Raw genomic sequence first — 56643 nt, 5'->3', positions numbered from 1 at the left:
GAACTCGTCGAGGCGCTCCCGCCGAGGCTGCGCAAACGCCTCGACGCGGGCATCGCCAAGCTGGCGGCCCGCCCGGTCGCCGTCGACGGCGACACCGTGCGGATCGCCGTCGACGACGACACCGACCTCGAACTGCACGCGCCCGGCGGCACGGTCACCACGGCGGACGCCGTGCGCTGCGGCTGCCTGCTCGCCCCCAACTGCCTTCACCGCGCCGCCGCGGCATCGGCCGCGCCGGTCGCCGAGGCGTCGACGCGGCCTTCCGCGCAGGCACCCGGAGAGGCCCACCGGGAAGCGGCGGACGAAGCAGCAGCCGAAGCAGCAGCCGGGGCACCGGAGACGGCCACCCCCGAACAGCACGCCGCCGCCCACGCGCTGCGCACCGCGGGCGCCGCCGTCCTCGACGCGGGCGTCGACGGCTCCGGCGCCGTCGTCCAGGCCGGGCTGCTCCGGGCCGCGCACACCGCCCGTCTGAGCGGACTGCCCCGGGCTGCCGCGGCGGCGGTGTCCGTGGTCACCAGGCTGCGCGCCGCCCGCGCGGCCGACCCGGCGCACCGCCTCGCCGACCTGGCGGGCGCGCTCCGTGAACTCCTCGGCACCGCGCACCGCGTCCGGTACGCCACCGGCCCCGAACTGGCCGCCGTGCGCGGCACCGCACGCCTCCCGTACACCCCGGACGGCTCGCTGCGGCTGTACGGGCTGTTCTCCGAGCCCGTCCTGACCGCGAGCGGCTACGCGGGCGCCGTCACCTGGACCGCGGACGCCGACGGCCGGCTCTGCACCGTCTCCGACGTCGCCCCGGGCGGCCCCGGCCGCGCCACCGGCGCCGCCGACCGGGCCGTGCGCATCGGCGACACCGCCCTCACCCACCGCGAACTGTCCCGCGCGGGCCTCGCCGTCTCCGGCGCGACGGTCTCGCCCACCGGCCGTCTGGGAACGGGTGCCGGCGTCCGCGCCGTACGGGCCTCCGGCGCCGCTTGGACGGCCGAACCGCTCGACCGCCTCTGGGCGGTGCCCGTCACCGAGCAGGCCGTGCGCGCCCTCACCGGGGGCGACGGTCTGCTCTTCCTCGACGTCACCCTCACCGGTACGGTCCGCGAGGCCGGTGGCGACTGCCTGCTCGCCCGATGCGACGGACTGACCCTCAGACTCGCCGCCGCGCACGACCACCCGGCGCTGCCCCACCGCGACAACCTGCGGCTGCTCGCGGGGGTGCCGGGCACCCGCCTGCGCGTCATCGCCCGTCTCGATCCCGCCCCGCACCCCCGTGCCCTGCTGCTGGCCTGCAGCCACCCGACCGACCCCGGGGCCCGCGTCGACACCGGCCTCGACCGCCTCCAGCGCGCCGACCTCCCGCCCGCCGCCGCGACCGCGTTCGAGCCCCCGCCGGCCGCCCCCGACGAGGCGCCCCTCCATCTGCTCCTGCGCCGCGTCCACCAGGCCGCCTCCGGCGGCAGGCGCGTCCTCGCCCTGCCCACGAACGTCGGCGCCGACGCCCGGCGCCTGCGCCGCGCCGCCCTCCCGACCGCCGCCGACCTCCTCGACGACCTCCACCAGGCCGCCGCCGACCGGGGCCGCGACCCCTTCGGCCGCCTCCTCCCCGCCGACACCGACCGCTTCGCCCGTGCCTGGCTCGCCGCCGCGACCTACGCCGACGAACTCTCCCGCGCCCTGTGCGCGAGCGCCTGGGGCGCGGAGCCGTACCTCGACGCGCCGGTGTCGCCCGCCGGGGTGGTGGGAAGCCAGAGGTAGGGCCGATCCGGAGGGGGCGGTACATGACGGAGGCAGACGAGGGACCGGAAACCACGGAGACCGCCGGCGATGGCGCAGCGGGCCCGCGCGCGGGTTCGCAGAGGTTCGTCCGCGCGTTCGTGGTCGTGTATCTGATCGTGCTCAGCGCCGTGGGCGCTCTGGACCTGTTCACCGCGACCGGTCTGGACGCCCGGCTGACCGGTGCTCTCGTGTCCGCGGCGGGCGTTGCGGGCGGACTCCGGGGTAGTACTGCGCTGTTCAGGGCGGTCGCAGGCGTCGCGGCCGGGGCCGTGCTCGTGCTGGACGGCTGGCTGCTGTCCCGGATGGCCACCGGATTCACCGCACAGCCCCGTCTCGTGGTGACGCTGGCAGTCGTGTCGTCCTCTGCTGTCGCAGGTGCCGCGTTGCTGATCTCCGATTTACGGGAGGCGCTCCGGAGACGCGGCGAAGTGGCCGCGCGGCTGGGGGCGATCGTCCGGCCCACCGATCCCCAACGGACCACGCTGGTCGCCGCGGCGATCGCAGCCGCGAGCGCCGTCTTCGCGGCCGGACTGGCGCTGCCGCAGTTCTGGTACTCGGTGCGGTATCAGCCATCCACCGCGCTGCCGGTGGTCTCCATCGATCAGTCCGGGCCGGAGTGCGCGAGCATGACGGCCGGCTCGAGGTGACCGCGTCCATCGCGCTGGAGAACGCCGGAAAGTCGGGGATCAGGGTGCTGGCCTCCATGTACGAGATAACTGGTACGGCCGTGTACGTGGACCCCGGCACGGGGGCATTGGGGGGATTGGACGAAAGCCGCTGGCAGGACGCGGTCAGTCACAATGACGGGCCCGCCGCCCGGTACGGCGCTCGCGCCCAGTACGGGCAGGCAGAGTTGATCCAGTTCGGTCCCGTCGCGTGGGAGAGCGCGTGGCTCGAACCCGGCGAGTCGACCCGGGCGACGGTCGTCGCGTTCGCGCCCGCGGGCCGCTATGACCTCCTCCGGTTGACCACCGACGTCGCGGCCGCCCCTGCGGATCGCGTCCCGGTGAGCGGGGGCGTGCGGCAGATGATGCCGGCAGAGCAGTGCGGGGGCGCGACCGTACTGGCGACGCGCTTGCCCCTGGAACGGCGCAGTGCCTTGGAATGGCTGACCACCAGCGACCAAGAGTCGGTGACTGCGTGGGTAAGGGACGGCGCCGCGGAGTCCTCGCGGTGGTGGGCCGACCACCCTGGGCTTGTTGTACAACTGCAGCACCGGGGCCTGCCGTGCGCGCACTTGTTCGACGAGGGCGACGCCGGTCTGGAGGACCGCGCCAAACTGGCCTGGTCCGGCGCCGTCACCGACGCGCTGCCGCCGTCCGCGAAGAAGCCCGAATGACCCTCAGGACACGATGTCCTTCCCCCGGAACCCCCGGAACGCCAGCGCGAAGAAGACCACCGCGAAGGACAGGGACACCGAGGTGCCCTTGATCATGCCCGCCCATTCCAGCCGGGGCTGGAGCGCGTCGATCCAGGCGTACTGCCAGTGCGTCGGCAGGACGTCCCGCAGGGAGCCCAGTGCCGTGATCGCGTCCAGGATGTTGGACAGGATCGCGACGCCCACGGCCCCGCCGACCGCGCCCAGGGGGGCGTCCGTCACCGTGGACAGCCAGAAGGCGAAGCCCGCGACGGCCAGTTGGCCGACGAAGACGTACAGGGCGGCGATCGCGAGGCGTCCCGTCGCCGTGCCCGGGGGGAGGGAGCCGGCCGTGGTGAGCTCCAGGTCGCCCCAGCCGTACGCGAGCGTGCCGACGCCGAGGGCCACCGTGGGCAGCGCGAGCACGGCGGCGGCGCTGAAGGCGAGGGACACCAGCAGCTTGCTGCCCAGCAGGCGGGCGCGCGGGACCGGGGCGGCCAGCAGGTAGCGCAGGGAGGACCAGTTGGCCTCCGAGGCGATCGTGTCGCCGAAGAAGAGGGCGACCGGGATCGTCAGCAGGAAGCCGGAGGAGACGAAGAGGACCGCCAGCGAGAAGTTGACTCCGGAGGCGGTGGCCACGTCCATCATCGTCGGGCCGGAGTCCCGGCCGCCCGGCGTGCCGCCGATGGCGAAGGCGGCCCATATGATCACGGGCAGTCCGAGGACGACCGCGAACGCGACGAGCGTGCGGCGCCGCAGCAACTGCCGCACCGCCTCGACCCGCAGCGGGAGGGTGCGGCCCGGACGGTACCCCTCGGCAAGTTCCACAGTCTCCGGGGTCTCCAGGGTCTCGGTCACCGAATACCTCCGAGGATGCTCCGGCCTGCAAGCCGGGGAGGAATAGGTCCCCTGCGGAGCAGGGCAAGCAGGCCGCGTCCAAGGGCTATCGGCAGGCGCGGGCGCAGGCCGCGAAGCTGCACAAGAAGGTGGCGCGGCAGCGGCAGGACACCGCCCGCAAGTGGGCCAAGCGTGTCGTGCGCGACCACGACGCGATCGCGGTCGAGGACTTCCGGCCGAAGTTCCTCGCGAAGACCGCCATGGCGCGCAAGGCGGCGGACGCCGCGATCGGCGCCACGAAGACGGCTCTGATCGAGATGGGCCGCAAGCACGGGCGGGACGTCCGCCTCGTGCATCCCGCGCACACCACCATGGACTGCGCATCGTGCGGAGCGAGAACCAAGCACGCACTTCCTCTTTCGGAACGTACCTACACCTGCACCGCGTGCGCAGCCGTATCCCCCAGGGACAAGAACTCCGCCCGCGTGATGCTGGTCCGGGCTGGTCTCAACCCGGCTGGTGCCGAAGGCGCAAGACCCCCGGGAGCGCTGCTCCCGCAGGCAGCCTGAGCCAGGAATCCCCTCCCCTTCAGGGAGGGGAGGAGTCAAGCGGGACCTCCGATCAGGGTCAGGAACGCGTCCTCCAGGCGGCGGTGCGGGCCGAAGCGCTCCACCGGCACGTCCAGCCGCAGGAGTTCGGACAGCAGCTCCGGCACGGTCATGGTGCCGAGCAGGACCAGCAGCCCGCCGTCGGCGGACTCGGCCGTGTCGACGCCCGGCAGCGCGGACAGCTTCGCGGCGACCGCCTCCCGCTCGTCGTCCGCCATGCCCGGCGCGCCGACGAGGAGCGTCTGCCCGCCGCCCGCGATCTCGCCGACCGGGCCGGCCGCGATCAGCCGCCCCTTGTCCATGACCGCCAGGTGCGTGCAGCTCCGCTCCACCTCCGACAGCAGGTGGCTGAGACGATGACGGTACGGCCGGCGGCCGCGTAGCGCCGTACGACATCGCGCATCTCGCGGATCTGCGGCGGGTCCAGGCCGTTGGTGGGCTCGTCGAGGATGAGCAGATCGGGCAGACCCAGCATGGCCTGCGCGATGGCGAGCCGCTGCCGCATGCCCTGCGAATAGGTGCGCACCGCGCGTTCCAGGGCCTCGCCGAGTCCCGCGATCTCCAGGGCCTCCTCGATGTGGGCGTCGGCGGCCGGACGGCCCGTGGCCCGCCAGTACAGCTCGAGGTTGGCCCGCCCGGTCAGGTGCGGCAGGAAGCCCGCGCCCTCCACGAACGCGCCGACCCGGGACAGCACGGGCGCGCCCGGCCGGATCGCGTGGCCGAACACGCGGACGGTGCCCGCGTCGGGCCGGATGAGGCCCATCATCATGCGCATCGTCGTCGTCTTGCCCGCGCCGTTCGGGCCGAGCAGCCCCAGCACCTGTCCCCGTTCCACCCGGAAGGACAACTCCCGCACCGCGTAGCGGTCCGCGGCGCCGCGGTAGCGCTTGGACAGTCCGGAGATCTCCAGCGGCACCTCCGCGAGGGCCGGGTCGGGGGCCTGCCGTACGGTCCCGGCCCGGCGGCGGCCGGTCAGGAGCAGCGCAGCGGCCAGGCCCAGCGCGCCGAGGGGCAGCAGCCACACCCAGGCGGGCAGCGCGCCCTGACCGGTCGTCAGCGCCGGGTCCGTCGGCACGGTCAGCGCGGCGCCCTCCGGCAGGGAGATGCGGTAGCTGGCGGGCGCGACGGGGGAGGCGTATCCGAGGTCGGTGCTGGACAGCACCAGCCGCAGCCGGTGGCCGGCCGCGAACTCGTGGTCCACGGCCGGCAGCCGGAACTGCACCGTGCCGTCACCGTCGACCCGCAGCGGAGCGACCAGTTGGTGGGGCAGCGTCTCGTTGCCGCCCGGGCCGGCGTCGTACAGTTTCGCGAAGAGCACCGCCCCGTCGGGCGCGTCCGTGGTGACGGTGACACGCGTGGTCGCCGCGCCGGTCAGCCGCAGGGCGGAGGTCAGGGGCGCCGAGTCGAACGCGGCGCGCTGCCCGGGGAAGTCCAGGGACAGCGACAGCCCCTGGCCGAGGTCGGAGAGCTGGGAGAGCGCGCCCACGCCAGGCACCGCGGAGATCGCGGGCGGGCTGCCGCCGGCCGGGTTGGCCACCGTCTGCGCGCGGCCGCCGAGCGTGACGGTGCGCGTCCTGGTGCCCTCCAGGCCCGGGTAGGCGTCGGCGTCCGCCCCGCGCCGTACGGCCCTGCCGTCGGTGGTGTCGACCCCTCCGGTCCGGGTGACACGGAAGGCGGGCCCGGTGTCGGCGCCCTTGTCCTTCTTCAGCCAGCGGTCGAACCACGCCGTGGTGCGCGCCTCGATGCGGGAGGTCTCCTGGTCGCCCCCGTCGTGGCCGCCGGAGAACCAGTCGACGGCCACCGGCGCGCCGTTGGCCGCGACGGCACGCGCGATGGCGTCGCCTTGGTCGAGCGGGAAGAGCGAGTCGTTCTGGCCCTGCACCACCAGGGTGGGCACCTTGATGCGCCCGGCCACCGACGAGGGGCTGGAGCGCGCGAGCAGCCGCAACGTCGCGGCGTCCGGGCGGCCCGCGATGGCCGACCGGTCGTACATCGCGCACAGTTCGGCGGTGAAGCCGCACCGGGCTCCGCGCGAGCCCGTGGAGAAGAAGATCCCCGCCCACAGCTTCTTGAACACGCCGTCCGGGAAGAGCGCGTCTCCCAGGTTCCACCAGGTGATCGCGGGCACGATGGCGTCCACCCGCCGGTCGTGGCCCGCGGCCAGCAGGGAGATGGCACCGCCGTACGAGGCCCCCGCGATGCCGACCCGCGGGTCGTCCCGGCCGTCGCGCAGCACCTCGGGCCGCGTGCCCAGCCAGTCGATCAGCCGCGAGACGTCGGCGACCTCGGCGTCGGGGGAGTCGAGCCCGATCCGCCCGCCGGAGGCGCCGAACCCCCGCGCGGACCAGGTCAGCACCGCGTAGCCGCTGCGGGCCAGCGACTCCGCCTGGCCCTTCACGCCGTCCTTGCTGCCGCCGAATCCGTGCGCGAGCAGCACCGCCGGGCGCGGCGCCGAGCCGCCGGAGGTGAAGTACGACGTGTCGATCCGCACCTTCGCGGCGCTGCCCGGGGCCTCGGGCAGCGAGAACACCCGGTCCACGCGGCGCACGGGCGCGGGGCCGTCGGCGGCCGCGAGGGTGACGACGCCGCCCCCGGCGAGCAGGGCGAGCGCGGCGGCACCGGCCGCCAGCCGCCGCCGCGTGCGCCAGGTCCTGGGCAGGGCGAATCGCATGCGTGATCCTCGGGTGCGGACGACAAGTCGGACGCTCCCACTATGCATTCCGGTGATCACCCGCGACGTCCGCCTCAGGCACCGGATCGCCGTACTGCGCCGGGAGTACGGTGGCGTCCGTGCCTTTCGAACGCCTCGTCACCGCTCCCCTGCCGCGGCTCGGGCTCGGCCTCGCCGCCGTCGGCCGCCCCGGCTACATCGACCTCGGCCGCGCCGCCGACCTGCCGGCCGACCGCACCGTCGACGCGATGCGGGCCCGTGCCCACGAGGTCCTCGACACCGCGTACGCGCTCGGCATCCGCTACTTCGACGCGGCCCGCTCCTACGGCCGCGCCGAGGACTTCCTCGCCGGCTGGCTGGACGACCACCCCGAGGCCACCGACGTCGTGATCGGCAGCAAGTGGGGCTACACCTACACCGCCGACTGGCGGGTCGACGCCGAGGTGCACGAGGTCAAGGACCACAGCACCGCCACCTACGACCGGCAGATCGCCGAGACCCGCGCCCTGCTCGGCGAGCGGCTGGACGTCTACCAGATCCACTCCGTCACCCCGGACAGCCCGGCCCTGACCGACCGGGCCCTCCACGAACGCCTCGGCCGGCTGGCGGCCGGCGGAGTGGCCGTGGGCCTGTCCACCAGCGGCCCCCTGCAGGCCGAGGCGATCCGCGCGGCGCTGCGGGTGACGGTGGACGGGCAGCGCCTGTTCTCCGTCGTGCAGGCCACGTACAACCTGCTGGAGCCCTCCGCCGGCTCCGCCCTGGCCGAGGCCCGCCAGGCGGGACTGACCGTGATCGTCAAGGAGGCCATGGCCAACGGCCGCCTGGCGACGGCCGATCCGGACTCCGTGCTCGCCGAGGTCGCCGCGGAGACCGGCGCCACGCCCGACGCGGTCGCCCTCGCCGCCGTCCTGCGCCGCCCGTGGGCCGGCATCGTGCTCTCCGGCGCCGCCACGACCGGGCAGGTCACCGCCAACGTCCGGGCCGCCTCCGTCGGGCTCGACGCGGGCCACCTGGCCCGGCTCGCCTCCCTCGCAGAACCGGCCCCGGCCTACTGGCGGCGCCGCTCCGAACTCCCCTGGAGCTGACGGCCCGCGGCGTCCAGGAAGCTCCCGATCCGCTCCCGCAGTCCCGCCGCGTCCAGGCCGTGCGCGGCGACGTGCTCCTGCCAGGTGCCGTAGCGGCGCAGCTCCGCACGGGCGGTGCCCAGCGCGAGGACGCGGTGGGGCAAGTCCTGGAGGGCCTCGTCGGCGAAGGACGCCGACGTGCCCGCCAGATACGGCTCGACCAGCACCACGTCCGCCGCGTCCGCCCCCGCCACGGCCGCCCGGAGCCCGGCCGTGTCGAAGGGACGCACCGTGGAGGCGTACAGCACGGTCACATCCATGCCCTCGACCGCCTCCAGCGTGGCGTCGAGCAGCGGGCCCACGGCGACGACGACACCCGCGCGGCCCTCGCGCAGCACCTGGAACCGTCCGGGCGAGACCGGCCGGGCGGTGCCGTTCGACTGCTCGCTGAGCCGTACGTACACGCGGTTGTCGCCGTCGGCCGCCGCGTGCCGGAGCAGCGCCTCGGCCTCGTCGGGGTGGCCGGGCACGTGCACGGTCCAGCCGTCGAGGGTGTCCAGCAGGGCGACGTCGCCGGGGGCCTGGTGGGTGCGGCCGCCCGCGGCGATGTCGTACGAGGCGCCCGCGCTGACCAGCACCGCGCCGACGCCCTGGTGCCCCAGGTCCAGCTTGACCTGCTCGAAGGGGCGTTCCACCAGGAAGCTGCCGAAGGTGTGGACGATCGGCCGCAGCCCGGTCAGCGCCAGCCCGCCGGCGACGCTGACCAGCAGCTGCTCGCGGATGCCTACGTCGATCACCCGGTCGGGGTGATCGCGGGCGGCGTCCGTGAAGCGGTCCCCGGAGATGACCGCCAGCACGACGGCCAGCCGGGGGTCGTCGTCCAGCAGGCGTCTGGCGACGGCGGTGAAGCGTTCACGCATGGTGTCCACGGGAAGGTCTCCTCGGCTCGGGGCGGCGGTCAGCGCTTGGACTCGACGCGGGCGACGACGGCGTGCGGCCGTCCGGGGTGCGGCGCGGTGAACGCCTCGTACAGCGCCTGGTGGTCACGGCCGTCGACCGTCGCCACGGACCATCCCTCGCCGGCGAAGAGCGCGGTGAGACCGCCGGGGCGGCCGTACGTGGCGGAGGAGTTGTCGACCGCGACGACGTGCAGGCCCTCCAGGCCGGTGGCACCGGCGTAGGCGAGGGCCTCGTGGTTGCTGCCCTCGTCCAGTTCGGCGTCGCCGACCAGCACCCAGACCCTGGAATCGGTCAGGCCCTGCGCCCGCAGCCCCATGGCGCTGCCCACGGCGAGCGGCAGTCCGTGGCCCAGCGAGCCGGAGCCGATCTCGGCGCCCGGCACGAGCACGCGGTCCGGGTGGTGGCCGAGCGGCGAGTCGAAGGAGCCGAAGGCCGGCAGCCACTCCTCCGGGATGAAGCCCTTGGCGGTGAGCACCGCGTAGTACGCCATCGGGCCGTGGCCCTTGGACAGCAGGAAGCGGTCCCGGTCGGCGGCGTCGGCCGTCCCCGGGGTCACCCGCAGCACGCGGTCGTAGAGCACCCAGAGCACGTCGAGGGTGGAGGTGGCGGCCGGGCCGTGCTTCTCGTCGCCCGTCATCAGCGACATCAGCCGCCGGAGATCGTCGTAGTCGTACGCGGTGTCCGCGCCGGTCGAAGTCATGACGCGATCGTGCAACTTCAAGTCGGCTTGAAGTCAAGCGGTACCCTCGGTCCCATGAGCCACTCCGAGCCGCGCCGCGACCGCCTGGCCATCGGCGAGCTGGCCGCCCGCAGCGGCCTGGCCACCTCGGCCCTGCGCTACTACGAGGAGCTCGGCCTCCTCCGCTCCGAGCGCACCGCCGGCGGACAGCGCCGTTTCGCCCGCGCCGCGCTGCGCCGCGTCGCCTTCATCCGGGCCGCCCAGCGCGTCGGGCTGTCCCTGGAGGAGGCCGGCGCGGCCCTCGCCCGGCTCCCCGAGGACCGCGCCCCCAACGCCTCCGAGTGGAACGCCGTGGCCCGCACCTGGACCCGCCGCATCGACGAGCAGATCGCCGAGCTGGAACGGCTGAAGAGCAAACTCACCGGCTGCATCGGCTGCGGTTGTCTCTCCCTGCGCAAGTGCGCCCTCTACAACCCCGACGACACCGCGGCCGGCAACGGCCCCGGCGCGCGGTATCTGCTGGGCGACGAGTCGGCTACACCCCGTCGACCTTGAACGGGTCGTGCTCGGCCAGCAGCTTGTCCAGCCGTGCCTGGTCCACCCTGCTGGACACCTGGCCCGCCTCCTGCCGGTCGCGGACGACCTTGGCGAGCGTGAACGCCGAGGTCACCACGTAGAGCAGCCCCACCGCCAGGAAGGCCCTCACCCATGGGCCGACCGGAAGGCAGGCGATGCCCACGACCATCGCCCCGAGGGCGACGGCGAACGAGATCGCGGCCTGCGCGGAGAAGGCCGCCGTCGTCTGCTGCTGGATCGGATTCGCCATGCCCGTAGCATCGGCCGCTGTGGCCCGCGCCACATGAGTAGGGCTACTCATCTCGTCCCGGGTACGGGGACGCGGCCGGGCGGGGTGTCGCGGGGGAAACGTGCGAGCGAGCACCCGACGACGTGCGGTATTGTTCTCGTGCGCGGTCGGCCGGGCGGGAAGCCCCGGACGATCCGGCACCGGGACGTGGCGCAGCTTGGTAGCGCACTTGACTGGGGGTCAAGGGGTCGCAGGTTCAAATCCTGTCGTCCCGACGGTGCTGACCAGCGGGTTTGTCATTCGTGACAGACCCGCTGGACGTGTTTTGCGACATGTGCCGGCGAGATGACAGGCGACCGGGCCCTGCGGCGGCCGACCCGTGCGACGTACCGCCGGACGTGAAAACACTTGGACTCCGCGCGCCCCGCCGCGGGACACTGCCAGTTCCGGTCTGCCGGCAGTCGCACATCGGCGTCACCGCGAGCCGTGCGGGGCGCCGCGGTCGTGCCCCTCCGCCGCAGGACGACCCCGGCGAGGGCACTCACCCGCACCGAAGCTCCGCATTCCATGGCGGCAACGGCACCTCCGGACTGGCACGCGGCAGGCTGCCGCACGACAACGCAGGGTGGAGATGGGATCGCCTGAATCGCGTCAGGTTACGGCGGACAGGGGCTCCGTGCTCCTGGCGCTTCGCTACTACGGAGGGGAGTTGGCCCGGCTCCGGTGGCTGACCGTGCCGGCGATGCTGACGCCGGCACTGGGCAACATCGGCATCAACTACGTCGCGCCGCTGGTCGTCGCGAAGCTCGTCGGCCGCATCGCCGGCGACGCCGGTACCGGCATCGGCTCGGCGCTCCCCTACGTCCTCGCCTTCGCCGGCGTCCTGCTGCTCGCGGAGACGCTCTGGCGCATCGGCCTGCACTGCCTGAACCGCCTCGACGCCCTCGGCATCGAGCACCTGTACGTGGTGGGCATGGACGAGCTGTTCGCCAAGGACGCGGCGTTCTTCCACGACAATTTCGCCGGTTCCCTCACCAAGCGGGTCCTGAGCTTCGCCTCCCGCTTCGAGGAGTTCGTCGACACGCTGACCTTCAGCGTGGTGGGCAGTTTCGTGCCCCTGCTGTTCGGGTCGGTGGTGCTCTGGCGCTACGAACCCCTGCTCGTCGTCGGGCTTCTGGTGATGATCGCGCTGACGGCGCTGTGCGTGACGCCCCTCATCCGCCGCCGCCAGGCCCTCGTACGGCAGCGCGAGGAGGCGATCGCCCGGGTGTCCGGCCACGTCGCCGACAGCCTGATGAACATGGACACCGTCCGGGCCTTCGCCGCGGAGGAACGCGAGGCCGCCGAGCACCGGTCCCGCGTCGCGGAGTCGCGCCGGCTCACGCTCAGGTCCTGGGATTACGGCAACCTGCGCATCGACACCCTGGTCGCACCGATGTCCGTGCTGACCAACGCGCTGGGCCTGCTGCTCGCGATCACGCTCGGCGCGGGCACCCACGGCGTGGAGGCGGTCGTGGTCGCCTTCACGTACTACTCCAACGCGACGCGGATCATGTTCGAGTTCAACCAGATCTACCGGCGCATGGAGAGCTCGATGACGGAGGCCGCGCAGTTCACCAGCCTGCTGCTGAAGCCGCCGACCGTGCTCGACCCGGCGTCGCCGGAGCCGCTGCGGTCCCGGGCCGCCGACGTCCGCTTCGAACGCGTGACGTTCGCCCACGCGGGCGCGGAACCGCTCTTCGAGGGACTCGACCTGTCCGTGTCCAGCGGGACGAAGATCGGTCTCGTCGGCCGCTCCGGCGGGGGCAAGACCACGCTCACCCGGCTGCTCCTGCGGATGACGGACATCGAGGCCGGCCGGATCCTGATCGGGGGGCAGGACATCAGCAGGCTGCGCCAGGCCGACCTGCGCAGCCTGATCTCCTATGTGCCGCAGGACCCGGCGATGTTCCACCGCACGCTGCGGGACAACATCGCGTTCGCCCGGCCGGACGCCACCGACGGCGAGATCCGCCGCGCCGCCGAGGCGGCGCACGTCACGGAGTTCGCCGACGCCCTGCCGGACGGCTTCGACACCATGGTCGGCGAGCGCGGGATCAAGCTCTCCGGGGGACAGCGCCAGCGCGTCGCGCTCGCCCGGGCGATCCTGCGCGACGCGCCGATCCTGCTGCTCGACGAGGCGACCAGCGCCCTGGACTCCGAGAGCGAGATCCTCGTCCAAGAGGCGCTGTGGCGGCTCATGGAGGGGCGGACGGCGCTTGTGGTGGCGCACCGCCTGAGCACGGTCGCCACCATGGACCGGCTCGTCGTCCTCGACCGCGGGCGGATCGTCGAGCAGGGCACGCACCAGGAACTGCTCGCGGAGGACGGTGCCTACGCGAAGTTGTGGCAGCACCAGTCGGGCGGCTTCCTCGACGACAGCCCCGCGCGGGCCGATCTGCGCTCGAAGGGGGCGCCCGGCTTCACGTCGGACGTCGAGGGTGTCGCGTAGTCAGGTCGCGGCCCGCGCCGCCCGGTGACGAGGTGCGCCGACGGTCAGGCCCCCGAGCCGGGCCGGGCCGGCAGCATGGACACGTCGCCGCCGGGCACCTCCTGGCCGTCGTCCGAGAGGAAACCGACGTGGACGGGCAGGCCCGCGGAGCGCGTCCGCCGGAGCGCCGAGGGACCGGACGGGCGCGGCCGGTGGCGGTCGCCCCACTGCTGGAGCGCGGCCATGACGAGGTCGAGATCCTGCCCGGCCTCCGTCAGGTGGTAACTCAGCCGCTGCCTGCTCCCCGCTTCCCGGTACGTCCGGGTCTGCAGCACGCCGGCCTCGACGAGGAGCTTGAGCCGCGCGCTGAGCAGGTTGGGCGCGATCCCGAGGGCGGACTGGAACTCGGCGAACCTGTGCCGGCCGGCGAAGACCTCGCGCAGTACCAGCAGGGACCAGCGCTCGCCGAGTATCTGCAGGCTCCGCTCGATGGAGCAGGCCGGCTCGTCGTCCTCGGGGCCCGAGACCTGCCGTCCGGATGCCACGGCCCACCTCCTGCACGATGCCGGTCCGCCCTGCCGCGCGACCGCGCGCCGCGGGACGGCCAGCCTACACCTGGGTTTCCTCTCGCTATCCAGCTGAGGCCTCCGTCCGTGAAGCGAGGTCCCCGCAAGACCGGCTCACGGGCGGCCGGGGCCGCCCCCGCGTGACGGGGGCGGCCCTCCGTCACGGACCGGGCCGCGGGTCGGTGACGGTGGGTACGCCGGCCCCGCGCCCCATCGAGGGGCCGGCGTACGGTATCGGGAGCCACGGGGCCATGGGGCCTACGGGGCTACATCTTCATTCCGCTGTGCGTCCCCTTCTTGCGGCTCATGCCCATCCCGTCGTTCATCCCCATCAGCATGCTGTGGATCTCGTGCACCGCCGTCGGCATGATCACGAAGGGCCGCATCATGCCCTCGTCCTCGTGGTCGAGTATGTGGCAGTGGTACATGACCTTGCCGGTCTGCCTCGCGAGCCGGCCGGCCACCGTGACGAGGGTGTTCGCGTTGACCGTGATGGTGTCCTTTCAGCCGGATTCCTCGGGCGCGACGGGCACCGGCGCGCCGAGGGTGATGGGCCGCTTCGTCCGCTCCGCGGCGAAGTCCAGCCCGGAGGCGTCGATCGCGCGCCGGTCCACGACCTGGAAGTTCATCAGGTGGATGTGCATCGGGTGGTAGATGGGCACGCCTTCGGGGGCGGCGCTGATGAAGTGCCACTTCTCCCAGGTGCCTGACGCCGCGAAGAAGGTGGTGGTGTCCTCGAAGACGGTGCCCACGCGGCGGAGGGTCCTCGTCCCGCCGGGCATGTCGACGGTGACGATCCCGGTGCCGGACTCCGTGTCCGCCGGTACCTCCTGCATCTCCCAGATCTGCGGCATGGCACCGGACTTGTCGAAGCTCAGCAGGACGAAACGCTCGACGGCGTCATCGGGCACGTCGGAGAGGGTGACCTTCCGGAACGAGCGTGACAACGTTGTCGGAAGCGAGTAGGCCGCATGCCGCCGCTTCTCGACGCGGAACTGCATGACCTCGGGGAACGGAATCATGAAGTCGGGCAGGGCCGCTCCCGGGGTCTGGCCCGCAATGGTGTTGACGAGCTTGAGCTTCCTGCCGGGGAAGGCTGCGAAGTCGATCACGACGTCGGCGCGTTCCGCGGGGGAGAGCGACAGCGCCTCGTCGATCGTCTGCGGCTTGCCGAGCAGGCCCATGTCGGTGCCGACCAGCTTCATGGCACCCCGTACGGCCCTGCCGGTCTCCTCGTCGACCACGGCCAGCCGGTAGACGCGGACGCCCGAGACGTTCACCAGCCGGAAGCGGTACGCGCGGGCCTCCACGTCGAGGTAGGGCCACACCACGCCGTTGACCATGGTGAACGGGGCGAGGCCCGCGAGGGCCGGCGGCATGGTCCCCGGCATCGGCATCACGTCGCCGCCGATGACCCGCTTGGACAGGATCTGCCCGGTGAGCCGGCCGCGGGCGTCGGTGTCGAAGTTGACCTCCTGGATCGCCACGGGGATCTCGTACCTCCCGTGGGGCAGGCCGAGCCGGTCCTCCTCGGCGTCGCGCACCACGTAGTTGCCGACCAGTCCGGCCGCCACGTTCAGCGAGGTCACCGACATGGCCTGGTCGTGGTAGAAGAGGTGCGTCGCCGCCTGGTCGTTGGCGTACTCGGCCAACTGGGCGTTCCCGGGGGTGACCCCGTACTCCGCGCGCCGTCGTTGAGGGCGTTCTGGGCGCCGCCGTGCAGGTGGACCGTGTTCCAAGCGGTGAGCCCGTCGACCTCGAGCCGCGGGAAACCACCCTCGGATCCGGGGCGGTTGTAGGGCAGGAGGCCGGGCCCGGGGCCCTCGGGGTGCACCCACACGGCCCTGACGGGTGTCGTGCCCTTGAGCCTGTTGTTCCAGGCGATGCGGACCTGCTGCCCGCTGCGCACGTCGATGGTCGGGCCGGGGAAGTGGCCCCCGTAGGTCCACAGGCGGGTGAGCGGCATCTGGGAGTGCAGCCGCACGTGCGCGTCGACGAGGTCGATCTCCGTGATGCCCTTGCTCCGGGGGCGCAGCGTCGGCGGGACGCGCAGCGGGTCCCGGAAGGGTGCCAGTTCGGTGAAGGCCGGCTCGTTGACGCCGTCCAGCGTGCCTGCGGCCTCCGCCGTCCCCTCGAAGAGGCCGCTGGAGCCGAGGACGCCCGTGCCGGCCACGGCGACGGCGGCGGCGGTGACGCCGGCCATGCCCAGGACGGTTCGCCTGCCGGTTGTTGACATGTAAGTGCTCATCCTGTTCTGGTGGTGAGTGCCGGGACGCGTCCGTGGAGGGCCGGTGACGGCCTTCCGGACGGCGGTCACCCGGAAGCGGGCACGCCGCGGGCGCACCCGGCTGCTCGGGCGGGCGCACGTGCCGCGCCCGCCGCTTGCGTCGGTTGCTGTGTTCGGTGAGTGCCGCACGGATGCGCGGCCGTTGTCGCCAGCCGCCCGGTCACGGGCGGAACGCGGGTGCCGGCGTGGATGATCCGGCGCCGGCATGCAGGGGCGAGGCCCTGCCCGGGCGATGCTGACCAGTGCTCGTGGACGACGGCTGTGCGGCCGGGCGGAAGTCGGGGCGTCCGGTGTTCGCGCGCTCCGCGCCCGGATGTCCCCTGCCGCCCGGACGGCCGCCGGAATCGACGTCCCCCCAACGGACTTCGAAGGATGTGTGAGAAACCTCGGACACGCAGGGCCTTCGGTGAGCCGGTGGATCGGCGTCACGACGTGCCTGCGAAAACGGTCGGTCAGTCCTTCTCCGAGGGAGGATCGCCCCCTCGCCCCCACATGTAATCGACCGGTCGCCTAAAAACGTAGACGACCGGTCGAACTGTGTCAAAGACGTGCGGGATCCGTGTCGGTCGCTGTCGGTGGCGATGGCTACGGTGGTCCCATGGCCGATTCCGAAGACGTCCGGCGCATCGCCCTCGCACTGCCCGAGACGGTGGAGAAGGAGGCCTGGAACATGCCCACGTTCCGGGTCGCGGGGAAGATGTATCTGACGCTGCCCGACGACGAGACGTCGTTCGCGGTGCGGTGCCCGATGCACGAGCGGGGCGAGCTCATCGCGGCGGAGCCCGGGAAGTTCTGGGTCCCGCCGCACGAGGCCGGTTCGAACTGGGTCCGCGTCCGGCTCGCCGCCCTGGACGACATGGACGAACTCCGGGACATCGTCGAGGACTCCTGGCGGCAGGCCGCGCCGCCGCGGCTCACCGAGGCGCCCGGTCCGGCCGCGGGAGCCGGCGCGTGAGCACCCCGCCCCTGAAGGCGGACTTCACCTTCACCGGCCGGATCGAGCAGGCCGCCGCCGCGGCCGCCCGGGCCGAGGCGCACGGCGCCGACGGCGTGCTGGTCAACGAGATGAAGCACGACGCCTTCCTCCAGCTGGCCCTCGCCGCGGGCGCCACCCGGCGGGCCGATCTGGTCAGCGCCGTCGCGATCGCCTTCGCGCGCAACCCGATGACGGTGGCCACGGCCGCGTACGACGTCCAGCGGCTGTCGGGCGGGCGGCTGACCGTCGGTCTCGGCTCGCAGGTCAAGCCGCACATCACGCACCGCTACCGGGTCCATTTGCAGTGCACCGGGCTTCAGTCTGGTGGTGCAGCGAATCTCAAGACCGCTTTGACCTCGGCCGTGGGCAGGGATACGCACTGTTGGCCTTAGTCCAAGGCTGTGAAGTTACGGGTCTGGGCGTGGCCGTAAGTGGGGTCTGATCTGGAAGGACACCGGACTGCGGTCTCGCCTGTCCTCGCCAACCTCTTCTTGCACTACGCGTTCGATGCGTGGATGGCCCGGACCTTCCCGGCCGTCGCGTTCGAGCGCTACGCGGACGACGCGGTGGTGCACTGCGTCAGCGAGCGGCAGGCCCGTTTCGTGCTGGCCGCGATCATGAAGCGGATGGCGGAGGTGGGGCTGGAGCTGCATCCGGAGAAGTGCATGCAGAATACGTGGTGATGGCCTGTGCGAATGTTCTCATCGATACCCATAAACCAACTGTGTATCGTGATCGGCGTGCAGCTTCGGTACAGTTTCCGCCTGTACCCGAGTGCTGGGCAGCGCACGGTGTTGGCGAAGGCGTTCGGGTGCGCACGGGTGGTCTACAACGACGCACTTCGGGCGCGGGAGACCGCCCGCGTGCAGGGGCTGCCGCTCCCGAAGATCGGCGACTTGTCCAAGCAGCTCATCACCGAGGCAAAGAACACTCCGGAGCGGGCCTGGCTCGGCGAGGTCTCCGCCGTCGTCCTCCAGCAGTCCCTCAGGGACCTGGATGCGGCGTACCGGAACTTCTTCGACAGCCTGAAGGGCAAGCGCCCCCGCATGGGTGCGCCGCGGTACAAGTCACGTAAGGACACGCGGCAGGCGGTGCGGTTCACAGCGAACGCCCGCTGGTCGATCACGGCGGGCGGGAAGCTGCGACTGCCGAAGATCGGCGACCTCATGGTCAAGTGGTCGCGGATACTGCCCTCTGCCCCGTCCACGGTGACCGTCATCAAGGACTGCGCGGGCCGGTACTTCGCCTCCTTCGTGGTGGAGACCGGCCCTGCCGAGGTACTTCCGGAGACGACGCCCGGGGTGGGCATCGATCTCGGGCTCGGGCACTTCGCCGTTCTGTCCGACGGCCGGAAGATCGACTCTCCGCGCTTCCTGCGTCGGGCGGAAAAGCGACTGAAGAAGGTGCAGCGTGTCCTGTCCCGCAAGGAGAAGGGCTCGAAGAACCGGGACAAGGCCAGAATCCGCGTTGCACGGGCACACGCCCGCGTCGTGGACGCCCGGCGCGAGTTCCATCACCAGCTCTCCACGAGGCTGATCCGCGATAACCAAGCGGTCGCGGTGGAGGACCTGGCGGTGAGGGGCCTTGCCCGTACGCGCCTGGCCAAGTCCGTGCACGACGCCGGATGGTCGGCGTTCGTGAGCATGCTGGAGTACAAGGCTGCCCGGTACGGGCGCACCTTCGTGAGGATCGGCCGGTTCGAGCCGACCTCGCAGGTCTGCTCGGAGTGCGGCGTGAAGGACGGCCCCAAACCCCTGCACGTCCGCACCTGGACCTGCGGGGCGTGCGGGACCGTACTGGACCGGGACATCAACGCGGCGGTCAACATCGCCAAGGCGGCCGGACTGGCCGTGTCAGCCCGTGGAGCGCAGGTAAGACCGGGACCCGTCCCGGCACCGCGCAGCGAAGCGGGAACCCACCCGACACCACAGCCGTCAACGGCGCGGTAGACGGGAATCGCCCCCCGTTCACGGGGGCGAGGATGTCAAAGCATGCCCTGGTCGCAACCCGCCGCCCGGATGAGGGAGTTCGCGAGCGCGCTGCGCGCCATCTGGCACGGCCAGCATACCGGCGAGCGGCTGCGGTTCCGGGGCGACTGCTACACGCACACCCTCATGACGCCGATGTTCGGCCCGGGGCCGCTGCCCTCCGGGCCGCCACGCATCTGGCTCGTCGGCGTCGGTCGGTCGATACGCGCACGCGCCCGAGTTCTTCTCCGTCGCCGGGCACTCGCTGGGCGGCACCGCTACGCCGGCACCGGGTTCTGCTACCGCCTCGGGGCCTGGCAGCGCGACGTACCCGGTGCGGGCCACGCCCGTCAACTACGGCCCCCGCCCTTGACGTCGAGGACTGCGGCCACCGCACTTCCATCGAGCAGCCCCGGGCCGTCACCGAGGTCATGGGACGGTGGCTGACCAGGCGCGCACGTTGATCAGCGGACCCTATACCGATCAGGCCCCTTTCGCGCGACTTACGGAAGCTTCATATCCGCGTGCGTGTTCGTGAGGCAATGATGTCCTCATGAGATCGCGCCCGTACGTACTGCTGTCCGTGGCATCCTCGCTGGACGGATGCCTCGACGACACGAGCACGACCCGGCTGCTGCTCTCCAACGAGGAGGACTTCGACCGGATCGACGACGTCCGCTCCGGGATGGACGCCATCCTGGTCGGGGCCAACACCATACGGTCCGACGACCCCCGGCTCCTGGTGTGCTGCCCCGACCGCCGCGAACGGCGCGTCCGCGCCGGGCTGCCGCCGAACCCGGTGAAGGTCACGGTCACGGAGAGCGGGAAACTCGACCCCGGAGCGCGGTTCTTCACCACCGGGGAGTGCGACAAGGTCGTCTACACGACGTCCGAAGCGTGCGGATCCGTCCGGGAACGCCTGGGTGACGTGTGCTCCGTGGTCGGCGTGGGCGATCCGCTGGACGTGCGGGCCCTCCTGGCCGACCTCGCGGAACGCGGCGTCGGGCGGCTCATGGTGGAGGGCGGGGGAGTCGTCCACACCATGTTCCTCAGCGCCGGGGTCGTCGACGAACTGCACCTGGTGTACGCGCCGTTCTTCGTCGGCCAGGCCGACGCCCCGCGCATGGTCAAGCCCGCGGTCTTCCCGCAGGGCCCCCGGCAGCGGATGACGCTGGCGGAGACCCGGCAGATCGGCGACGTGGTGCTGCTGCGCTACCTGCCGCGCCAGGGTCAGGACGGCTGACCGCCCGAGGACGAGGCGACCAGCGCACGGGTCTCCTCCTCGGCCCTTCCGGCCTCCGCGAGGCCCGCCGCGGCCCGCCGGGCCGGCCTGTGCCGCCACAGCCACAGCACGTCGCGGCCGAACGACCACACCAGCGAGGCCAGCGCGAACACCGTCAGGGCCGCCGCGACCACCACCGGCACGACCCCCGAGCAGGCCAGCAGCAGGACGATGCCCTGCAGCGCCGCCACGGTCTTCCGCGCGAAGCTCGGCGGCAGGGCCGAGTTGAGCCACGGAAGCACCCACGCCGCCGCCACGAAGGCGTAGCGCATCGCCCCGATCACCAGCACCCACGGGCCCAGCGTCATGGCGAGCCGCGCACTGAGCACCAGGATCAGGAAGGCGTCGACCTCCATGTCGAAGCGCGCGCCGAGGGCGGACGCCGTCCCCGTCCGCCGCGCGACCTTCCCGTCCACGGCGTCGAGTATCAGCGCCACCGTGGTCAGCGCCGTCAGCAGCGGCGCGCCGTGCGCGACGCCCCCCGCCACCATCGCGGTCACACCGCCCACGAGCACGGCGCGGGCCAGGGTGACGTGGTCGGCCGGGCCCAGCGAGCGGCTTCCCGCCCGGCGCAGACCGGCGGCCAGCAGCGTCCAGGTGCCCGCCGCGTAGAGGGTCCCGGCCAGCCAGCCCACGGTGTCCAGGCCCATAGTGGCCCACAGGGCGGCGAACAGCGCCAGCTGGGCGGCGGCCGCCCCGGCCTGCTCGCGCCCGGCCGTGCCCCCACGGAGCTCGGATCCTACGGTCATCACGGTCATGAGACGTCCCCCGCTTGTGGGCCTTGCGGCACAGCCGCGTACGGTACGGGCCCGGCACCACCCGGTTGGCGGGTGCTCGTTGCCCGACATGGAGTACGGAGGAAATCGGTGGAGCGTTCGGCGCGCGCGTTCTGGCTTCGCGAACCCGGTGAGGGCGAGGTCAGGGATGTCCCCCTCACTGAACCCGGCCCCGGGGAGGTGCTGGTGCGCACCCTCTACTCGGGCGTGAGCCGCGGCACCGAGACCCTGGTCTTCCGTGGCGGGGTGCCCGAGAGCCAGCACCAGGTGATGCGCGCGCCCTTCCAGGACGGCGACTTCCCCGGCCCGGTCAAGTACGGCTACCTGAACGTGGGCGTCGTCGAGCAGGGACCGCCCGGGCTGCCCGGCCGCACCGTCTTCTGCCTCTATCCGCACCAGACCCGCTACGTCGTCCCGGCGGCCGCCGTGACCCCCGTACCGGACGACGTCCCCGCGGCGCGGGCGGTGCTGGCCGGCACCGTGGAGACCGCGGTCAACGCGGTCTGGGACGCGGGTCCGCAGATCGGGGACCGGATCGCCGTCGTGGGCGCCGGCATGGTGGGCTGCAGCGTCGCCGCGGTCCTCGCCGGCGTCCCCGGCGCGCGTGTGCAGCTCGTCGACGTCGACCCCTCCCGCGCCGCCGTCGCAGCGGCCCTCGGTATCGGCTTCGCGTCGCCCGAGGAGGCCGAGGGGGGCTGCGACCTGGTCGTCCACGCCAGCGCCACCGAGGCCGGGCTCACCCGCTCCCTGGAACTGCTCGAACCGGAGGGCACGGTCGTCGAGCTCAGCTGGTACGGCGACCGGCGGGTCAGCCTGCCGCTGGGCGAGGCGTTCCACTCGCGCCGGCTGGTCGTGCGCAGCAGCCAGGTGGGCACCGTCTCCCCGACCCGGCGTACCCGCCGCGGCTACGCGGACCGCATGGCGCTGGCCCTGCGGCTGCTCGCGGATCCCGTGTACGACGCCCTGATCACCGGCGAGAGCGACTTCGAGGAACTGCCCGTCGTGATGAAGGACATCGCGAGTGGTGAACGTTCCGGGCTCCTGCACCGTATTGCCTACTGTCCTGGTTAGGCCGTTGGGGAAGGTAGTCCCGCGTGTTCAGTGTCACCGTCCGCGACCATGTCATGGTCGCCCACAGCTTCCGCGGCGAGGTCTTCGGGCCGGCGCAGCGGTTGCACGGCGCGACGTTCCTGGTGGATGCCACATTCCGCCGTCCGGAACTCGACGCAGACAACATCGTCGTCGACATCGGACTGGCCACCCAGGAGCTGGGCGCGGTGCTTGCCGCGCTCAACTACCGCAACCTGGACGACGAGCCCGAGTTCGCCGGGGTCAACACCTCCACGGAGTTCCTGGCCAGGCTCATCGCCGACCGGCTCGCCGACCGCGTGGCCGCGGGCAAGCTCGGAGAGGGGGCGCACGGCCTGACGGGCATCTCCGTCACCCTGCACGAGTCGCACGTGGCCTGGGCGAGCTACGAGCGATCGCTGTGACCACGCCCGCGCGCACGACCGCCCCCGCCTCGGCGGGGGCGGGCACCGCGTACGTCGTCCTCCCGGGCGACATCGACGACGCGACGTCGCCCAGCGGCGGCAACGTCTACGACCGGCGGCTGACCCAGACCCTGGCGGCGGCGGGCCGCCCGCTGCGCGAGCTCCCCGTGCACGGGTCCTGGCCGCGGCCGGACACCGCCGCCCGCGAGGCCCTGTCCAGGGTGCTCGCGGCGCTGCCCGACGGCGCCGTCGTCCTGCTCGACGGACTCGTGGCCTGCGGCGTCCCCGACATCGTCGTCCCGCAGACGCGCCGGCTGCGCACGGCGGTCCTGGTGCATCTGCCGCTCGCCGACGAGACCGGCCTCGATCCCGCGGCCGCCGGAGCGTTGGACGCCCAGGAGCGCGAGACCCTGCACGCCGCGGCCGCGGTCGTCGCCACCAGTCCCTGGGCCGCGCGGCGCATCGCCGAACGGCACGCACTGTCCGCGGACCGGGTGCACGTGGTCACCCCCGGCACCGATCCCGCGCCGCTCGCGCCCGGCACCGACGGCGGAACGCGGCTGCTGTGCGTCGCCTCGCTGACCCCCCGCAAGGGCCACGACCTGCTGGTCGAGGCACTGGCCGCGGTCGCCGACCTGCCGTGGACCTGCCGTTGCGTGGGTCCGCTCGGCCGCGACCCAGAACACGTCACGCGCGTGCGTGAACTGATCGCCCGGCACGGCCTCGGCGACCGCGTACGGCTCACCGGCCCGCTGACCGGCGACCCCCTGGCGGCGGAGTACGCGGCCGCCGACCTGCTCGTCCTGCCGTCCCGCGCCGAGACCTTCGGCATGGTCGTGACCGAGGCTCTGATGCGCGGCACCCCCGTGCTTGCCTCCGCCGCCGGCGGGGTGCCCGACGCTCTCGGCCTGGCCCCGGACGGCGACCCGCCCGGCCTCCTCGTCCCCCCGGACGACACCACGGAACTCGCCGCGGCGCTGCGCCGCTGGCTCGACGACGCCGAACTGCGCGGCCGGCTGCGGACGGCGGCACGACGGCGGCGCGACACGCTGGACGACTGGAAGCACGCCTCGCGGCGCATGGACGCGGTGCTGGAACTGCTGCGGGAGGGAACCCCATGACCACGTCCGACACCGCCCCCTTCACACCGCACTGGCTCGCGCTGCGCGAGGACGCCGACACCGCGGCCCGCGCCGCCGGTCTGCTCGGCCCGCTCCGCGACCACCTCACGGCCGGCCACGGCGGGACCGGTCCGCTGGTCGTCCGCGACCTCGGCTGCGGCACGGGCTCCATGGGCCGCTGGCTGACCGGGCGGCTGCCCGGACCGCAGCACTGGGTCCTCCACGACCACGACCCCGCACTGCTCGCCATCGCCGCGGCGAGCATCGCGGGACTCTCCGCGGAGGGCGGCAGCCCCGTGACGGTCGAGACCTGCGAGGGAGACCTCACCCGGCTCGGCGCCGACGACCTCGCGGGAACCTCGCTCGTCACCGGCTCCGCGCTGCTCGACCTGCTCACCGCCGACGAGATCGACGCCCTCGCCGGCACGTGCACCGCCGCGGGCGTGCCCGTGCTGTTCGGGCTCTCGGTGGTGGGCGAGGTCGAACTCGGGCCCGCAGACCCGCTCGACGCGGAGATCACCGCGGCCTTCAACGCCCACCAGCGGCGCACGGCCGGCGGTCGCGCGCTGCTGGGACCGGACGCCCTCGGCGCCGCCGCCCGGGCGTTCACCCGGCACGGCGCCACCGTCACGACCCGGCCCAGCCCATGGCGGCTCGGCCCGGACCAGGCCGCGCTCACCGCCGAGTGGCTGCGCGGCTGGGTCGGCGCCGCCGTCGAACAGGAACCCGCCCTGGCCGCCCGAGCGGACGCCTATCTGCGCCGCCGGCTCGACGCCTGTGCGAACGGGGAGCTCACCGCCGTCGTCGGCCACGGCGACCTGCTCGCCCTGCCCGGCGGTGAGGCCCGGTGAAGCAGCGACTGTGGGCCTGGCTGCGGCTGCTGGTCGGCGCGGGCATCCTCGCCGCTCTCGTGTGGCGGCTCGGCACCGGCGCGTTCGTCGACGGCGTGCGGGTCGTCGACGGCCCCGCCGTCCTCGCCGCCCTCGCGATCGGCCTGCTCACCACCGTGTTCAGCGCGTGGCGCTGGCGCCTGGTCGCCCACCGGCTGGGCCTGCGGCTCCCGCTGACCCGTGCCGTGTCGGACTACTACCGGGCGCTGCTGCTCAACGCCGTGCTCCCCGCCGGTGTCCTGGGCGACGTCGACCGGGCCGTCCGGCACGGGAAGCACTCCGGCGACGTCGGCCGCGGCGTGCGCGCCGTCGTCCTGGAACGGGTCGGCGGCCAGGTCGTCGTCCTCGTGCTCGGCGCGGCCGTCCTGTTCACCCGGCCCGCCCTGGTCTCCGCCATCGCCGGCGACCTCGTGCCGGGACGGGCCGCCGCTGAGGTCACCGCCGCCGTGCTGGCGGCGATCGCGGCGCTCGGCGGCTGGCTGCTGTGGCGGCGCGGCGCCGCCAAGGGCCGGCGCGCGCTGGCCACCGGTCTGGCGGACGCGCGCAGCGGACTGCTCGACCGCGGCACCTGGCCCGGCGTGGTCGCGCTCTCCGCCGCCGGACTGGCGGGCCACATCGCCCTGTTCGTGGTCGCGGCCCGTGTCGCGGGCTCGTCGGCGCCGGTCACCGCGCTCGTACCGCCGCTGGTCCTGGCGCTGCTGGTGATGGGACTTCCCGTCAACATCGGCGGCTGGGGCCCGCGGGAGGCCGCGGCGGCCCTCGCCTTCGGCGCCGCGGGCCTGGGCGCCCAGCAGGGCCTTGCGACCGCCGTCGTGTACGGCGTGCTCACCCTCGTCTCCAGCCTCCCCGGCGTCGCCGTGCTCGCCCTCCCGGGCCTGCGCGCCCTCGCCGCCCGCGTCCGGGTTCAGCCGGCGGGGGGCGTCGAGGGCGCGGAGGGCGCGGAGGGCGCCGCCCCGTTCCGCAACTCCCTTACGAACCGGAGCCCGGGACGGCCGCCCACCTCCAGCGGGCCGGCGGGGACGAACCCCGTCCGGGTCAGCACGGTGCGCGAGCCGGCGTTGTCGAGTGTCGTCACTGCCCACAGCGTCGTCAGGCCGTACTCCCCGGCGGCCAGGGCGCACACCTCCTGAACCGCGGCCGTGGCCAGCCCCCGTCCGGCCGCGCTCTCGGCGATCCGGTACCCCAGCTCCGCCGCCCCGTCCACCACGTCGACGACGTTGACCCGGCCCAGCACCTCGCCGCTGCCGCCCACCAGCACGTGGAAGTGGCAGACCCCGGCGTCCTGCTCGGCGAGCAGCGCGCGGTGCCGGGCGCCGAACTGCGCGAAGTAGTCGTCGCCGCGGTCGGGTATGGACGCGGCGAAGTACGCCCGGTTCTCCCGCTCGAACTCCAGGAGCGCGGGGGCGTGGTCGGATCGCAGGCGTTCCAGTCGGGGCATGCGTCGATGTTAGGCCCTGCCGTCGGCGCGCCTCCCGGCGCCAACAGGGGGAGGGGACCTCGACTCGACCGCTGGGACCCGCGCTTGCCCCCCCCGTGTCCCCGCGGGCGGATCCGGGGGACAAGGCCCCGGCCGGAGACAGTCGGTTGACCCGACGGCGCTTCACGAGGCGGGCGAGGGTGCCGCCGTGTCGGGGCGGGCCGGGCGGCCGGTGTCGGGGCGTTCGACGCCCAGGGCGTCCTTGTCGGAGACGAAGAGCGCGGCTGCCGCCGAGATCAGGGCCAGGCCCGCGCAGAGCACGAAGCCGGCGTGGTACGCGCCCAGGTCGGCCGTCGCGGTGCCGTCCGCCGCGACCGCGGTGGTGCCGATCGCGGTGAGGAGCGTGGCGATGAGCGCGGTTCCGAAGGCGCCGCCGAGCTGCCGCTGCATGTTGAAGACGGTGGCCGCCCGCCCCGTCGAGGGGGCGGGGACCGTGGCGAACGCGGCGTTCTGCGCCGACATCATCACGTGCCCGATGCAGTAGCCCAGCACGAAGAGGACGCCGCGCAGCGTCCACGGCGCGGTGGCGGTCGTGAAGCCGGTCATCACCGCGACGCAGACGCCCATGCCCGCAGAACCGCCCACCATGAGCCACCGCGGCCCGATCCGCCGGTACAGGCGCGGCGCGATCTGCGCCGCGGCCATCACGCCGACGGCCTCCGGCCAGGTGGCGAGCCCGCTCTCGAAGGCGTTGAAGCCCAGCGCCTCCTGAAGGAACATCGGGTAGAGCCAGACCGTGCCGAGGAAGACCGCGCTGAGCGGGAACATCACCACGGTGTTGGCGCGGAACAGCCGGTCCCGGAAGAGTTCGAGGTCCAGCATGGGCATCGTGATCCGGCGTTCCACCAGCACCGTCGCGGCCAGCGCGGCGATCCCCAGGAACAGGGGCACGAGGATGCCCGCCGTGCCCCAGCCGTCGCCGGCGCCGTTGGTCAGCGCGTACAGCGTCAGCGCCAGACCGCCGCCGGCCAGCAGGAAGCCGAGGAGGTCGAAGCGCCCCGGGCGGTCCAGCCGGTAGTCCGGCAGGAAGAGCAGTCCGAAGGCGACGGCGGCCGCTCCGACGGGGAGGTTGACCAGGAAGACCCAGTGCCAGGACACGGCGTCGCACAGCCAGCCGCCCAGCACCGGGCCGACGGCCGGGGCGATCGCGGTCGGCACCATCAGCGCGCGCTGCGCCTTGATCCGTTCGGCGGGCGGGTAGGCCCGGAAGAGCATGGTCTGACCGACCGGGACGAGCAGACCACCGCCGGCGCCCTGCAGGATCCGGTACATGGTGAGCTGTTCGAGACTGGTCGCCATGGCGCACAGTGCCGAAGCGCCCGTGAAGGCCACGAGCGCGGCGAGGAACACCCTGCGGGTGCCGTACCGGTCGGCGAGCCAGCCGGCGACGGGGATGAACACGGCCAGGCTGACCAGGTAGCCGATGTTGATGCCGCCCAGCCCGGAGGCGGGCACACCGAAGTCCTCGCCGATGGCCGGCACGGCGACGTTGACGATCGTGGTGTCCATGATCGCCATGAACAGCGCGGCGACGAACACCACGGCGACCGCGGTGGTCGGCGGAATCCTGCGGGCCAAGGGGGAAGCTCCTCGCTCGGGGGCGCCTCCTCGGCGGTGAACCGCTTCCGGACGACACCGGGATCTCCCCGACTCCGGCGCCTGCCACCGTGGCGCCGGCATCGGCGTGCTCGGCACGGGCCCGCCCGGACGGCGGACCTCACCGGTCACGGCTTCCAGATAATCCCGCGCTCCGGCGTGGCGCACGTCGGAGTCACCCAAGCGCGTGTACCCGCCGGTTACCCAGACGTCAGCGGCCGGTCCAGCGGGGAGGGCGTCTGCCCAGGAAGGCGGCGACGCCCTCCCGCTGGTCCGCGGAGGCCATCACCGTGCGGGTCGCCTCCTCGGTGGCCCGCCAGCCCAGTTCGTCGGAGCCGGACAGCCAGGCGTCCATCGCCATCAGGCTCGCCTGGACGGCGACCGGGGCGTTCTCGCAGACACGCGCGGCGAGTTCGAGGGCGCCGGTGAGTGCCTCACCCTCCTGGGTGATCCGGTTGACCAGGCCGGCGGCGTGCGCGCGGGCGGCGTCGACCGGATCGCCGGTCAGCACCATCTCCCTGGCCAGATTGACGGGCAGCGCGCGCGGGCCGCGGAACAGCCCCGCGCACGTGGGCACCAGGCCGAGACGGACCTCCGGCAGGCCGAAGCGGGCGGTGGCGGCGGCCACCACCAGGTCGCAGGCGAGCACCAGTTCCATGCCGCCGCCCAGGGCCGCGCCCTCGACCGCGGCGATCAGCGGCTTGCGGCGGTGACGGCGGATCAGCCCGTACTCGCCGCCGCGCTCGGTGACGTAGTCGCCGACGGCGTTGAGATCACTGCCCGCGCTGAAGACCCCGCCGGAGCCGGTGAGCACCCCGGCCCACAGCTCGGGGTCGTCCTCCAGCGTGTTGAACGCCTCGTCGAGCGCGTTCGCGAGGTGCCGGTCGACGGCGTTGCGCTTGTGCGCGCGGCACATCCGGATCACCAGGACGCGGCCGTGCCGCTCCGTGCGCACCAGCGGTTCCACGGGCGGCTCGGGCTGGACCATGGCCGGCACCTCCGGTCGTTGATCGCCCGGGGTTCCGGGGTCAGCCGACGATATCGGCCCGCACGCCCCCGCGGTCCCGGTGTGCGCTGGTCAACCCGGCGCGGCGCACGGCACGATGGCCGGGGGCCGTACGAGGAGGGCGTCTTGGAGGCTACGCAGGACGGATCCGCCGGTGAGGTGCCGCGCTGGCTGGACCTGGCGGAGGTGGACAACATCCGCGACCTCGGAGGCCTGCCGGTGCGCGGCGGCGGCACGACGCGGCGTGGCGTGGTGTTCCGGGCGAGCACCCTCCAGGACGCCACGGCGGACGACGTCGAACTGCTGCTCGGCCGGTACCGCCTGCGTACCGTCCTCGATCTGCGCGGTCCCGACGAGGCCGCCCTGGAAGGCCACGGCCTGCTGGCGGACACCGCGGTACGCAGGGTGAACCTGCCGGTCAGCCGAGTGCGGGCGCTGGTCACCGACGCCGTGCCGGCGACGACCGCGGAGGACGGCGACACGGCCGGGTTCTACCTGGGACTCCTCGACGGCAGCGGTGAGTCGCTGGTCGCCGCCGCGCGCGTCGTGGCGGACACCGACCAGCACGCCGTGGTGTTCCACTGCGCCGTCGGCAAGGACCGCACCGGTGTCCTGGCCGCCCTGCTGCTGGACGCGGTGGGTGTGCCCGCCCCCGCCATCGCCGCCGACTACGCGCTCACCGCGCAGCGCGTCGTCCGCATCCGGGCCCGGCTCACGCGGCTCCCCTCCTATCGCGATCTGCCCGCCGTGGAGCACGCCTTCATGGCATCCGAGCCGCGCGTCATGCACCGCTTCCTGGACGCCCTCCACACCGACCACGGGGGAGCGGGGCCCTGGCTCCGCGACCGCGGCCTCACGGACACGGAACTCGACCGCCTGAAGGAGGTCCTGGTCGCGCCCGCGAAACCCTGACCTGGCGGTTCGGCAGACCCCGGCAGGGCGGTGCCCCACGGTGGCCGCGTGATGCGCCGCCCCGGGTCGCCGACGGCCACAGGGGGACCGGGGCCGTCGGCCGTGGCGATCCGCCGGGAGAACGCGGCCGTGGGGCATGTGGTAGCCGGTCACGCGGAGGGCCACAGCGTGACGTGGACGGCGGGGCGGAAGCGGGAGGGGGCGACACCGGTGCCGGGGGCGCCCATGACGCGGGTCGCGGCGGCCGTGTGGAGGAAGTGCAGGAAGGCGTCGGTCGCGGGGGAGCGGAAGCCGGGCGGCAGCACGGTGGCGTACCAGGTGGCGTACGCAGGTGTCGCCGGGGTGTCGAGCAGGCGCAGCTCGTCGCGGCGCAGGCGCGGCGTGACCAGGTGGGCCACGGCCGGCGCCACGCCCGCGCCCTCCGCCACGGCCTCCCAGGCCGCGGTCTGGTGCGGGAACACCCGGACGCGGGGCTCGGCCACCCGCAGCCTGCGCAGCAGCCGGCCGGCGTCCGCACCGGGGTCGGTGCCGGAAGGGTCCACCAGCCACGTCCAGCGGGAGGGCGGACCCGCCGGCCGGGGCGCGCGGGGCCCGGTCACCGCGACGAGCACGGCGCGGAAGACGGGCTCGCCGATCAGCTCGCCGCCGCGCACGGTGCCCAGGTCCGGGCCGAGCGCCACGTCGGCCAGCCGGTTCTCCACCAGAGCGCGCATCTCGCTGGTGGTGGCCACCCCGAAGGACGCGTCGATCCGGCGGCCCGTCCGCTCTGCGAAGGCCTCCATCAGCGACGGCAGTACGAACTCGGCCAGTGTGCTCGCGGCGACCACACGCAGTTCGTCGGGTTCGCCCTGCGCCGCCCGCACCGCGGCCTCCGCGTCCGCGCTCAGCGCCACCATCCGCGAGGCGACCGGCAGCAGCCGCGCGCCCGCCGGGGTGAGCCGCATCCCGCCGCCCGTCGCGCGGCGGATCAGCGGGTCGCCGAAGTGGGCGCGCAGCGAGCTCAGCGACTGCGACACGGCGGACTCGCTCACGTCCAGCGCCCGCGCCGCGGCGGTGACGGAACCGAGCCGGGCCACCAGCACGAAGGTGCTGAGCTGCGTCACGGTCACCATGCGATTTTCTCGCTTTCGCCCCGATAAGTGAAGACTTATCGGCCCATTGCGCGGGCGCCGCGACAGGGCGCAACATCACGTCACAGCACACGGGGAGCGTTCCTCACGCCGCCTCCCCGGCCATCCGGCCCGCCGGCGGCGCCCCTGGGCACGCCCGGATCCGGGAGGGCCTCATGCAGGTTCCCGCCACGTTCCAGTACGAGAGGGCGACCGGCGTCGACCACGCGATCGAGCTGCTCAGCCGGTACGGGCCCGAGGCCCGGGTGGTGGCGGGCGGCCACAGCCTGCTGCCGATGATGAAACTCCGGCTCGCCCAGCCCGAGGCGCTGATCGACATCAACGGCCTCGACGAGCTGACCCGGATCCGCGTGGACGGCGGCGAACTCGCCGTCGGCGCCATGGTCAGGCACGCGGACCTGCTGGCCTCCGCCGTGGTCGGCGAGCACTTCCCCATCCTCCGCGACGCGGAACGGATGATCGCCGATCCCCTCGTGCGCAACCGCGGCACGGTCGGCGGCTCGCTCTGCCAGGCCGACCCGTCCGAGGACCTGTCCGCCGCGTTCTCCGCGCTGCGCGCCACGCTGGTCGCCCAGGGGCCGGGCGGCCGGCGGGTCGTCCCGGTCCGGGAGTTCTTCCTCGGCCCGTACGAGACGGCGCTCGGCGAGGCCGAGCTGCTGGTGGAGATCCGGGTGCCGATCCGCTCGCACGCCAGCGCGTACCGCAAGGTCGAGCGACGGGCAGGCGACTGGGCCGTGGCGGCCGCGGGCGCGGTGCTGGAGCTCTCCGGGGGAGTGATCACCGAGGCCGGGGTGGGGCTGACCGCGGTCGGCGCGCCCCGGTTCGTGGCCGAGGAGGCGGAACGGTTCCTGCGCGGCGGACCGCCCGAGGAGGAACGCCTCGCCGAGGCGGGCCGGATCGCCGGCGAGGAGTGCCGGCCCTCCGCCGACCAGCGCGGCCCCGTCGACTACAAGCGGCACCTCGCCGCGGAGCTCACCGTACGGGCGCTGCGCGCCGCGGCCGCCCGTGCCCACGGGCAGGAGGCCTGACATGCGGATCACGGTGACCGTGAACGGCGAACGGCACACCCGGGACGTCGAACCCCGGCTGCTGCTCGTGCACTTCCTCCGCGACGAGCTGGGCCTCACCGGCACCCACTGGGGCTGCGACACCTCCAACTGCGGGGTCTGCGCGGTCTGGCTGGACGGCGCGCCCGTCAAGTCCTGCACCGTGCTGGCGGTGATGGCCGACGGCCACGAGGTGCGCACCGTCGAGGGCCTGGCCGACGGGGCGGCGCTCGACCCCGTGCAGCAGGGCTTCGTCGCCTGCCACGGACTGCAGTGCGGCTTCTGCACCCCCGGCATGATGATGACCGCCCGCTGGCTGCTCGACCACGACCCCGATCCCTCGGAGGAGGACATCCGCGAGGCGATCTCCGGCCAGGTGTGCCGCTGCACCGGGTACGAGAACATCGTGCGCGCGATCCGCTGGGCCGCCGAGCACGGCGGTACCGCGCGGCCCGCCGAGGAGGGCACCGAGGAAGCGCGGCCGGCGCCCGGCCGTGAGGAGGTGCGGACATGACCGCCACCGAGGAACGGCCGGTCGGCTTCGGGCGGATGACCCGCAAGGAGGACGCGCGGTTCGTCCGCGGCCACGGCACCTACGTGGACGACGTGCGACTGCCCGGCATGCTCCACGGCGCCGTCCTGCGCAGCCCGCTGGCGCACGCCCGGATCCTGTCCGTCGACACCAGCGCCGCCGAGGCCCATCCCAAGGTCAGGGCCGTCATCACCGGCGAGACCCTGGCCGGGCTGGGGCTGGCCTGGATGCCCACGCTCTCGTACGACACCCAGGCCGTGCTCGCCACCGACAAGGTGCGCTTCCAGGGTCAGGAGGTCGCCTTCGTCGTCGCCGAGGACCGCTACGCGGCCCGCGACGCCCTCGAACTCATCGACGTCGAGTATGACCCGCTGCCTCCCGTCGTCGACGCCCGCAGGGCGCTCGACCCCGACGCGCCGCTGATCCGCGACGACAAGGACGGGCAGACCGGCAACCACATCTTCGACTGGTCCGCGGGCGACAAGGAGCGCACGGACGAGGTCTTCGCGGGCGCCGACGTCGTCGTCGCACAGGACATGCTGTACCCCCGTGTCCACCCCGCGCCGCTGGAGACCTGCGGAACGGTCGCCGACATGGACGCCATCACCGGCAAGCTCACCGTCTGGTCCACCACCCAGGCCCCGCACGCGCACCGCACCATCTACGCGATGGTGGCCGGCATCCCCGAGCACAAGATCCGGATCATCTCCCCCGACATCGGCGGCGGCTTCGGCAACAAGGTCGGCATCTACCCCGGATACGTCTGCGCGGTCGTCGGCTCCATCGTCACCGGAAAACCCGTCAAGTGGACGGAGGACCGCTCGGAGAACCTGATGAGCACCTCCTTCGCCCGCGACTACCACATGCACGGGGAGCTGGCCGCGACGAAGGACGGAAAGATCCTGGGCCTGCGCGTGAAGGTGATCGCCGACCACGGCGCCTTCAACGCCACCGCCCAGCCCACCAACTTCCCGGCCGGCTTCTTCGGCGTCTTCACCGGCTCGTACGACCTGGCCGCGGCCCACTGCGAGGTCACCGGCGTCTACACCAACAAGGCGCCCGGCGGCGTCGCCTACGCCTGCTCCTTCCGCGTCACCGAGGCCGTCTACCTGGTCGAGCGGATGGTCGACGTGCTCGCCGCGGAACTCGGCGCCGACCCCGCCGAGCTGCGGATGCGCAACCTGCTGCGCCCCGAGCAGTTCCCGTACACCTCCAGGACCGGCTGGGAGTACGACTCCGGCGACTATCCGCGCGCCCTGCGGCTCGCGATGGACCTGGCGCACTACGAGGACCTGCGCCGCGAGCAGGCCGAGAAGCGCGACCGGGGCGAACTCATGGGCATCGGAGTCAGCTTCTTCACCGAGGCCGTCGGCGCCGGCCCGCGCAGGCACATGGACATCCTCGGCCTGGGCATGGCCGACGGCGCGGAGCTGCGCGTCCACCCGACCGGCAAGGCGGTGCTGCGGATCTCCGCCCAGACCCAGGGCCAGGGCCACGAGACGACCTTCGCGCAGATCGTCGCCGAGGAGCTGGGCATCCCGCCCGAGGACGTCGAGGTGGTGCACGGGGACACCGACCAGACGCCGTTCGGGCTCGGCACCTACGGCTCCCGCTCCACCCCGGTGTCCGGAGCGGCCACCGCGCTGGTCGCCCGCAAGGTCCGCGAACGGGCACGGCTGGTCGCCTCGGCGATGCTCGAGGTCAGCCCGGACGACCTGGAGTGGGAGAAGGGCCGCTGGTTCGTCACCGGCGACCCCGACCAGGGCCGCACGATGGCCGAGATCGCGCTCGCCGCGCACTCCAGCCTCGAACTCCCCGAGGGCGTCGAGGGCCACCTCGACGCGACCTGTGTCTACAACCCGCCCAACCTCACCTTCCCCTTCGGCGCCTACATCTGCGTCGCCGACGTCGACGCGGGCACGGGGCAGGTGAAGGTGCGCCGCTTCGTCGCCGTGGACGACTGCGGCACCCGCATCAACCCCACGATCGTCGAGGGGCAGGTGCACGGCGGGCTCGCCGACGGGCTCGGCATGGCGCTCATGCAGGTGATCGCCTTCGACGAGGAGGGCAACTGCCTCGGCGGGTCCTTCATGGACTACCTGCTGCCCACCTCCGTCGAATGCCCCTCCTGGGAGCTCGGCGAGACCGTCACCCCGTCCCCGCACCACCCGATCGGCGCGAAGGGCGTCGGCGAGTCCGCGACGGTGGGATCGCCCGCCGCCGTCGTCAACGCCGTCGTCGACGCCCTGCGGCCGCTGGGCGTACGCCACATCGACATGCCGCTGACCCCGGCGGTGGTCTGGCGGGCCGCGCGGGGACGGCCGCTCCGCACCGACCTGGCGATCACCTGAGGACACCCGATCACCCGAGGCCACCCGATGACGAACCCCCGACTGCTGACCCGCGCGGACGAACTCCGGCACGGCCGGACCCCGTTCGTCCTCGCCACGGTCGTCCGGGCGGAACGGCCCACCAGCGCCAAGCCCGGCGACAGCGCGCTCGTGCTGCCCGACGGCACCGTCGAGGGCTTCGTCGGCGGCACCTGCGCCGAGTCGACCGTCCAGCTCCAGGGCTTGCGCCTGCTGGAGACCGGGGAGTCGGTGCTGCTGCGGATCACCCCCGAGGGCAGGGGCGGCCGCGGGGAGCGGGAGGGCCTGGTCACCGTCGCCAACCCGTGCCTGTCCGGCGGGACCCTCGACATCTTCCTGGAGGCCAACCTCCCGCCCGTACTCGTCCACGTCCACGGGCACGCGCCCATCGCCCGCGCCCTGGTCGACGTCGGCCGCGCCCTCGGGCACGACGTCCGGCCCGCAGGCCCCGGCACGCCGCTGCCGCCCGACCTGGACGTGGTCGTCATCGCCTCGCACGGCCGGGACGAGGAGGCCGTGCTGACCGCGGCGGTGCGTGCCGGGGTCCCGTACGTCGGGCTGGTCGCCAGTCCCCGCCGCGGTGCGGCGGTGCTGGCCGCCCTCGGCCTCGACGAGGAGGAGCGGGGCCGCGTCCACACCCCCGCCGGACTCGACATCGGCGCCCGCACCCCGGCGGAGATCGCCGTGTCCGTGTACGCCGAGATCATCGCCCTGCGGCCGCGGCCCGCCGCCCGCCGCGGCCGCCCGGACACGGCGGTGGGGCGGCCCGTCGCGGAGGCCGTCGACCCCGTGTGCGGCATGACCGTCGCCGTCACCGCCGAGTCCGTCTCGGCGGCCGAGGAGAGCGGCGGCACCGTGTACTTCTGCGGCCCCGGCTGCCGGCACGCCTACACCGACGACCCCACCCGCTACGCGCATGCCTCCTGACCTCGACGCCCTCGTCCCCGACGTCGCCGCCCTGCGCACCCGGCTCGACGCCGCCGACTACCTCGCCGACGACGGGCTCGCCACGGCCCTTCTGCTGGCGGTGCGCATGCGGCAGCCGATCCTGCTCGAGGGCGAACCGGGCGTGGGCAAGACCGAGGCGGCCCGGGCGCTCGCGGCCGTCCTCGACACCCCGCTGATCCGGCTCCAGTGCTACGAGGGTCTGTCCGCCGCGGAGGCGCTGTACGAGTGGAACTACCCGCGGCAACTGCTCGCCATCCGGCTGGCCGAGTCCCGCGGCGAACCGCTGCGCGACGCAGACCTGTTCACCGAGGACTACCTGATGCCGCGGCCGCTGCTGGCCGCGATCAGCCATCCGGGACCGCGGCCGGCCGTCCTGCTCATCGACGAGGTGGACCGAGCCGACGACGAGTTCGAGGCGTTCCTGCTGGAACTGCTGGCGGACGCGGCCGTGACGATCCCCGAACTCGGCACGCGGACCGCGACGGTGCCTCCCGTGGCCGTCCTCACCTCGAACCGCACCCGCGACCTCCACGACGCGCTGAAGCGGCGCTGCCTCTACCACTGGATCGAGTACCCGGACACGGCCCGTGTCGCGGCCGTCATCCGGCGCCGCGTCCCCGGCGCGGGGGAGTGGCTGGCGTCCCGGGTCGCCACCGCGGTGGAACGGCTGCGCTCCGACCACCGGCTCACCAAACCGCCGGGCATCGCGGAGGCCGTCAACTGGGCCGGCGCGATGCGGGCCCTGGGCCTGACCACGCTCGACGCCGACGCCGCGGACCGCACACTCGGCGCGGTGCTCAAGTACGCCGAGGACCTGTCCGAGGTGCGCGCCGCGGGCCTGGCGAGCCTGGTCGACACCGATGTGTGAGCGGCGGCGCCTCTCCGGCGGGCGGTGCCCGGGCCGCGGCCCCGCCCGCACGGCACATCTGGAACCAACGGAGCGCTTCCGGACCGGAGTCCGGTCGGCCGAAGTGCCGTGGAGATGCTGCACGACTCGCTCGCTGCCGAGCGTTCCGGCCCGTGGGTGCCGGGCCCTGGGCACCGGCGGCGCGCACGGGGGGTGAGGGCCGTGCCCGGGGTGCCGATCCGGCACGGCGTGGTGCCCGGGTCGAGCGCGCCGCCGCGGGGGCGGGGCCCACGGACTCGGGACCGGTCGCAAGGGTTCCGCCGGCCGGACGGCGACCGCAGGGATTGCCGGCCCGACGGCGGCGCGTCGTCCGTGTGCGTCGTGGAGCGACTGTGGAACCGGTCCGGAAGTGCCCGCCCTGTTCGCACCGCGGTGCGTCCCGCCCGTCCCGGGCACCGGCGGCGCGCAAGGGGGCGAGGGGCATGACCGGGGCACCGGGACTGGCGGAAATGGCGGCCGCCTTCAGTGGCGCGCTGCGGGGGGCGGGGATCCCGGTGGGGCCGGACAGGGCGGAGCGGTTCGCGCGCGCGGTGACGGTGCTGGCGCCCGCGACGACGAGGGAGTTGCGGCACTGCGCGCTGGCGACGCTGGTGGCGGACCCGGAGCAGATACCGGTGTTCGACGCGGTGTTCCAGGAGGTGTTCGGCGGCGGTGCCGTCCACCACCTGGGGCCGCGAGGGCAGCGGGGCGACCCGCCGCGGTCGCCTCCCGGGGCCGGGCGTCCCGCCCCGAAGGGCGGTGCGGCGGGGCCCCCGGACGATGCCCCGGGGCGGGCGCGGGACGTCGCGACGCCCACGACGGCCAGCCCCGCCGACCGCCTCGCCACCCGGGACTTCGCGGAGCTCTCCGACGAGGAACTCGCCCTCCTCGCCCGGGCGATGCGCGCGATCGTGCTCAACACCCCCGTCCGGCCCTCCCGGAGGCGCAGGCCCGCCCGTCACGGCGAGCGGATCGACCTGCGCCGTACGCTCGCCGCCGGACGCCGCACGGGCGGGCACCCCCTGCGGCTGCGCCGCGTCGTGCCGCGGACCCGGCGCCGGGACCTCGTCGTGCTGTGCGACATCTCCGGGTCGATGGAGCCGTACGCCCGGGCGATGCTGCAGCTGCTCTACTGCGCCTCGCGCGGCGCGCGGGCCGAGGTCTTCACCTTCGCCACCCGGCTCACCCGGCTGACGCCGGTCCTGCGGCGGCCCGGCCTGCCCTCCGACGCGCTGGCGCGCGCCGGGCGGACGGCGCCCGACTGGTCGGGGGGCACACGCATCGCCGAGTGCCTGGCGGAGTTCAACGAGCGCCATGGGCGGCGCGGCATGGCGCGCGGCGCCGTCGTCGTGATCGTCTCGGACGGCTGGGACACCGGCGCCCCCGCCGACCTCGCCCGGCACATGGCCGCGCTCGCGCGGGTCGCCTTCCGGGTCGTGTGGGTCAACCCCCGTACGGCCAGTCCCCGTTACCGGCCGCTCGTCGGCGGCATGGCCGCGGCGCTGCCGTACTGCGACGCCGTGGTGAGCGCCCACGACCTCGCCGCCCTGGACGACTTCGCCGCCGCCCTGTCCGCCCCGGGCCGCCGCCGGGCGGGTGTGCCGCAGGCCGTACCGGGTTCCGTCGCATCCGGCGCCGGTCGCCCGTCCTGATCCCGGCATCCCGGCACCGCCCGGGATCAGGACGAAGGAGTCACCATGCGAGTTCTCGTTGCCGGAGCCGCGGGAGTCATCGGCAGCAGGCTGGTGCCGCTGCCGCGTGCCGTGGGGCACGACGTCGTCGGGCCGGCCCGGTCCGCCGACCGGAACGCCGCGGCCGCCGCGGCGGGAGCGGAGGCCGCCCCGTGGCCGACGCGCTCGACCGCGAGGGCCTGATGCGGGCGGTGCGCGACCACATCGGGCTCTACGACGGCGACACGTACGTCAGGCCGGCAATCGACAAGGCGATGGCCTTCTTCGAGACCCACCTGCGGGGGTGGCGCCGACCGCGGGGTCCCGGGCCCCGCCCGGGCCCCCGGCCCGGCGCCTCAGGCGCCCAGTGCCTTCGCCTCCTTCTGCGGGTCCAGGCCCACCGGGGGGCGGTCCGGGCGCCGGGGCGCCACGCCGCCGAGGGAGCTCAGCCACGCCCAGGTGTCGGCGACCGTCCCGGCGACCGGGCGGCAGCGCAGTCCGGTGGCCAGGGCGCGGGAGACGTCGGCGGTGTGCAGCGTGTCGTACAGCTCGCCCGGCGGGAGCCAGACCGGCAGTTCCGTCCAGGGCTCGATGCCGGCGGCCAGCACCGCCCCCGGCTCCGTCCAGCGCAGATCGGCTCGGCCGCCGGTCACCGCCGCGCAGGCGTCGAGGAGTTCGCACATCGTGGTGTGCCCGGGCGGGCTGACGAGGTTGTAGGCGCCGCCCAGCCCGGCCGCGGCGGCGTCCAGGACCCAGGCGGCGAGGTCGCGGGCGTCGACGTACTGCAACGGCAGATCGCGGGGGCCGGGGGCGAGGACGGGGCCGCCGCGGGCGATCCGGGTGAGCCACCACGGCAGGCGGCCGATGTTCTCGTAGGGGCCGAGGATCAGGCCCGCGCGCACCAGCAGCGCCCGGTCGCCGAAGGACTCGGCCGCGGCCAGTTCCCCGCCGCGCTTGGCACGCGCGTAGTCGACGTCGGGGCCGTCGCCGGGGGCGGCGGCCACCACGGGCCCGTCCTCGTCGAGCCCGGCGGCGGCCGGACAGGTGTACACGGAGCGGCTGGAGACGTAGGCGTACGTCCGGGCCCGGCCGGCCAGGAGCCGGGCGGTGTCCCGCACGGCGACGGGCGCTCCCGACCACGTGTCGACGACCGCGTCCCACTCGCCGTCCACCAGGGCCGCAAGGCCGCCCTCGGTGCCCCGCTCCCCGCGCAGTACGGCGGCTCCGGGCGGGGCCTCGTGCCGGCCGCGGTGGAAGACCGTCACCTCCCAGCCCCGTTCGAGCGCCCCTTCGACGACGGCGCGTCCCACGAACTCCGTACCACCCAGCATCAGCAGCCTCATGACGGCCACTCTGCCCGCCCGCGCGGCCGGGCGTCAGCGATCACGCTCTGGGCGCAACTGCGCGGCCGGCGCCGTCAGCATCAGGTCGACCGCGGTCTCGAAGGAGCTGCCGGCGATCATGTGCAGATGCCCGCGCACCGCGGACAGCGCGGGGAACGTCCGCGCGTTCACCGTCACCGACTCAGCCCGGACCACGGCTGGTTCATGCTCGCCCTGCCCGGCGGCATCATCCTGGCCGGCCTGGTCGTGGCCGCCCGCGCCAAGTACCTGCGAAGCTCTCCGTACTTCGCCACCGGCCGCGGCACGGACGCCGACGCCCTGACCCTCCCGATGGACCGCACGACCGCCTGAACGCCCGGACTCCCGTATCCCTCCGTCCCTGGAGCGCCATGTCCCACGCCGACCTCGTCCTCACCGGCGGCCCGGTGCACACCGTCGACCCCGTCCTCGGCCGGGCCACCTCGGTCGCCGTGCGCGACGGCCGGATCGCCGCCGTCGGCCACGACGAGGTCCGCGAGCTGATCGGACCCGGCACCGAGGTCGTCGACCTGGCCGGGAGGATGCTGCTGCCCGGTTTCCAGGACGCCCACGTGCATCCCCTCGGCGCCGGTCTCGAGCTGGGTCAGTGCCATCTCGCCGACGCCCACGAGGCGGACGAGTACCTGCGGATCGTCCGCGGCTACGCCGACGCGCACCCCGAGGCCGAGTGGATCACCGGCGGCGGCTGGTCGATGGACGCCTTCCCCGGTGGCACCCCCACCGCCGTGCTCCTCGACACCGTCGTCCCCGACCGCCCGGTCTTCCTCCCCAACCGCGACCACCACGGCGCCTGGGTCAACTCCCGCGCCCTGGAACTCGCCGGGATCACCCGGGACACCCCCGACCCCGCCGACGGCCGCATCGAGCGCGACGCCGACGGCAACCCCACCGGCATGCTCCAGGAAGGCGCGCTCCACCTCGTCGGCCGGCTCCTGCCGCCCGTCACCGCCGCCGAGCAGACCGCCGCCCTGCTGCGCGCACAGGGCGTGCTGCACTCCCTCGGCGTCACCGCCTGGCAGGACGCCATCGTCGGCACGTACGCGAACATGACCGACCCGGTGCCCGCCTACCACGCCCTGATCGCCGACGGGCTGCTCACCGCGCGCGTCGTCGGCGCCCTGTGGTGGGACCGCGCCCGCGGCGCCGAGCAGATCCCCGGACTCGTGGAGCGGCGCGCCGCCGTCAGCCGGGGCCGCTTCCGCGCCACCAGCGTCAAGATCATGCAGGACGGCATCGCGGAGAACGGGACGGCGGCCCTGCTCGGCCCCTACCTCACCGCCTGCGGCTGCGCCTCCGCCAACAGCGGCATCAGCTTCGTCGACCCGGCCGCGCTGGCGAAGCACGTCACCGAACTCGACGCGCTCGGCTTCCAGGTGCACTTCCACGCCCTCGGCGACCGCGCCGTCCGCGAGGCACTGGACGCGGTCGCGGCCGCCCGCACGGCCAACGGGCACCACGACACCCGGCACCACCTCGCCCACCTGCAGGTCGTCCACCCCGATGACGTCGCCCGCTTCCGCGCGCTCGGCGCGACCGCCAACATCCAGGCGCTGTGGGCCGCCCACGAACCCCAGATGGACGAGCTCACCCTGCCCTTCCTCGGCCCCGAACGGGCCGCCCGGCAGTACCCCTTCGGCGACCTGCTGCGCTCCGGCGCCGCGCTCGCCGCGGGCAGCGACTGGCCGGTGAGCAGCCCCGACCCCTTCCAGGCGCTGCACGTCGCCGTCAACCGCCGCACCCCGGACGCCCCGGACGACGCACCCGTCTTCCTGCCCGGGCAGCGCATCGACCTCGCCGCAGCCATCGCGGCGTACACGGCGGGGAGCGCGTACGTGAACCACCTCGACGACACCGGCACCGTCACCCCCGGCAAGCTCGCCGACCTCGTCGTCCTCGACCGCGACCCCTTCGCCGGCCCGCCCGGGGAGATCGCCGCGACCCGCGTCCTGCAGACCTTCGTGGGCGGTGAGCGGGTGTACGCGGCACCGGACGCGTAACGGGGGTGCCGGGGCGTCAGCCCGTGGCGCCGTCGTCGGGCCGCACGGTGATGTGATCCGGCTCCAGCTCCAGCAGCACGCGATGGCGGATGTCCAGCGCGGTGGTGAAGTCCTGCGGCAGCTGGAGCCGGCCGGCACGGTCGACGGTGGCGTACTCACGGGCGTGGACCGTGGTTCTGCCCTGCTCGTCGACCGTGGTGTGCCGGACCACCTCGGAGGCGGTGCGGCCGTCACGGATGGCCACCGTGCGGTCGACGGCCGTGGCGACCGCCTGGTCGTGCGTGACGACGACGATCGTCGTGCCGAGCTCCTCGTTCGCCGTGCGGAAAGCGGCCAGGACCTGGTCGGCGGTCGCCGAGTCCAACTGGCCGGTCGGCTCGTCGGCCAGCACCAGGGACGGGTGGTTGGCCAGTGCCACGGCGATGGCGGTGCGCTGCTGCTCGCCGCCGGACATCTGCTCCGGCCGCCGGTCGGCACAGTGCGCGATGCCCATCATCGTCAGCAGATCGGCGGCGCGCTGCGCACGCCGCTGCCGGCCCTTGACACCGCCTCCGAGCCGCATGGGCAGCACGACGTTCTGTGCGGCGGTCAGGTACGGCAGCAGATTGCGCGACGTCTGCTGCCACACGAACCCGACCACCTCGCGCTGATAGCGCAGCCGGGACGAGCTGTCCAGGGCGAGCAGGTCGAAGCCGGCCACCGACGCCGCCCCGGCCGTGGGCACGTCCAGCCCGGCCAGGATGTTGAGCAGGGTCGACTTGCCGCTGCCGGACGCGCCCACCAGCGCCATGAGCTCGCCGTGCGCCACCAGCAGGTCCAGCCCCTGCAGCGCCTGCACCTCCACGCCCTGAGCGGTGAAGATGCGTACCAGCCGGTCGCAGACGATCAGCGCGTCCTGCCCGTAGGCAGGCCGCTCCCTGCGCGCGGCGGCACGCCGCTCCAGCTCGGCCAGTGTCACGCCGCCCGGCTCCGCCGCTCCGGAGATGTTCTCGGTCATCCTCGCTCACCCATCCGCAGTTCCGTTCCCTCTCCGCGCCGCCCCGTCGCCCACGCCTGCACCGCCAGCACCGCGCAGGCCAGCACGACGAGCCCGGCGGCCGGCAGCAGCAGCGAGACCGGGTCGGTGCGCAGCACCGTCTCCGGCAGTACCGTGACCGGGGCGCGGGTGGTGAAGGCGAGCGCGGTCAGGTCCACGCCCGGCCGCAGCAGCGGCACCGTCGCCAGACTCACCAGGATGCCGCCGACCGCGCCGAGCAGGACCTGCGGCAGCATCTCCAGGACCGCCAGCCACTGACGCTGGCGCCCGGGCATCCCCATGGTCCGCAGCCGCGCCAGCAGGGCCCGCCGCTGCGGCGCGTTGTGGAGGAGGGCGAGCACCAGCGCCAGGGCGCTGTAGCCGGCGCCCGCCGCGACGGCGGCGATGTACACGCGCCGGGCGCCGGACTGCAGGGCCGTGGTGACGAACGACGCGCGCTCCTCGGACCGCACGGCGACCGCCAGGTCCGGCGCGACCTCGCGCACGGCCGCGCGCAGTGCCCGGCCGTCCAGCCGCGGGCCGGTCGCGTACAGCGTCGTCGGCTCGTGGACGTATGTGCCGGCGATGTACGGGTGCGTCCGCGCCATGGCCGCCGCGGAGACCACGACGAAGTCGCCCACCGGGACGGCCGGTGTCAGGTCCCGGGTCGCGACGACCCGTATCTCGGTCCGGCCGGAGGAGGCATGCACCGTCACGGTGCCGCTCCCGAACTCCCGCGCCAGCTGAGGCGAGACGACCGCGGGCAACGGCCCCGGGCCGTCGGCGGCCAGCATCCGCGCCGGAAAGGAGCCGCCGATGCCGGTGGACTCCACGAGCGCGGCGTACCGCTCCGGGTCGGCGATCACCAAGGTGTACAGGGTGTTGGCCGGGGTCGTCGTCAGCCCCTTCTCGATCCGGACCGGAAGGGTGCCGCGTACGCCGTCGACCTGCCGGACCCGCGCGGCCAGGCCCTTCGGCAGCGTGCCGAGGGACTCGATCCGCGCGTCGGCGCCGACGCTCCTGACCGCGGCGCGGTCGCGTCCCGACTCCACCCCGGTGAGGACGGAACCGCCGAAGGACGTCACGGCGAGCGCCACCAGCACCGCCAGCAGCGGCAGTGCCGCCGTCGACGGGGTACGGCCGGCACGGGCCAGCCCAAGGTGCCACACGGCTCCGGGAAGCCGGGCGGAGGGCCGGGCGAGCAGCCGCAGCGGCAGCGGGTACAGCCGCAACAGGACCACGGCGGCGATCACCGCGACCAGCACGGGTGCGGCGGCCGCGAGCGCGTCCGCGCCGCCGTCCGCCGTGCCCCGGCGCCGCAGCGCGAGCACCGCGCCGGTCACGACGACCGCCACCGTCAGCTCGGCCACGGTGCGGCGGCGCGAGGGGCGTGCGTCGGCGAGGTCCTCCCGGCCGTCGGGGCGCGGCCGGCGGGCGAGCGCGACGGCCCGCAGCGGCAGCGCCAGCGCGGCGACGACCGCGACCAGCAGCCCCGCCAGGACGGAGGCCGCGGCCCGTTCGGCCGGCACCAGCAGCAGGGCCGCCAGCACCCCGGCGGCGGCGGAGGGGACCACGACGAGGGCGCTCTCCCCGAGCAACCGGGCCGCGAGTGCGGCCACGCTGCTCCCGCGGGCCCGCAGCAACCGCAGTTCATCGCGCCGCCGGGTGGCCGCCAGGCCGCCGGCCATCATCACCACGACGGCGGCGACGGTGCCGACCCCCACCGTCGCGATCAGGACCAGCGGCGCGGCCGCCGCGCGCTCGCGGGCGAAGGGCTCCAGCAGTGTGGCGAGGCCCTCCTCCTCGAGGCGGAGTCCCGGACGGCCGGAGAGTCTCGCCAGGCGCGTCGCGTCAGGACCGCCGGCCAGCGAGGCGAGCCGGTCGCGCAGCGCGGGGACCTCGTGGGCGGAGAGCGCGGCGACCTCGGCCGGGTGGTGCCAGTACAAGCGGCCGCCGTTGGCCAGCCCGAGCACGGCCTCGGCGGCGTTCTGGTCGATGAGGACGGAGAAGTTCCAGTAGTACTTGGGGTCGTCTCCCGGCGGTGGGGGGACGGTGACCAGTCTCGCGGACTTCAGATCAGGTTCCGCGTTCCAGAAGCCCGCGCCGGGGGAGCGCGGTTCGACGATCCCGGTGATCCGCACGGTCAGCGCCGACCCGGCCGCGTCCGGGACGTGGAGCGCGGAGCCGGCCCGCAGGCCGAGCACCTTCGCGGTGCGCGCCGTGAGCACCGCTTCGACAGCGCCCGTCCCGGCCCGGGGTCCCGGCAGACGCCCGGACAGCAGCCGGCTGCGGCTGTCCAGCCCGGGCTGGGCGACAAGGGTGACCTTCGGGTCGAGGCCGCTGGGGCGTGGCAGCCCCGGATCGGAGACGGGCGCGGGCCGGTCGTTGCGCACCCCGTAGACGGCCCCGGCCGGGTCGAGATTCAGCGGCGGCCGCACGATGCGCTGGAACGCCGCCTCGGTCGCGGCCAGGGAACGCGGGGCGAGCGAGGAACCGTCCGCGGTGCCGGCCGAATAGCGCGATATCCCCGTGGAGACGGAGACGCTCCGGTCGGCCAGGGACGCGCCGGTGACCGTGTCGCGCAACGCGGCGTCCTCGTACGCGTCGACGGCCCGCGGCAGCGCCGCGGCGAGGAACGCGGTCACCAGCACCAGCGCGGCCAGGGCCAGCGCACCGCCGGGAGCGGCGCGCAACCGGGCGCGCGTCCACGACTCGTGGCCCGTTGTACGGGTCGCGGCCATGTCAGTCACCTCCTTGCCGGCGCAGGGCCCGGGCGGGATCGGCGGTTCGCAGCACCGTCACGGCGACGGCGAGCAGGGGCAGTACGGCAACGGCGGCGAGCAGCCGGACGAGCGGCCCGGCGGGCAGCTCCACCCGTACCGCGGGAACGGGGCTGCCCGCCCCGGTCGTCAGAACGATCAGCGGCACGATCAGATGCGTCAGCACGCCGCCGAGCAGCGCGCCCACCACCACCGCGACCACGACCAGCAGAGCCTGCTCGGTCGCGATCACCCGGGCCAGCGACCGCCGCGACGCGCCCATGGCGCGCAGCATCGCGAACTCCGCCGACCGCTCCCGCACCGCACCGGCGGCCGCCACCGCGAAGCCGACCGCGGCCAGCACCGCGGCCACCACCACCGCGGCGGGGAGCGCGGACAGCGGGCCCGCGCCGAGCGGGTCGCGCTCCAACTCGGCACGCCGCTCGTCGCGGACGAGAACCGAGGTGACGTCCCCGCGGGCGCGCAGGGAGGTCGCGACACGGCGGGCGGCGCCCGGTTCGGTGCCCAGCCACCACTCGGCCGGCTGCAGGCTGGGCAGATCGTTGTAGGCCAGCGTCCGGTTCGCGCTCGCCAGGTCGATCAGGAGCGCGCCCCCGTCGGTCCTGGAGGAATCGGGCGCGGTGGCCGGCAGGGCACGCACCGCGGCGGTGATCCGGACGGTGAACCGTGTGCCCGCCAGGTCGACCGGCACCGTGCGGCCCACCCGGGCGTCGACGGCCCGCAGGAAGGCGTCGGTGGCGACCGCCGGCAGCACCTTCGCCGGCGGTGCGCCCGCCCACAGCGAGACCGAGGCCGTCTTCGAGCCGAAGGTGAAGGGCCAGGTCTCCGTGGGCTCCTGCCCGGTGTCGTACCGGAGGGTGAGCGGGGTACGCGCGTCGGAACGCGGCGTGCCGGTGGTGCGCGAGATGCGGAAACCGTGCTCCGGTTCGGCCGGGAAGTCGGGGTTGTCGATCTGGGCCCGGGCCGACCACGGGGACCCGGCCCCGGTGGGGACCGGTACGTCCCGTACGCCGCCGTCCGCCGCCACCGTGCGCAGGGCGGCGAGGGTGAGGCGGTGGTGCTCGGTCCTGGTCGGCAGCAGGTACTCGGCCTTGAGGGCGGTGACCCGCAGGGGCCCGGCAGGCGCGGCGCCGCGCGCCCGCCCGGCCGCGGCGGCGAAGTCCGCCTCCAGGACGTGCTGTTCGCCGTCGGCGGACATCTCGCCCAGGACGAAGGTGTAGGGCACGCCGTAGCGGTCGACGACGGTCGCGTACAGGCGGTCCGTGACGGTGCCCCGGACCGTGCGGCCCCCGGGACCGAGTGCCTCCAGCCGCGCGGTGACGCGCAGTCGGGCGGCGCCTGCGGGAAGGACGAAGCCGGCCTCCCGGGCCTCCGGGCCCACGCCGGTCCGCAGCGGCCGGGCCAGCCCCGCCGCGGAGCGGTCGGACAGGTCGCCGCGCAGCCGCATCACGCGGGCCATTGCCTCGCTGTCCAGGGCAAGCACCGTCGCCTCCCGGTCCTCGGGCAGCGCCACTCCCGCACGAGCGGCCGGGGTGACGGCCGCGATCCCGGGAATGCCGTCGTACACACCTCCCTGACCGAAGGGCGGCGTGGTCGTACCGGTCACCCGGATGTCCGTGCCCACCGCGAAGTCGGCCTGGTCGCGCTGCGAACGGGACCAGCTGGCGTTCTCCCCGATCGCGAACAGGCTGATCGACACGGCGAACACCAGCAGCAGGGCCGGCCCGGCGCCGCGGCCCGGCCGCCGCGACAGCTGCCAGCCGGTCAGTGCCGCCTGCAGACCGCGCGTCCTGGCCGCCCGCCGCTCGCCCAGCCGGGCGGCCGGCGGCAGCAGCCGCAGCGCGAGGACCGCCCCCGCCAGCAGGCACAACGCGGGAGCCACCACCAGGATCGGATCCAGGCCCAGCGTGCCGACGGTGTCGGCGGACAGGGCGCCCGTCCCGGCGCCACGCCGGGACAGCTGCCAGTACGACAGACCGGCCACGACGGCCAGCCCGAGGTCCATGCCGGCCTGCGCGGCGCCGGGCAGCGCGCGCCGCCGCCCCCGCGCGGCCTGCTCGCCGGCGTACGTGCGCGAGCGGCGCAGCGCGGGCGCGACCACGGCGAGGGCGCACGCCAGCGCGGTCAGCGCCGCCACCGACCACGCGGTGGCCGCCGACGGTTCGAGCCGCACCCCCGCCCTGGCCAGCGCCCCCTGTCCGGCCAGTACCCGTACCAATGGCCCGGCCAGCAGCGGTGCCAGCACCGCGGCGGGCACGGCGAGGAGCAGCGCCTCGGCGGCGCCGAGCCCGGCGATCCGGGCGCGCGAGCCACCGCGGGCCCTCAGCTGCGCGGTCTCGCCGGAACGTTCCTCCGCGAGGAGCCCGGCGACCAGGAACAGCGAGAGGGCCGCCAGCAGCATCAGTTGCAACGCGCTGATCAGCAGGGTCGACCGGCTCACCAAAAGGGTTCGCCGCAATTCGGTGAGCAGCTGCGGCAGTTCGCTGCTCGCCGTCGCCGTCCCGGCGGAGGAGTCGCCCTGCAGGAGCCGGACCGTCCGCCGGACGTCGAGGCTGACCCGGTCGATCCGGGCCGTCGTCATGGTGGAGAAGTCGGCGCGCGCCTGCCAGCCCATCTCGGCCGCGGCCACGGCGCCGGAGCCGAACGCCCGGGGATCGACGAGCATCGGCCCGTACGTCGTGAACGCCAGCGTCCGCACCCCGCGTCCGCCCAGCGGGTCGAGCCGCCAGTACAGCGCCTCCCGGTCGACGGGCCGGTAAAGGCCCGTCACCCGTACACGCAGCGTGCCACCGTGGAGCCGGTCGGCCAACGACACCAGGTCGCCGGGGCGCAGCTTCAGCGCCGTCGCGGCCGTCCGGGGCAGTGCGACGGGGACCGGGCCCTTGCCGTCGGCCGGGGCCCCCGGGAAGGCGCCCTCGGTCAGGGTCACCCGGGACCGGTCCAGGGTGGCGAGGAGCGTCAGGTCCGGGTCGCCGGTGCGCGGCGCGCCCGGTGGACGCAGGGTCATCGGCAGGCCGTACGGTCCCGAGCGGGTGCTGGACGAGACCCGGACCGGAAGCCCGTCGTAGGCCCCCGCGAGGGTCTTCCGCACACGGGAGTCCAGCCGCCCGGTGTCCTGGCCCGCCACATCGGACTGGACTTCGACGAGGGTCCTGGCGACCGACTGGTCCTGGAGCGCGCGCCGGAGCCCCGCGTCCCCGACCGCGTTGCTGAACGCGGCAAGCGCGGTCACCGCACAGGTGGTCAGCACCATGGACAGCAGTGCCGCACCGAGCAGCAGTCGGTGTGCGCGCAGGCGCAGGAAGACGAACCCCGGCACCATGCCCCCCGTTCTCGATGCCCGTAACAATGTGTTGCGAGTGTTCCGCCGTGCCAGGCCACCGCCCGGCGGTGAGGAATGACACCGCCCCGGCCCACGCCAAGGCGGGCCCGTACGTGAGTCCTCACGGCGACCCGACGATATGGCCGCACGCGAGTGCGACCGCCGCGATCAGCATATCCGCAAGCCGCCACTCGTCCCACCGTGTGAACAGTGGCACCGCGCACAGTGGCACAGTGGCATCGCACTATGCTGTCCGCCATGAGCGAGGGACTGCTGGAACGACGTGACGGACCGGCCGGCGACGGGGCGGCAGCCGACGCGATGGTCGTGGTCGAGGACCTGGTGCGCACCTACGGCACCGGGGAGACCGCCGTGCGCGCGCTGGGCGGGGTCTCCTTCAGCGTGGCGCGCGGCGAACTCGTCGCCCTCAAGGGGAGGTCCGGCTCCGGCAAGACCACCCTGCTCAACCTGATCGGCGGCCTCGACCGTCCCGACGCCGGCAGTGTCCGCGTCGACGGCACCGAAGTCACCGGCCTCGGCGAGCGCGAGCTGCTGGCCCTGCGCCGGGACCGCATCGGCTTCGTGTTCCAGTCCTTCGGGCTGCTCCCCGTCCTCACCGCCGCCGAGAACGTGGGCGTTCCTCTCCGGCTCCGCAAGACCGCCCGTCGCGAACGCGAGGAGCGCGTCGCGCTGCTGCTCTCCCTCGTCGGCCTCGAAGGCCACGCGGCCCAGCGCCCCGGCGAGATGTCCGGCGGCCAGCAGCAGCGCGTCGCCATCGCCCGCGCCCTCGCCAACCGCCCGGCCCTGATCATCGCCGACGAGCCGACCGGGCAGCTGGACGCCGACACCGGCCGCTCCGTGATGGAACTGCTGCGCGCCGTCGTCCACAGCGAGGGCGTCACCGCCCTCGTCGCCACCCACGACCCCCAGCTCCTCGCCCTCGCCGACCGCGTCCTCGAACTCCGCGACGGCCACATCGTCGCCCCCGACTGAACCGGCCGAGCCCGGCACACCGTCGTGGGCTCTCCCGGCGCCCCGCGGTGTGATGGTGCGCCGGCCGGAGTGGAGCGACCCGGAGCCCGTCACCCGGCGGTGCACCCCGGCCGGAGGCACGACACCCGGGGCGGGACACTGCCGGCGGAGCATCAGGAAGTCCTGCGTTCGGGCCCGATGGGCCACGTCCCGGTGCGCAGCACAGGCGATAGTGCGCCGCGCGTGCTTCGAGGCGCCGTCCCCGGGCCCAGCCGAGGGCGGCGACGGCCGGGAGGCCGAGGATCAGCACGGGCAGCGGAAGCCGTCGCCAGGTGCCGCGGGCGGGGGCCCTGCCGACCAGCGCCGCGTGGCCGTCACGGGTGGGGCGGCGCTGCCACCACATCCGGTAGCCCCACACGATTCCGAGGACCATCCCGAGCGCGGCGACCGCGAGCACGATCTGGTTGGCGACCCCGAACAGCAGCGGGCGCAGCCCGGCGCGATCACGCCGGACCGGAACCCAGGTGCTCGGCCGTACGTGCCGGCATCGTCCGTGCCCGCGTCGGCCACCGGGCGCCGCGGTGCCCCGGTGCCGGGACTGTGCCCGGGAAGGGGGAGCGGGCCGGTCACCCGCTTGCCGGGAATTCGGCCCCGGCTCTTCGGTCCGGCGGCCCAGGGTCGTGGGGGCTCCGCCTCCCCGTCCCGGGCGGGGTGATCACCGCTGGGTCCGGTCCCGGAGGGCGCGCCTTGCCCCTGTCCAGGTGTTACGTATAACGTTCGCGCATGTCCCGTATCGCCCTGGTCACCCTCGTCGTCCGCGACTACGACGAGGCCATCGCCTTCTACACCGGCGCCCTCGGTTTCGAGCTCGCCGAGGACGAGCCGCGCCCCGGCGGCAGCCGGTGGGTCGTCGTGCGCCCGCCCGGCGGCGGCGCCACGGGCGGCGGGCTGCTGCTCGCCCGCGCCAAGAACGACGCGGAGCTGGCGCGGGTCGGCGACCAGACCGGTGGGCGGGTCGGCTTCTTCCTGCACACCGAGGACTTCGCGGGGGACTACGCGCGGATGCGCGCCGCAGGGGTCACCTTCCTGGAGGAGCCCCGCCACGAGGCGTACGGCTCGGTCGTCGTCTTCCAGGACCCGTACGGGAACCGCTGGGACCTCCTCCAGCCCGCCACCACCGCCACCACCGACCAGGAGCGCCCCGCGTGACCACGCCCACCCCCGACACCGACCTGATCCGCCGGCTGCCGAAGGCCGTACTCCACGACCACCTGGACGGCGGCCTGCGCCCGGCCACCCTGGTCGAACTCGCCGCGGAGATCGGCCACACGCTGCCCGCCACCGACCCCGGGGCGCTGGCCGCCTGGTACTTCGACGCCGCCAACTCCGGCGACCTGGTGCGCTACATCGCCACCTTCGAGCACACCATCGCCGTGATGGGCACCCGCGAGGGCCTGCTGCGCGTCGCCGAGGAGTACGTGCTGGACCTCGCCGCCGACGGCGTCGTGTACGGCGAGGTCCGCTATGCCCCCGAACTGCTGGTGCACCGCGGTCTCGCCCTCGCCGAGGTCGTCGAGGCCGTCCAGGAGGGCCTGGCCGCCGGAATGGCCAAGGCCGCCGCCGCGGGCACCCCGGTCCGCGTGGGGACGCTGCTGTGCGCGATGCGGATGACCGACCGCAGCCGCGAGGTCGCCGACCTCGCCGTCGCATACCGCGACGCGGGGGTCGTCGGCTTCGACATCGCCGGTGCCGAGGACGGCTTCCCGCCCGCCGACCACCTCGCCGCCTTCGAGCACCTGCGCCTGGAGAACGTCCCGTTCACCATCCACGCGGGCGAGGCCCACGGCCTGCCCAGCATCCACCAGGCGGTGCAGGTCTGCGGCGCGCTCCGCATCGGCCACGGCGTCCGCCTCGCCGAGGACATCGTGGACGGCAAGCTCGGCCGTCTCGCGGGCTGGATACGCGACCGCCGCATCGCGCTGGAGGTCTGCCCGACCTCCAACCTCCAGACGGGGGCCGCCACCTCCATCGCGGAGCACCCCATCACCCTCCTGCGCGACCTCGGCTTCCGCGTCACCCTCAACACCGACAACCGCCTGGTGTCGGCGACGACCATGACCCGCGAGATGGAGCTGCTCGTCACCGAGGCGGGCTGGACCGTGGAGGACCTGCGCGAGGTGACCGTCAACGCCCTCAAGAGCGCCTTCATCCCCTTCGACGAGCGCAACGCGCTGATCCGCGACGTCGTCCTGCCGGGCTACGAGGCGGTGCTCGCCGGGGGCCGCTGACCGACGATGGGCGTACCGGGCCGGCCCTCAGCGGCGCCGCCCGCCGTCCGAACCCCCGCCGTGAGGACGTCCCCGTCACAGAGCTCTTGGAGGACCCGCTGTTCCGGATGTTCGCGGAGCGGGCCGTGGCGACCATGGCCGGGACGGCGCCGCTCTGGCCCGGGTCACGTTGACCAACTGGTATCCCGCCCATGTGCACGAGCGGATCCACCGCGGCGAGGGCGCCCCGGCGAGCGGGGCCGGACGCAGCGAAACGAAACGGAACGCAACGTGTGAGAACGACAGTGCGCCCGGCTAGGCTCCCCCCGACGGGCGGGAACGTCAGAGGGGGAACGGCGCGGTGCACGCGGGGAAACGCCATCGGGCGATCGTGCGCGTGGTCCGGGAGCGCGGATCGAAACGGGCCACGGAGATGGCCGCGGGACTCGGCGTGCCCCCGGTGACCATCGGCGAGGACGCGGAACCGCTCGCCGGACGCGGCCTGGTGCCACGCGTCCACGGCGGGCCCGTGCCGCCCGGGGACCGGGCGGGAACGGCGGCGCCGCCCCGCGCGAGGGCCGGCGGCGAGCCGGTCGCCGGCATGATCGTGCCGTCGGCGGCCCACTGCTGCCCCGAGGTCGGCAAGGGCGCCCGTAAGGCCGTTGCCGCCGCGCCCGCGACCTCCCTCCTACCACTCGACGCCGCGTTCGTCCGCCTGCGGGGCGTCCGGCGCTCCGGCCTCACCACTGGAGCCGTCACGTGACCCGTGCACACCGCCGTCCCCGTACCGTCCTCGCCATGAGCGCCGATACCCGCGAGGCCGTCCTCACCCCGGCCGCGCTCGAACGCCTGCGCCGTGTCGCCCTTGTCGATCCCGCCCTGCTCGTGGAGGACTTCGGCGCCCCCGCGGCGGCGGAGCAACTGGCGGGCGCCGAGGTGCTGTTCACCGGCTGGGGCTGCCCGCCCCTGGACGAGGGGGCGCTGGCCCGAACGCCCCGGCTGCGCGCGGTCGTCCACGCCGCGGGATCGGTCAGGCACCACATCACCGACGCGGTGTGGCAGCGCGGCATCCAGGTCTCCACGGCCGCCGCGGCCAACGCGCTGCCGGTGGCCGAGTACACCGTCGCCGCCGTCCTCTTCGCCAACAAACGGGTCCTGGACTCTGCGCGGGTCTATCGGGACAGCCGCCGCCGCGTCCCGCTGCTCGACGGGTTCCCCGGCATCGGCAACTACCGGCGCACCATCGGCATCGTCGGCGCCTCCCGCATCGGGCGGCGGGTCATCGAGCTGCTGCGCCCCTTCGACCTGCGCCTGCTCGTGCACGACCCCTACCTTGACCCCGGTGAGGCGGTCGCCCTCGGCGCCGAACCGGCCGGGCTCGACCAGTTGTGCCGACTCAGTGACGTGGTCAGCATCCACGCTCCCGAACTGCCCGAGACCCGGCACCTCTTCGACTCCGTGCGGCTGGCGCTGATGAAGGACGGGGCCACACTGATCAACACCTCGCGGGGCACGCTGGTCGACACCGCGGCGCTCACCGCGGAATTGGTCTCCGGCCGCCTGCACGCCGTCCTCGACGTCACCGACCCCGAGCCGCTGCCCGCCGACTCGCCGCTCTACGACCTCCCGAACGTCCTGCTGACCCCGCACGTCGCCGGATCGCTCGGCAACGAGCTGGCCCGGCTCGCCGACACCGCGATCGACGAGATCGAACGCCTTGCCCACGGAGCGCCGCTCGCCCACGCCGTCCACCGCGACACCGTCGAACGCTCCGCCTGAGGAGGGGCCCCGTGGCCGTGCCGCGCGTGCGCGGCGGGACGTACCCTCGCGCCGCGGTGGCGGAGCCCGCTCAGGCGCGGCCGGTGCCCCGGTAGAGGTCCAGCTCGCCGTCGAGCTGGAGGGCGAGCACGGTGGCGTACGGGTCCAGGGCGGCGGGGGAGGGGGCGTCGATCCAGGTGACCCCGGGCACCTCGTGCAGCCCGCCGACGACCCGGTGGCCCAGCTCGGCGCCCGTGCCGACCACCGACACGCGGCGGACGCGGTTGCGCAGCCCCCGCACCGCGACCGTCTCGCGCGGTGCGTCGAAGCACACCAGGTAGAGGGTGCGGCGATCGGCGGACAGGGTGCTGGGGCCGTAGTGGTGCCCGGCGGGCAGCCCGCCGACGGTGCCGTACACGGCCTCGGCGTGCTTGCGGATCCAGTCGCCGAGGCCCTCCAGCCGCTCGGTCTGCTCCGGGGTGACGGTGCCGTCCTCGCGGGGCCCCACGTCCAGCAGGAGGTTGCCGCCGGTGCCGATCGTCTCGGTGAAGTAGCGGACCAGCTGGCGCACCGACTTGTGGTGGTGGTCGGCGTGCTGGAAGCCCCAGGAGTCGTTGACGGTCAGGCACAGCTCCCACGGGCCGGCCGGCGGCTCGACGGGGATGCCCTGCTCCGGGGTGGCGTAGTCGCCGTGGTTCAGCATGCGCGCGTTGAGGATCGTCTCCGGATTGCCCGCCAGGATCCTCGCGGCGAGCGCGTCCAGGCCCCACTGCTCCTCGCTGCGCTCCCACTCGCCGTCGAACCAGAGCAGGTCGGGGCGGAAACGGTCGACCAGTTCGCCGACCTGGGCGTCGCGGTAGCCGAGGTAGCGCTGCCAGGCGGCCGGGTCCTCCTTGCCGTCCTCGGGGGCGACAAAGCGATTCGTCGCCACGTCCTCCGTCGGCGGGGCGGGGGTGGACGACGCTGGCGTAGTCCGGGTGGTTCCAGTCCGAGTGGGAGTAGTAGAGGCCGACCTTCAGGCCCTGTTCGCGCAGCGCCTCGGCGTACGGGGCGACGAGGTCGCGCCCGGCCGGGGTGCGCCGGACGACCGACAGGTCGCCCTGCCCGGTGTCCCACAGGGCGACGCCGTCGTGGTGCCGGGCGGTGAGCACGGCGTAGCGGGCGCCGGCCCGGGCGAAGAGCCTGGCCCAGGCGCGCGGGTCGTACCGCGCGGCGGTGAATCCGCCGAGCTGGCGCATGTACTGCTCGTGAGGGACCTCGCCGCGGTAGAAGGCCCAGGACTCGGGAACGCCGTCGACCGCGTAGATCCCGTAGTGGACGAAGATGCCGAGCTTGGCGTCGGCGAACCACGGCTGCAGGGGCATGCTGACGAGTCCTTGGGGCGAGTGGGGGTATGAGCAGGGGATACATCGGAGGAGTCTTGTCCGCCACGTCGACCCTAAAGGGCAGGGCGACAACCGACAAGCAAGACCTCCGATGTATCCCGTGCTCGCTCTCCCGTCCTCCGCGGCCTCCTACTTCACGGAACCGGCCATGACCCCCTCGACGAAGTGGCGCTGGAAGGCGAAGAAGACCACCAGCGGCACGATCAGCGACAGGAAGGCGCCCGGTGCCAGCACATCGATGTTGGCGCCGAACTGCCGCATCTGCGACTGCAGGGCGACCGTGAGCGGCTCGGTGCCGCTGTCGGCGAAGATCAGCGCGACGAGCATGTCGTTCCAGACCCACAGGAACTGGAAGATGGCCAGGCTGGCGATCGCCGGACGGCCCACCGGCAGCACCAGTTTGCGGAAGATCATCCACTCCGTCCCGCCGTCCATGCGGGCGGCCTCCAGCATCTCGCGCGGGATCTCGGCGAAGTAGTTGCGCAGCAGGAAGATCGCGAACGGCAGCCCGTACGCCACGTGGAAGAGGACCACGCCCGCGGTCGTGCCGAACAGCCCGACCGCTCCGAAGAGCCGGGCCACCGGCAGCAGCCCGATCTGCACCGGCACCACCAGCATCGCGACGACCACCAGGAAGACCCAGTCCCGCCCCGGGAACTCCAGCCAGGCGAAGGCGTATCCGGCCAGCGCGGCGAGCACCACGACGGCCGCCGTGGCGGGCACCGAGATCAGCACGGTGTTCCAGAACGCCTGGGTGATGCTGCTGTCGCCCAGGATGGCGCTGTAGTTGCCGAAGGTCAGCGACCCGGGATGGAGCAGCGCGGTCCACCAGCCGGAGCCGGCGTTGTCCTCGGAGTCCCGCAGCGAGGCGACGAACAGTCCGGCCGTCGGGGTGAGCCAGATCAGCGCGACGATCGTCAGCAGGCCCTGGACCAGACCGCCGCGCACGACCGCGACCAGCCGGCTCGCCACGGAGGGACGGCCGGGCCCTCGGCCGGCCCGCCGCCCGGGCGGGGTGGGCGGAGCGGGGCGCGGTGCGGCGGTCTGCACGGTCATCGGTTGCTCCTGCGGAAGCGTCGGATGTTGAGGGCCATGGCCGGGAGCACCAGCAGCAGCAGGACGACGCCGATCGCGCTGCCCAGGCCCTGGTTGTTGCCGCCGCCGAAGGAGACCAGCCACATCTGCAGCGCCAGTACGTTGGCCTCCTCCTTCACCGGGCCCGGCGCGATGATGTAGACGAGGTCGAAGACCTTCATCACGTTGATGACCAGGGTCACGAAGACCACGCTCAGCACGGGCGCGAGCAGCGGCACGGTGATGCGGCGGAAGATCTGCCACTCGCTCGCGCCGTCCATCCGGGCGGCCTCGAGCGTCTCGCGCGGCAGCGAGGACAGCCCGGCGCCGATCAGCACCATCGAGAAGCCGGTCCAGACCCACAGGTAGGCGCCGATGATCGCCGGCGTGACCAGCGTCGGGCCGAGCCAGTCGATGCCCGTGTACGGCTCCGCGAAGTTCTTCCCGGGCAGCCGGACGCCGTACGGGCCGTCCCCGGCGTCGGGGAAGCGGAAGGAACCGTCGTCACCGGTGGTCGTGGTGGCGACCACGGTGTCG

Annotated in this window: 49 protein-coding genes, 1 tRNA gene and 6 pseudogenes (2 of these 56 running past the window's edge); 34 read left to right on the top strand and 22 right to left on the bottom strand. The window is 74.1% G+C overall.

From position 1 onward, the window contains the following. The 3 genes in view from ACWDAS_RS12760 to ACWDAS_RS12750 are tightly spaced (at most 23 nt apart) and all read left to right on the top strand, a layout consistent with a single transcriptional unit that may run on beyond the window. On the top strand, positions 1–1752 hold the 3' portion of the coding sequence (locus ACWDAS_RS12760; protein ID WP_450389115.1) for a hypothetical protein. 42 nt of this gene lie to the left of the window's left edge; 1752 of the gene's 1794 nt are visible here — the last part of the coding sequence; its start codon lies off the left edge, out of view; it ends in the stop codon at positions 1750–1752. Positions 1753–1775: 23 nt separating this feature from the next. After that, a complete protein-coding gene (locus tag ACWDAS_RS12755) occupies positions 1776–2420 on the top strand; it encodes a hypothetical protein (RefSeq protein WP_450389114.1) in 645 nt (214 codons plus the stop codon). Beyond that, positions 2390–3112: a hypothetical protein gene (locus ACWDAS_RS12750; RefSeq protein ID WP_450389112.1), complete on the top strand. Its 723-nt coding sequence runs from the start codon at positions 2390–2392 to the stop codon at positions 3110–3112. The genes ACWDAS_RS12755 and ACWDAS_RS12750 overlap by 31 nt, the downstream gene beginning before the upstream one ends. A gap of 3 nt (positions 3113–3115) precedes the next feature. Here the strand turns inward: ACWDAS_RS12750 and ACWDAS_RS12745 are convergent, their stop codons facing one another. Next, positions 3116–3988: an ABC transporter permease gene (locus ACWDAS_RS12745; RefSeq protein ID WP_450389110.1), complete on the bottom strand. Its 873-nt coding sequence runs from the start codon at positions 3986–3988 to the stop codon at positions 3116–3118. Between the two features lie 65 nt (positions 3989–4053). Here ACWDAS_RS12745 and ACWDAS_RS12740 point away from each other — a divergent pair. Then, positions 4054–4536: pseudogene (locus ACWDAS_RS12740) on the top strand (RNA-guided endonuclease TnpB family protein); the annotation flags it as partial. 35 nt (positions 4537–4571) lie between these two features. On the opposite strand, the pseudogene ACWDAS_RS12735 reads toward ACWDAS_RS12740, so the two are convergent. Continuing rightward, a pseudogene (locus ACWDAS_RS12735) lies at positions 4572–7246 on the bottom strand (alpha/beta fold hydrolase). A gap of 119 nt (positions 7247–7365) precedes the next feature. Between ACWDAS_RS12735 and ACWDAS_RS12730 the strand changes: the two are divergent. Further along, positions 7366–8331 (top strand): aldo/keto reductase, encoded by a 966-nt coding sequence (locus ACWDAS_RS12730; protein ID WP_450389108.1) that lies wholly within the window; start codon positions 7366–7368, stop codon positions 8329–8331. Here the strand turns inward: ACWDAS_RS12730 and ACWDAS_RS12725 are convergent. After that, positions 8295–9239 carry a transketolase family protein gene (locus tag ACWDAS_RS12725; protein WP_450389107.1) on the bottom strand — a complete coding sequence of 315 codons (945 nt, stop codon included), beginning with the start codon at positions 9237–9239 and terminating at the stop codon, positions 8295–8297. The genes ACWDAS_RS12730 and ACWDAS_RS12725 overlap by 37 nt on opposite strands. A gap of 29 nt (positions 9240–9268) precedes the next feature. Next, complete coding sequence (locus tag ACWDAS_RS12720; protein WP_450389105.1) at positions 9269–9970, bottom strand: transketolase; 702 nt, start codon at positions 9968–9970, stop codon at positions 9269–9271. Between the two features lie 54 nt (positions 9971–10024). Here ACWDAS_RS12720 and soxR point away from each other — a divergent pair, with 54 nt between their 5' ends. Further along, positions 10025–10504: a redox-sensitive transcriptional activator SoxR gene (gene soxR, locus ACWDAS_RS12715; protein ID WP_450389103.1), complete on the top strand. Its 480-nt coding sequence runs from the start codon at positions 10025–10027 to the stop codon at positions 10502–10504. Here the strand turns inward: soxR and ACWDAS_RS12710 are convergent. Continuing rightward, on the bottom strand, positions 10485–10775 hold the full coding sequence (locus tag ACWDAS_RS12710) for a YiaA/YiaB family inner membrane protein (RefSeq protein ID WP_450389101.1): 291 nt from the start codon (positions 10773–10775) through the stop codon (positions 10485–10487). The two genes, soxR and ACWDAS_RS12710, sit on opposite strands and share 20 nt — an antisense overlap. Positions 10776–10955: 180 nt before the next feature. Here ACWDAS_RS12710 and ACWDAS_RS12705 point away from each other — a divergent pair. Beyond that, positions 10956–11029 (top strand) — tRNA-Pro (locus ACWDAS_RS12705). 356 nt (positions 11030–11385) lie between these two features. Further along, positions 11386–13245, top strand: a complete 1860-nt coding sequence (locus ACWDAS_RS12700; protein ID WP_450389099.1) for an ABC transporter ATP-binding protein — start codon at positions 11386–11388, stop codon at positions 13243–13245. A gap of 44 nt (positions 13246–13289) precedes the next feature. Here the strand turns inward: ACWDAS_RS12700 and ACWDAS_RS12695 are convergent, their stop codons facing one another. The 3 genes and pseudogenes from ACWDAS_RS12695 to ACWDAS_RS12685 all read right to left on the bottom strand — a co-directional run bounded on the left by ACWDAS_RS12695 (position 13290) and on the right by ACWDAS_RS12685 (position 16038). After that, a complete protein-coding gene (locus ACWDAS_RS12695; protein WP_450389097.1) occupies positions 13290–13769 on the bottom strand; it encodes a winged helix-turn-helix transcriptional regulator in 480 nt (159 codons plus the stop codon). Between the two features lie 287 nt (positions 13770–14056). Further along, a pseudogene (locus ACWDAS_RS12690) lies at positions 14057–15133 on the bottom strand (multicopper oxidase domain-containing protein). Positions 15134–15375: 242 nt separating this feature from the next. Further along, positions 15376–16038 (bottom strand): multicopper oxidase domain-containing protein, encoded by a 663-nt coding sequence (locus tag ACWDAS_RS12685; RefSeq protein ID WP_450389095.1) that lies wholly within the window; start codon positions 16036–16038, stop codon positions 15376–15378. Positions 16039–16675: 637 nt separating this feature from the next. On the opposite strand from ACWDAS_RS12685, the gene ACWDAS_RS12680 reads away from it, so the two are divergent. The 6 genes from ACWDAS_RS12680 (at position 16676) to ACWDAS_RS12655 (ending at position 20263) form a co-directional block, all read left to right on the top strand. Next, entirely contained in the window at positions 16676–17032 is a 357-nt protein-coding gene (locus ACWDAS_RS12680) for an MmcQ/YjbR family DNA-binding protein (RefSeq protein ID WP_450389093.1), read from the top strand. Continuing rightward, the gene (locus ACWDAS_RS12675; protein ID WP_450389091.1) at positions 17029–17445 is read left to right on the top strand and encodes an LLM class flavin-dependent oxidoreductase; all 417 of its coding nucleotides are present in this window, start codon (positions 17029–17031) and stop codon (positions 17443–17445) included. The genes ACWDAS_RS12680 and ACWDAS_RS12675 overlap by 4 nt, the downstream gene beginning before the upstream one ends. Before the next feature lie 39 nt (positions 17446–17484). Continuing rightward, positions 17485–17736, top strand: a complete 252-nt coding sequence (locus ACWDAS_RS12670) for a reverse transcriptase domain-containing protein (RefSeq protein ID WP_450389089.1) — start codon at positions 17485–17487, stop codon at positions 17734–17736. 57 nt (positions 17737–17793) lie between these two features. After that, positions 17794–19002, top strand: coding sequence for an RNA-guided endonuclease InsQ/TnpB family protein (locus ACWDAS_RS12665; protein ID WP_450389088.1), 1209 nt, complete (start codon positions 17794–17796; stop codon positions 19000–19002). A gap of 42 nt (positions 19003–19044) precedes the next feature. Continuing rightward, the gene (locus tag ACWDAS_RS12660; protein ID WP_450389086.1) at positions 19045–19467 is read left to right on the top strand and encodes a hypothetical protein; all 423 of its coding nucleotides are present in this window, start codon (positions 19045–19047) and stop codon (positions 19465–19467) included. Between the two features lie 106 nt (positions 19468–19573). Continuing rightward, a complete protein-coding gene (locus ACWDAS_RS12655) occupies positions 19574–20263 on the top strand; it encodes a RibD family protein (RefSeq protein WP_450389085.1) in 690 nt (229 codons plus the stop codon). On the opposite strand, the gene ACWDAS_RS12650 is transcribed toward ACWDAS_RS12655, so the two are convergent. After that, positions 20251–21060, bottom strand: coding sequence for a CDP-alcohol phosphatidyltransferase family protein (locus ACWDAS_RS12650; RefSeq protein ID WP_450389084.1), 810 nt, complete (start codon positions 21058–21060; stop codon positions 20251–20253). The genes ACWDAS_RS12655 and ACWDAS_RS12650 overlap by 13 nt on opposite strands. Positions 21061–21168: 108 nt before the next feature. Between ACWDAS_RS12650 and ACWDAS_RS12645 the strand changes: the two genes are divergently transcribed. The 5 genes and pseudogenes from ACWDAS_RS12645 to ACWDAS_RS12625 all read left to right on the top strand — a co-directional run. Further along, a complete protein-coding gene (locus ACWDAS_RS12645; RefSeq protein WP_450389082.1) occupies positions 21169–22149 on the top strand; it encodes a zinc-dependent alcohol dehydrogenase in 981 nt (326 codons plus the stop codon). A 23-nt stretch (positions 22150–22172) separates the two neighbouring features. Next, positions 22173–22571: a 6-pyruvoyl trahydropterin synthase family protein gene (locus ACWDAS_RS12640; protein WP_450389081.1), complete on the top strand. Its 399-nt coding sequence runs from the start codon at positions 22173–22175 to the stop codon at positions 22569–22571. Then, a complete protein-coding gene (locus ACWDAS_RS12635) occupies positions 22568–23692 on the top strand; it encodes a glycosyltransferase family 4 protein (protein WP_450389079.1) in 1125 nt (374 codons plus the stop codon). Before ACWDAS_RS12640 ends, ACWDAS_RS12635 begins: the two co-directional genes overlap by 4 nt. Beyond that, positions 23689–24543, top strand: a complete 855-nt coding sequence (locus ACWDAS_RS12630; RefSeq protein WP_450389078.1) for an SAM-dependent methyltransferase — start codon at positions 23689–23691, stop codon at positions 24541–24543. The genes ACWDAS_RS12635 and ACWDAS_RS12630 overlap by 4 nt, the downstream gene beginning before the upstream one ends. Continuing rightward, positions 24540–25373 (top strand): annotated as a pseudogene (locus ACWDAS_RS12625) (lysylphosphatidylglycerol synthase transmembrane domain-containing protein); the annotation flags it as partial. The gene ACWDAS_RS12630 and the pseudogene ACWDAS_RS12625, both read left to right, overlap by 4 nt. 113 nt (positions 25374–25486) lie before the next feature. On the opposite strand, the gene ACWDAS_RS12620 reads toward ACWDAS_RS12625, so the two are convergent. The 3 genes from ACWDAS_RS12620 to ACWDAS_RS12610 form a co-directional block, all read right to left on the bottom strand. Further along, positions 25487–26020, bottom strand: a complete 534-nt coding sequence (locus tag ACWDAS_RS12620; RefSeq protein ID WP_450389076.1) for a GNAT family N-acetyltransferase — start codon at positions 26018–26020, stop codon at positions 25487–25489. Positions 26021–26182: 162 nt separating this feature from the next. Continuing rightward, positions 26183–27637, bottom strand: coding sequence for an MDR family MFS transporter (locus ACWDAS_RS12615; RefSeq protein WP_450389074.1), 1455 nt, complete (start codon positions 27635–27637; stop codon positions 26183–26185). 229 nt (positions 27638–27866) lie between these two features. Next, a complete protein-coding gene (locus tag ACWDAS_RS12610; RefSeq protein ID WP_450389072.1) occupies positions 27867–28643 on the bottom strand; it encodes an enoyl-CoA hydratase-related protein in 777 nt (258 codons plus the stop codon). A gap of 144 nt (positions 28644–28787) precedes the next feature. Here ACWDAS_RS12610 and ACWDAS_RS12605 point away from each other — a divergent pair, with 144 nt between their 5' ends. Then, entirely contained in the window at positions 28788–29573 is a 786-nt protein-coding gene (locus tag ACWDAS_RS12605; protein WP_450389070.1) for a tyrosine-protein phosphatase, read from the top strand. 149 nt (positions 29574–29722) lie between these two features. Here ACWDAS_RS12605 and ACWDAS_RS12600 read toward each other — a convergent pair whose 3' ends face one another. Further along, positions 29723–30685 carry a LysR family transcriptional regulator gene (locus ACWDAS_RS12600; RefSeq protein WP_450389068.1) on the bottom strand — a complete coding sequence of 321 codons (963 nt, stop codon included), beginning with the start codon at positions 30683–30685 and terminating at the stop codon, positions 29723–29725. A 173-nt stretch (positions 30686–30858) separates the two neighbouring features. Here ACWDAS_RS12600 and ACWDAS_RS12595 point away from each other — a divergent pair, with 173 nt between their 5' ends. From ACWDAS_RS12595 to ACWDAS_RS12565, 7 genes are all read left to right on the top strand, one after another. Continuing rightward, positions 30859–31731 (top strand): FAD binding domain-containing protein, encoded by an 873-nt coding sequence (locus ACWDAS_RS12595; protein WP_450389066.1) that lies wholly within the window; start codon positions 30859–30861, stop codon positions 31729–31731. Between the two features lies 1 nt (position 31732). Further along, positions 31733–32263 (top strand): (2Fe-2S)-binding protein, encoded by a 531-nt coding sequence (locus ACWDAS_RS12590; RefSeq protein WP_450389064.1) that lies wholly within the window; start codon positions 31733–31735, stop codon positions 32261–32263. Beyond that, complete coding sequence (locus ACWDAS_RS12585) at positions 32260–34632, top strand: aerobic carbon-monoxide dehydrogenase large subunit (RefSeq protein ID WP_450389062.1); 2373 nt, start codon at positions 32260–32262, stop codon at positions 34630–34632. The genes ACWDAS_RS12590 and ACWDAS_RS12585 overlap by 4 nt, the downstream gene beginning before the upstream one ends. Before the next feature lie 27 nt (positions 34633–34659). Next, the gene (locus tag ACWDAS_RS12580) at positions 34660–35577 is read left to right on the top strand and encodes an XdhC family protein (protein ID WP_450389060.1); all 918 of its coding nucleotides are present in this window, start codon (positions 34660–34662) and stop codon (positions 35575–35577) included. Next, a complete protein-coding gene (locus ACWDAS_RS12575; protein WP_450389058.1) occupies positions 35567–36466 on the top strand; it encodes an AAA family ATPase in 900 nt (299 codons plus the stop codon). The genes ACWDAS_RS12580 and ACWDAS_RS12575 overlap by 11 nt, the downstream gene beginning before the upstream one ends. Positions 36467–36927: 461 nt before the next feature. Next, a complete protein-coding gene (locus ACWDAS_RS12570) occupies positions 36928–38136 on the top strand; it encodes a vWA domain-containing protein (protein ID WP_450389057.1) in 1209 nt (402 codons plus the stop codon). Between the two features lie 45 nt (positions 38137–38181). Next, entirely contained in the window at positions 38182–38358 is a 177-nt protein-coding gene (locus tag ACWDAS_RS12565; RefSeq protein ID WP_450389055.1) for an NAD-dependent epimerase/dehydratase family protein, read from the top strand. 152 nt (positions 38359–38510) lie between these two features. Here the strand turns inward: ACWDAS_RS12565 and ACWDAS_RS12560 are convergent, their stop codons facing one another. Further along, a complete protein-coding gene (locus ACWDAS_RS12560) occupies positions 38511–39497 on the bottom strand; it encodes an NAD-dependent epimerase/dehydratase family protein (protein WP_450389054.1) in 987 nt (328 codons plus the stop codon). A gap of 33 nt (positions 39498–39530) precedes the next feature. Further along, positions 39531–39692 (bottom strand): hypothetical protein, encoded by a 162-nt coding sequence (locus ACWDAS_RS12555; RefSeq protein ID WP_450389053.1) that lies wholly within the window; start codon positions 39690–39692, stop codon positions 39531–39533. A gap of 9 nt (positions 39693–39701) precedes the next feature. Here ACWDAS_RS12555 and ACWDAS_RS12550 point away from each other — a divergent pair, with 9 nt between their 5' ends. Then, positions 39702–39848, top strand: coding sequence for a hypothetical protein (locus tag ACWDAS_RS12550; protein ID WP_450389051.1), 147 nt, complete (start codon positions 39702–39704; stop codon positions 39846–39848). A 38-nt stretch (positions 39849–39886) separates the two neighbouring features. After that, complete coding sequence (locus ACWDAS_RS12545; protein ID WP_450389049.1) at positions 39887–41533, top strand: amidohydrolase; 1647 nt, start codon at positions 39887–39889, stop codon at positions 41531–41533. Between the two features lie 16 nt (positions 41534–41549). Here the strand turns inward: ACWDAS_RS12545 and ACWDAS_RS12540 are convergent, their stop codons facing one another. Genes ACWDAS_RS12540 through ACWDAS_RS12530 form a run of 3 tightly spaced genes read right to left on the bottom strand, consistent with a single transcriptional unit; the run spans position 41550 to position 48650 of the window. Continuing rightward, entirely contained in the window at positions 41550–42530 is a 981-nt protein-coding gene (locus ACWDAS_RS12540) for an ABC transporter ATP-binding protein (RefSeq protein ID WP_450389048.1), read from the bottom strand. Then, entirely contained in the window at positions 42527–45289 is a 2763-nt protein-coding gene (locus ACWDAS_RS12535) for an FtsX-like permease family protein (protein ID WP_450389046.1), read from the bottom strand. Before ACWDAS_RS12535 ends, ACWDAS_RS12540 begins: the two co-directional genes overlap by 4 nt. Position 45290: 1 nt before the next feature. After that, a complete protein-coding gene (locus ACWDAS_RS12530; RefSeq protein WP_450389044.1) occupies positions 45291–48650 on the bottom strand; it encodes an FtsX-like permease family protein in 3360 nt (1119 codons plus the stop codon). A 321-nt stretch (positions 48651–48971) separates the two neighbouring features. Here ACWDAS_RS12530 and ACWDAS_RS12525 point away from each other — a divergent pair, with 321 nt between their 5' ends. Beyond that, positions 48972–49643 (top strand): ABC transporter ATP-binding protein, encoded by a 672-nt coding sequence (locus ACWDAS_RS12525; RefSeq protein ID WP_450389236.1) that lies wholly within the window; start codon positions 48972–48974, stop codon positions 49641–49643. A gap of 244 nt (positions 49644–49887) precedes the next feature. Here ACWDAS_RS12525 and ACWDAS_RS12520 read toward each other — a convergent pair. Continuing rightward, positions 49888–50106, bottom strand: a pseudogene (locus ACWDAS_RS12520) (PepSY domain-containing protein); the annotation flags it as partial. Between the two features lie 299 nt (positions 50107–50405). Between ACWDAS_RS12520 and ACWDAS_RS12515 the strand changes: the two are divergent. The 4 genes from ACWDAS_RS12515 to ACWDAS_RS12500 all read left to right on the top strand — a co-directional run bounded on the left by ACWDAS_RS12515 (position 50406) and on the right by ACWDAS_RS12500 (position 53668). Continuing rightward, entirely contained in the window at positions 50406–50831 is a 426-nt protein-coding gene (locus ACWDAS_RS12515) for a VOC family protein (protein WP_450389042.1), read from the top strand. Next, positions 50828–51910, top strand: coding sequence for an adenosine deaminase (locus ACWDAS_RS12510; RefSeq protein ID WP_450389040.1), 1083 nt, complete (start codon positions 50828–50830; stop codon positions 51908–51910). Before ACWDAS_RS12515 ends, ACWDAS_RS12510 begins: the two co-directional genes overlap by 4 nt. A 340-nt stretch (positions 51911–52250) precedes the next feature. Beyond that, positions 52251–52652: a DeoR family transcriptional regulator gene (locus tag ACWDAS_RS12505; protein ID WP_450389038.1), complete on the top strand. Its 402-nt coding sequence runs from the start codon at positions 52251–52253 to the stop codon at positions 52650–52652. Positions 52653–52687: 35 nt separating this feature from the next. Continuing rightward, positions 52688–53668, top strand: coding sequence for a hydroxyacid dehydrogenase (locus ACWDAS_RS12500; RefSeq protein WP_450389036.1), 981 nt, complete (start codon positions 52688–52690; stop codon positions 53666–53668). A gap of 70 nt (positions 53669–53738) precedes the next feature. Here ACWDAS_RS12500 and ACWDAS_RS12495 read toward each other — a convergent pair. From ACWDAS_RS12495 to ACWDAS_RS12485, 3 genes and pseudogenes are all read right to left on the bottom strand, one after another. Further along, positions 53739–55011 (bottom strand): annotated as a pseudogene (locus ACWDAS_RS12495) (alpha-L-fucosidase). Positions 55012–55161: 150 nt separating this feature from the next. Then, positions 55162–55992 (bottom strand): carbohydrate ABC transporter permease, encoded by an 831-nt coding sequence (locus ACWDAS_RS12490; RefSeq protein ID WP_450389234.1) that lies wholly within the window; start codon positions 55990–55992, stop codon positions 55162–55164. A 92-nt stretch (positions 55993–56084) separates the two neighbouring features. Beyond that, a protein-coding gene (locus tag ACWDAS_RS12485) for an ABC transporter permease subunit (protein ID WP_450389034.1) crosses the window boundary here: on the bottom strand, positions 56085–56643 show its final stretch. Its footprint extends 794 nt past the window's final position; 559 of the gene's 1353 nt are visible here — the last part of the coding sequence; its start codon lies beyond the right edge, outside the window — the gene reads right to left on this strand; it ends in the stop codon at positions 56085–56087.

This window comes from Streptomyces sp. NPDC001070, from assembly GCF_053598835.1.
The sequence above is the reverse complement of the archived record's forward strand: the minus strand, read 5'-3'. Positions and strand labels throughout refer to the sequence as shown.

Bases quoted from the DNA above. Each gene is read 5' to 3' on its own strand.
- ACWDAS_RS12590 (WP_450389064.1), top strand. From the start codon at position 31,733: ATGCGGATCACGGTGACCGTGAACGGCGAACGGCACACCCGGGACGTC.
- ACWDAS_RS12595 (WP_450389066.1), top strand. From the start codon at position 30,859: ATGCAGGTTCCCGCCACGTTCCAGTACGAGAGGGCGACCGGCGTCGAC.
- ACWDAS_RS12650 (WP_450389084.1), bottom strand. From the start codon at position 21,060: ATGACCGTGATGACCGTAGGATCCGAGCTCCGTGGGGGCACGGCCGGG.
- ACWDAS_RS12525 (WP_450389236.1), top strand. From the start codon at position 48,972: ATGGTCGTGGTCGAGGACCTGGTGCGCACCTACGGCACCGGGGAGACC.
- ACWDAS_RS12545 (WP_450389049.1), top strand. From the start codon at position 39,887: ATGTCCCACGCCGACCTCGTCCTCACCGGCGGCCCGGTGCACACCGTC.
- ACWDAS_RS12500 (WP_450389036.1), top strand. From the start codon at position 52,688: ATGAGCGCCGATACCCGCGAGGCCGTCCTCACCCCGGCCGCGCTCGAA.
- ACWDAS_RS12550 (WP_450389051.1), top strand. From the start codon at position 39,702: ATGCTCGCCCTGCCCGGCGGCATCATCCTGGCCGGCCTGGTCGTGGCC.
- ACWDAS_RS12630 (WP_450389078.1), top strand. From the start codon at position 23,689: ATGACCACGTCCGACACCGCCCCCTTCACACCGCACTGGCTCGCGCTG.
- ACWDAS_RS12720 (WP_450389105.1), bottom strand. From the start codon at position 9,970: ATGACTTCGACCGGCGCGGACACCGCGTACGACTACGACGATCTCCGG.
- ACWDAS_RS12540 (WP_450389048.1), bottom strand. From the start codon at position 42,530: ATGACCGAGAACATCTCCGGAGCGGCGGAGCCGGGCGGCGTGACACTG.
- ACWDAS_RS12515 (WP_450389042.1), top strand. From the start codon at position 50,406: ATGTCCCGTATCGCCCTGGTCACCCTCGTCGTCCGCGACTACGACGAG.
- ACWDAS_RS12575 (WP_450389058.1), top strand. From the start codon at position 35,567: ATGCCTCCTGACCTCGACGCCCTCGTCCCCGACGTCGCCGCCCTGCGC.
- ACWDAS_RS12600 (WP_450389068.1), bottom strand. From the start codon at position 30,685: ATGGTGACCGTGACGCAGCTCAGCACCTTCGTGCTGGTGGCCCGGCTC.
- ACWDAS_RS12570 (WP_450389057.1), top strand. From the start codon at position 36,928: ATGACCGGGGCACCGGGACTGGCGGAAATGGCGGCCGCCTTCAGTGGC.
- ACWDAS_RS12655 (WP_450389085.1), top strand. From the start codon at position 19,574: ATGAGATCGCGCCCGTACGTACTGCTGTCCGTGGCATCCTCGCTGGAC.
- ACWDAS_RS12535 (WP_450389046.1), bottom strand. From the start codon at position 45,289: ATGGCCGCGACCCGTACAACGGGCCACGAGTCGTGGACGCGCGCCCGG.
- ACWDAS_RS12530 (WP_450389044.1), bottom strand. From the start codon at position 48,650: ATGGTGCCGGGGTTCGTCTTCCTGCGCCTGCGCGCACACCGACTGCTG.
- ACWDAS_RS12610 (WP_450389072.1), bottom strand. From the start codon at position 28,643: ATGGTCCAGCCCGAGCCGCCCGTGGAACCGCTGGTGCGCACGGAGCGG.
- ACWDAS_RS12680 (WP_450389093.1), top strand. From the start codon at position 16,676: ATGGCCGATTCCGAAGACGTCCGGCGCATCGCCCTCGCACTGCCCGAG.
- ACWDAS_RS12660 (WP_450389086.1), top strand. From the start codon at position 19,045: ATGCCCTGGTCGCAACCCGCCGCCCGGATGAGGGAGTTCGCGAGCGCG.
- ACWDAS_RS12560 (WP_450389054.1), bottom strand. From the start codon at position 39,497: ATGAGGCTGCTGATGCTGGGTGGTACGGAGTTCGTGGGACGCGCCGTC.
- soxR (WP_450389103.1), top strand. From the start codon at position 10,025: ATGAGCCACTCCGAGCCGCGCCGCGACCGCCTGGCCATCGGCGAGCTG.
- ACWDAS_RS12585 (WP_450389062.1), top strand. From the start codon at position 32,260: ATGACCGCCACCGAGGAACGGCCGGTCGGCTTCGGGCGGATGACCCGC.
- ACWDAS_RS12565 (WP_450389055.1), top strand. From the start codon at position 38,182: ATGCGAGTTCTCGTTGCCGGAGCCGCGGGAGTCATCGGCAGCAGGCTG.
- ACWDAS_RS12755 (WP_450389114.1), top strand. From the start codon at position 1,776: ATGACGGAGGCAGACGAGGGACCGGAAACCACGGAGACCGCCGGCGAT.
- ACWDAS_RS12580 (WP_450389060.1), top strand. From the start codon at position 34,660: ATGACGAACCCCCGACTGCTGACCCGCGCGGACGAACTCCGGCACGGC.
- ACWDAS_RS12710 (WP_450389101.1), bottom strand. From the start codon at position 10,775: ATGGCGAATCCGATCCAGCAGCAGACGACGGCGGCCTTCTCCGCGCAG.
- ACWDAS_RS12620 (WP_450389076.1), bottom strand. From the start codon at position 26,020: ATGCCCCGACTGGAACGCCTGCGATCCGACCACGCCCCCGCGCTCCTG.
- ACWDAS_RS12685 (WP_450389095.1), bottom strand. From the start codon at position 16,038: ATGAGCACTTACATGTCAACAACCGGCAGGCGAACCGTCCTGGGCATG.
- ACWDAS_RS12700 (WP_450389099.1), top strand. From the start codon at position 11,386: ATGGGATCGCCTGAATCGCGTCAGGTTACGGCGGACAGGGGCTCCGTG.